The sequence below is a fragment of the Neorhizobium alkalisoli genome, assembly GCF_007829835.1.
Lineage (GTDB): Bacteria > Pseudomonadota > Alphaproteobacteria > Rhizobiales > Rhizobiaceae > Neorhizobium.
Genome location: NZ_VIWP01000009.1, coordinates 57,672 through 115,342, shown reverse-complemented (window position 1 = coordinate 115,342; position 57,671 = coordinate 57,672). Strand labels below are relative to the sequence as shown.

Here is a 57,671-nt window from a genome sequence, read left to right as displayed (position 1 = left end):
AAAGCCTCGTGGTCGGCAGCGGAGCCACGAAGGTCGAGTTGGCCGCCGGCGGTCTTGTCGACTTGATCGCATCTCCGCCCGGAGCGTTTGCCGATCAACAAGGCGGCGATATCGCGGTCGGCTTTGTCACCGCCTCGTCCGCAAACATGCCGCCGCCCTCGGTGATCGAAGATTACTGGCACTCGTCATCAGCCGAGAGGTTCGAGCAGGCAACCAATTTCGTCCGGTCGTATTCACACGAACTTCCTCTCCTCGATAAACTCCTAACCCGGATCGAAACGCCTGTGCTTGTGCTGGCAGGAGCTCAGGACCCGATCGTCCCTCCCGCCAACGGCGAATACCTGGTGAAGGGTATCCGACGTTGCCGACAGGTTCTCCTGGATGGCGGCCACCTGATCTGGGAAGACTCTTCGGATGGCTACGGGGCCGAAATAGCAAGCTGGATAGGCGGGGCGTACAAGAAGCTCGGTTCGATCAATAGCCGCGCCTGAAGGCTTCAAGACCGCGGGACTCGCGGCAACGCAAGACCCCACCGAACTCCTCTCAGAGTGACGAGAGAGCGCGATCCTTCAAGAACGGGTCCTCGCTCAGCGGATAGTTTCAATGCAATCGAGTCAAGCAGTCAGGCGACAAGCCCTGCTTCTTTGAAGAATGGAAAGAAAGCAGATGCGAGTTCTGGTTCTGTTTGCGCACCCGGCGCAACGGAAATCGAGTATCAACACGGCGATGGCGGCAAGCGCCACAGAGCTGGAAGGCGTGACCTTCGTCGATCTCTACGCCGAGTATCCTCGCTTTTCCATCGATGTGGATCGCGAACAGCGTCGGCTCATGGAACATGACGTTATCCTGTTCCAGTTTCCAGTGTTCTGGTATTCGACCCCCGCTCTTCTCAAGCAGTGGCAGGACCTCGTTCTCGAATATGGCTTCGCCTATGGGCCACAGGGCAAGAAGCTGGCGGGAAAGCACACGATGGCGTGCGTTACGACAGGAGGGGGCATATCGGACTACACAGAAGACGGTGGCAACCGGCGGGTCTTCGAACAGTTCCTATATCCTCTTGAACAAACTGCGACGCTCTGCGGAATGGAGTATCTTCCTCCGTTCATCCTGTATTCCGCCAATCACCTCGCGGAAGAAGCCGCGCAACTCCACATCCGATCCTACCCTCGGCTTCTGACAGCGCTGCGCGACGATAGATTCGACATCCCCGCCCTCCGCCTGCTGCCGACTTTCGGGAGCTTTAATTTACCTGATCTAGTGAGGGACTGACCTGTGGAAGGGTTGGCATTCTACGCACTGTGCTATCTCGCGGCAGCGGTTCTCGCCGTCATCGTGTCACAGCGGATCGGGCTGGGTTCCGTGGTGGGCTACATCGCCGCGGGGGTTTTGATCGGCCCTGTTTTCCAGATTTCGGTAGCGGGATCGGGTTATCTCGAACAGTTTTCGGAATTCGGCATCGTCATGATGCTGTTCCTGATTGGCCTGGAGATCGATCCCCAGATGGTCTGGCGTCTCAGGGACAAACTTCTCGGCCTCGGAGGCCTTCAGGTTGTCGCCACGATAGCGGCGGTCACCGCAGCCGGCGTCGGATTGGGTTTTAGCTGGCAGCAAAGCCTTCTTTTCGGTTTCGTCGCGGCCTTGTCCTCGACGGCAATCGTTCTCCAAACCCTCGAAGAGAAGGGCCTGCTGAGGTCCGATGGCGGGCAGGCGAGTTTCGCTGTCCTTCTTTTCCAGGACTTGGCCGTCATCCCGATGCTCGCCTGCATCCCCCTGATCGCGGGCAGTGGACTTGGATCTTCGTCCGGGCATGGCGGGGCCGCCTTTCTCGCAGAGCTTCCCGGTTGGGCCTCGGCGATCCTTACTCTTGCGGCCGTCGGCGTGGTCGTGGCCGCGGCACACTTTCTCTCGCGACCCGTATTCCGAACCATAGCGCTCCTTGGCCTTCGGGAAGTATTCACCGCTGCCGCGCTTCTGGTCGTGGTCGGCATCACCGTCCTGATGTCGGCTGTAGGCCTTTCGCCCGCGCTCGGCGCATTCCTTGGAGGCGTCGTGCTCGCGAACAGCGAGTTCAAGCACGAACTGCAGAACGATATCGAGCCCTTCAAGGGGCTTCTGCTCGGACTGTTTTTCATGACTATCGGCGCAAAGATAGACCCCGATATCCTGTTGGCTAACTGGCTGACAGTTGCTGCCGCGACGTTTTGCCTGATAATCATCAAGGCTCTCGTCCTTCTTCCGCTGGCATGGTTTTTCAATGTCCGAGGTCCCGCCGGGTGGCTTTTCACCCTTGGACTCGCCCAGGCAGGGGAATTCGGTTTCGTCCTGCTTACCATCGGCGGAGACCGCGGCTTGCTTTCGCCCCCGACCGTGTCGGTATCGGTACTGATCATCACCTTCAGTATGGTACTCACACCCCTCCTTTTCGCGCTCTCCAACAGGATCGTTGTCATGCTCGATAGGCGTGGGGGGCATCGGCGAAACGCGGACCAACCGGATCAGGGCACGATAATCCTCGCCGGAGTCGGCCGGTTTGGACAGATCGTAAACCGGATGCTTCTCGCTAACGGACACAAGCCCGTCGTCCTGGATTACAGGGCGGACGTGGTGGACAACGTCCGGAAATTCGGAGTGAAGTCGTTCTTTGGGGACGCCGGCAGGCCGGACCTCCTGGACTCGGCCGGCCTCGCACACGCGGTGCTACTTATCGTGGCCATAGACGACCCCGACAGAGCGACAGAAATCGTGTCCTACGCCCGCCGGAGTAATCCCGGCATCCAGATCATCGTTCGCGCCTACGATCGGCTCCATCACTACAAGCTTGTAGACGCGGGTGCTGATCACATTGTCCGCGAGATGTTCGATGGATCGGTGCAGGCTGCGGGCATGGCCTTGGAGGCTCTCGGCATGCATCCCTACGAGGTGGAAAAGCGGAAAACAGTATTCGTCGATCAAGACATCGCAGGGCTGGCTCGCATGGCTACCCTCGTGGAAAGCGATACGCCCGCAGTGAACAACCCCGATTTCATTGCTGGTTTCAACGATATCGGGAAAGTAATCGAAAACGCGATGATGGGGTACCGTTCCGGCTACGACGAAATGGTCACCAGAGGATGGAACGCTCCTGATGCGGCTTCCATTCACGTGCCTTCGGATACGCATCCGCGCAGAACGGCCCGAAAATCGGAATAGGCGGTTTCAGAGGTCCGTTGGTTTCGGAGCCCTACAGACATCCGAAGTCGTTCGCTTGCAGAATTGATAGGGGTCGGCGATCCATCCGACTCCTTCTAAGCCCCTAAAGCTTGGCTAGATAATGTCCCCTGCGCTATCCTTGGGTCCGTCGATGCTGTTTTCGTTACACAATGACCAAGATGGTAGTGCAATACGTTCGCGGTGTGAGTGCTCGTGTGGCAACGCCGCGACGATGCGGTGCCAGCCATCGGTCAATCGATCACCCGTAGCTAGCCCTCCTGAGCGCAAACCTCGGCCAGGAAATCGATAAATTGCCGCACCCGTGAAGACATGCGACGCCCCGCGGCGATGATTGCGCTCATCGGAAAAGGCGGTGGCGCGTACTCCTTGAGAATTTGCGCTACCTCTCCGGAGGTCAATACATCTGTAAACAGCCAGCTCGCATGATGGGCGATGCCGAGGCTTCCGAGCACCGCGCCTCTAACATGTTCGGCATCGTTCGTGCGAAATGCGCCCACGCCATCCAACGTGACCTGTCGACCGTGGAGTGTGGAATCCCACCCGACGATGTCTCCGTGGTGGAAATAGCCGATAACCTCGATAAACCGTCCATCAACTAGGAAACCTAATAGATCATTCTGTATGAATTCGAGGAGAGTTCAGGAGTAGTAGTCGAGATGCGCGCCCCGGAAGGGACGCGCATTCAAGTGGTTCAGCGCTTTATCACGCAGCTTCGATTTCCTCGGCAAGCTGCGGGCGGGCCAGAAGATCGTAGCTCGCAGCCGTGGTGACGTCAGCCTTGGGATTGTCGATCGCGCCATCGAAGCGTCCGACCACCTTGCCGCCGCTGATGAGGGCAGGGGAGTCATGGCTGATGAGAAGGAAGCGGGTGCCGGACAGTGCGCGCTTGATTGCCTTCTTTTCCTGCAGCGTGGACATCGCGTGATTGCCAGTGATTGTCGGCTCATGCGCAGCCTGATCGAGGATCGGATTGATCAGCTGATCGCCAAGGTGGTAGGCGATGTCACCTGCGATATTGGCCAAGCCTTCGTCGGTCTCGACGAGGATCGAGATGGAGCCCGGCGTATGCCCACCCGAGAGACGCACCGCAACGCCCGGAATGATTTCTTCTTCGAAGGTGCCATCGACGTCGAAAAGGCGCAACGCGCCGCGGGTATGCAACCTGTCGATAAGATGCTTCGTCTCGGTCGCGGTATACATGCCGGGACCCATCAGGCCAGAGGCCGCGAATTCGAGTTCCCGTCGGGACATCATAACGGTCGTCGACATGGGGAAGAGGTAGTCCTGACCGGAATGGTCGATATGCACGTGCGTGTGGATCACATGACGAATGTCCTTCATCTTCAGACCGTGTTGGGCGAGATGATGCTCGATCGACATTTCCTTGGTTTTCTCGTGCACCATGCCGAAAGCCGCGAACTGCTCCGCGTTTCTCGCGCCAGTGTCGATAAGGAGCGGCTCTTCACCTCCGGTGATCAGGAAACCCAGCGTCGGAACCGTTGTCAGGACGCCGGGATTGCGAAACAGCACGAGGCCGCTCGAGTCCATTGTGGTGTTGCCGTAGTTGATCGGATGAATTTTCAGGGTCATAGCAGTCTCCTTCAGTAGTGGGAGGTTATGAACCATTTGGTTCATAATGGTGATGCGCTTAACGGAAAGCCGGTTTCAGTATTTCCGATGGGACACGGCCCGGGGCCGTCACGTTCAGGCCCGTTGAGACTTTAAGGACTTGATTTGTAGAGCCGGGGTGCGAGGCAGTCTGACGACCAAGGCGATGACGATCGCGCATAGTCCGATCATGACCGGGGCACCGATAAGGGCCGCAACCGCCATGCTTACCTCGGTTGCCACCTTGCCTAATGCGACGGCCAGAAGTCCGGTAAACAGATAGGCGAACAGATAGAGCGCCGACATAACCCCACCCCGGACGTTTTCCGGAGTGACCGGGTTGATGATCGCCAGGCCGCCATAGACCATCAAAGCGTAGCCGACGCCGGAAATGGAAGTCGCGGGGATAAAGAAGACGAGCGTGTGTTGGGCAATCGCCGCCGCGAGAAAGAACATTCCGATGATCGACGCTGCCGAACCCCAGACCACGGCCTTGATACCGGTCAGCCGGCTAGCGAATAGACCTGCGATACCAAGAGAGATCGCGAAAAGTGCGAGAACTGACCCGTTGACAAAAATATTTGACGACTGAACCAGCTCCTTGGCGATCTGAGCTCCAAGTGAGGTGATGATGACCCCGTGGGTATAGGCGGTCATGACGGCGATGGAGGAAGCTATAAAGGGGGTTCGGATTTCTCGCTGGACGCCAGGAATTTTGGGATGCCAGCGGCCGGTATTTGTACGCCTGTTTTCCGGCAGAAACCAGCTGACTGCAAAAAGTCCGAGGAGTAGGACAAGAAGGACCATGAAAGTCAGGCGGCTGGGAAGCGGGGCGTATTGAACCAAGAAACCGCCCACGATAAGCGCGCAGGAGAAGCCGATGGCTTGGGCGATAATTGTGGTCGAACTGGCCTTTGTGACTCCCCCAGAGCCGGCGAATTCCTGGAGAGCAGCGGTGGAAGGCCCGGCTGAAAGTCCGACACCGATACCCATGAAAACGCGCCCGACGAAGAGCGTCGCCACATTCGGCGCGATCACGAAGAGGAACACACCGATGATGGACGATCCCAAACCGAGCAACATGGTCGTCCGTCTTCCAATAAAATCAGACAGGTCTCCGAACAGGACCAGTATCGCGACAACGACGATGGGGTAGATTGCGAAAATAGCCGTCGTCACTGTAGGCGTTAGGTTCCACTCATGAGCATACAGCGGATAGACCATCGCAGGGGCGGCGCTCGTCCAAAGGGTGTGGGCGACGACCCCCGCGGAGACCCAAAAGCTCAAAGTGGTTGAAAGACTTCTCGGCATCCCATGCACTCCTGTCTCACAGTGTTTGGCCGATAGTTTTGAACCAATTGGTTCAAAACTAATTAGCTCATCCTGCCTCGTCAAGGAGTTTTGAACCGTTTGGTTCTTTTTCTTTCGGTTTGGCAGGTCGAGCTCTATTCAGCGCAATCTGACAGGCCCATTTCGCTGACGATTGTAAAATCGAGCGATCGTCGGCTGCGGCCGGAAGTCCGGATACAGAACTGTGAGTATCGCCAGATAAGGGGGAGAGAGGGGCTCAGCGGTATTCGCTCCGAGTGCCGAAATGGGGTCGCTTTGCGTGCCGTCGAACGACAAAAGCAACGATGAACACGACACCCGCCAAGCACATTCTCGCGGGTGCAGTCCGTAAGGGCGATCTCAGCAAGAGCCGTTTGCCGGGCCTTAGCGACCGCCGGTCGCACTGCTTTGAAGTAGCCGCATAAACGCCCGGACGCGGTTCCGGTGAGCGCCGACGTCAGCTTTAAGGTTTGCGTCGATACAAATGCCCGAAAAGAAAGTCCATATAAGATCGCAGACGTCTTCCACTTGATCGTCGGGAAACACGGCTTTCACGTTGCTGCGGATACCCGCCATACGCGTTTCGTTGAAATCTGAAATCAATCGCACCGCGGCATTCGGCAGTAACGCAATGTCCCGTGTCGAGTTAACGGAAAGGCACCCGGCGTAATCCCCTGAGAAAGCCGGTGCCAACGATAGAAACTGCTCTATGTTGCCAAGGCCTAGTGGAATGTTCGCAAGGATGCGCAACGCGGGGCCGGTCTCGAGATACCGCTTTAGCGCTTCGACGAACATGTCGTCCTTGTTTTCGAACTCGGAGTAGAGGCCAGACTTGTTCACGCCGGTCGCTGCTTCAAGCTGCTGAACATTTGTTCCGGCGAGCCCAAAGCGCCAGAAAACGGGTATCGCCTTGTCGAGAACTGTTTCCCGATTGAATTTCTTTGGTCTAGCCATGTCCGCAACATAGTATTATGAACCGATTAGTTCAATACTCGTTGCGGTTGGTGCCGACAAAGGGTTGGCGGAGAGCCGGTGGAGCATCGCCACCTTGAAGGCCACGGCATGAAGCCACCGAACGTTGACACTTCAGGGCTGGCTGCCTCCGGCTGCGTCCAACGCCTCCACGGTATCGACGTCGCACATCGCCGCCGCTCCGATTTCCACTTCGATGACGGGTAACCCACTTGCAGCAATGACTTGGCGCGCGCCTCTGTCACCTTCCAAATCGCCCAGTGCACGAAACAGCTTTCTCGGAATAATTACCGGGTTCCCGTGTTCTCCATACGCAGTAGCACGCACGACAGAAAGTCCGCGGCACTTGTTGAAGGCTTCGATCATCAAGGACATGTGGCTTTCGTTGACGAGAGGCATGTCTGCTAAATGGATGAGAACTCCGTCGCAGTCGTGCGGCACCGCTTGTAGAGCCGCTCGAACCGACGAGGACATCCCCGACGCGAATGCGCTGTTGTGAACTACCGTGACGTTAAGGCCGCAAACGGCCTCTCGTATCTCATTGGCCATGTGGCCAGTTACGACGATCACCTTGGAGCCGGTGGACGCTGTCGCATGTTGCACAGACAGCCGCACCAGCGGCGCGTTTCCGAACATTGAGAGCAGTTTGTTGAATTTGCCCATTCGCGTGGAACGTCCCGCTGCGAGTATGGCTATCGCTACTTTCGAACCCATCGCCAGACCTCGACCTACGGTACCCAAACTTACAATGACATAACCCATGGCCAAAATCGCTATGGCGTAACTCAGCCGCGGCCTCGTCCAACAAAAACGCATTCCGATGAGCGACCGTCGTGACGCGCAACTGCCAACCGAGGTCTTACCGCCAAAATACCAACGCTTCCTAGATTGAGATCACTCTTTGGCCTGCTGCGTATAACCAGAAGGTATGGTCTCCGCACACGGTGGTCCGAACAGATTTCGGAGCAGCGGAAAGGCAACATCTGCTCATCGAAATTCAAATCACGGAGAGCACCGATGAACGCCTACGCACCCGCCAAGAACCTCAAGATCATCGAAGCAGCATCGCTGGCGATTGTCTCGGACATCGACCTGTCTTCCGCCGTCCCCGCCGCAGCGCAGGCTCCGATCTTGCTTCCGGATCTCTCCTCGGATGTCGTCCAGCGTGATCTTTTGCTGCCGTGGCAGCGCCGCAAGATCATGCAGTTCATCGAGGAACACCTTACGGAAACAATCAAGGTCGAGGAGCTTGCTGCCCTGACAAAACTCAGCAAGACCTATTTCTCCAGGGTCTTCAAGTCGGCGTACAAGGAAAGCCCCTACAACTATGTGCTGCGCCGCCGCATGGAGTTGGCAAAGGAACTCATCGCCGAAACGGACGCCGCGCTGAGCGAGATCGCGCTCGATTGCGGAATGGCCGACCAGGCGCACCTTTGCAAGACCTTCCGGAAGGTCTTTGGCTCGACACCGAACCAATGGCGTCGTTCTTCCCAGGCCGTTCAGCGCACGCCCGGCGCGCGGTCCCCGTCCACAACCCGCCAAGAAGCCAACACAGCACGCTTCAATTGATCTGCGACAGCCAGGAAAACCGAAATCGACAAGCTGGCGGGATCTCGGGATGGCAACCTTTCGCCGTAGCCTGGGGCCCGCCCTCCGCGAGCAGATTTCCAGTGGCCACCTGAACGCCGTCCAAAACCGTGCGGGCCGCTGAGTCGAATTCAATCAGAAAGATCCAAAGGAAAATCCATGCGCCTGACTTCCATTATCGTTTCGCTGTCAGTTATCTCAGCCCAGCCCGCCCTGGCGGCTTCAGAGCATTTCGTCGCGGGCCGTCTTGAGTGCGATCTGTCGCGTTCCGAGGGAGCGATTCTCGGCTCCAAGCAGGACGTCGCTTGTGTGTTCCATTCTTCCCAGGCATCGGCTCCTGTACGGTATACGGGTTCTATCGACAATTTCGGCGTCGACATCGGCGAAGTCGAGAAGGCCAAGTTGATCTGGGAGGTAGACGCGGTAAGCAGGCAAACCTCCTACGACCTCGAGGGCACGTATCGGGGCATCGAGGCGGCAGCGGCGTTGGGAGTTGGCGGAGGCGCGGTCATTCTGACCGGCGGGACACACGGAACCTTCTCTCTCCAGCCAGTTGCCGTCGATGGGCAGGAGGGTCTCGATTTCTCCATCGGCGTCACCCAGTTGCGCCTCAAGGCGTTGTGACACCAACGGCACCCATAACCGCGCAAAAGGCCGACAGGAAAAAACCTGCCGGCCTTTTGGCATTCACTTTGGAAACCGCTTTGTACAAGAAGCCATCACTCTGAGGTATATGGTCGAAAAATCAGCCCGGTTGCGGCCGATGTCGAGCTGAGCTCCAGATTGGCTCCGCCCGAGATCGCCGGATTACGACGCATGCCCGTACCCGTGCCAAGCTCTATGCCAATGCTATCGAGCTTGGGGCGCAATCAGGTGACCGATAGACGCCCGACAAAGGGTAGGCCTTGCTCAGGCTTCTTCGATGCACCGGATGAGGTCGTCGGCAAGTATCGGCTTCTGGAGAAGCTCACGCGCCCCTCCCGCGATGGCCCGCCGCCTGATGACTTCGTCCTTGAGCGCCGTCATCATGATGATCGGCATGTCCGGCCAGCGCTGCCTTACGATGTCCAGGAGCTCGAGCCCCGTCATCTCCGGCATGTTGATGTCGGTCAGCAGTAGGGTGACGAGGTCGATGTTGTCATAGGCGAGAAACGAACGCCCAGAGCTAAAGGGGAGGGCGTCATAGCCCATTGACTCGAGAAAGCCGGATGTGGCCTCGAGGAGCGCTTCGTCGTCGTCGACGATGGCTACTGATTTCTTGTCGCCAGACACTTGATGTTCCTTTCGCCCGACTTACGGGCTTTGACATCTAGTTAGATGGACTGGCGGGAATTTGTAATAATACGATTGTATGGGTAGCCCGACATTTGCCGCCCAGGTCGCCATGGTGCGGCGTTGATGCCGGGTATCGGCATCAGGCGAGAGAGTTGAGAACCCCGACTTTCCGTACCAGATCGGCGAGCGATGCCACGTTCATCTTCCGCATGACGTTCCCGCGATGGATTTTCACGGTCACCTCGGAAATGTCGAGGAGGTGGGCGATCTGTTTGTTCAGCAGGCCTTTGACGACGGCCTCCATCACTTCATGTTCCCGTGGAGTTAGGGAGGCGGCGGCCTTGAGCGCTTCGTTGGCGGCGCTCAGCTCAAGGCGACGGGCCCTGTCGCGCTCTATCGCGACGGAGACCGCGTCTAGCATCTCCTGATCCCTGAAAGGCTTGGACAGGAAGTCCGTCGCGCCGGCCTTCATCGCGCGCACGCTCATCGGGACATCGGCGTATCCCGTCATGAAGACGATCGGGAGCTTGTTGCCCATCCCGTTCAGCTTGGCCTGGAGGTCGAGGCCGCTCAATCCCGGGAGACGGACGTCGAGGATCAGGCAGCCGGGGCGGTCGGGCAGGGGCTCCGCGAGGAGTTCGGCAGTGGACGAGAACCCGAGCGAATCGATGCCGACCGAGCTTAGAACATCCCTTAGACCGTCGCGCATTCCGTCGTCGTCGTCGACGACGACGACTAGCGGCGCGTCCGCTTTGGTCGCGTTGGCGTCGTGCGCCCGATTACCTGCTGCTGCCGACATCGGCGTGGACCTCAAAAAGTCGATTGATCGCCGGACGCCGTCGATGCGGCGACGGAAACGGGCGCTGATTGCGCAGATAGTTACTACGCGCACGCGCAAAGCTCGACCTAGCTCTAAGGATAGGTTCTGTGCGCCGTCCGTTATTGTAGAGTCTGCTCGGTTTGGGAGGGCCAAAATCTTCACGAATTCCGGGGATATACGTCAATGAACGCCAGAGCTCAGACCGATACCTCGTATGTCGGCGACGAACCGATACCGAGCGGAATGACGTTCCGGATCCTAATGTCCAGCTTGGTCGGCACCTCCGTCGAATTCTACGACTTTTATATCTACGCCACCGCCGCCAGCCTGGTGTTCGGGCCGCTTTTCTTTCCGGCGACCGTCTCGTCGATGGAGCTGATCGGTGCCTACGCCAGTTTCGGGATCGCGTTCATTGCCCGGCCGCTCGGCGGAGCGGTTTTCGGTCACTTCGGAGATCGGGTAGGGCGCAAGGCGACCCTGGTCGCATCGTTGCTGTTAATGGGAGCATCGACAGCGGCGATCGGACTGCTTCCCACCTACGCGGTCGCGGGGTGGCTCGCCCCAGCTCTGCTGTGCCTTCTCAGGTTTGGTCAGGGGCTGGCGCTTGGCGGGGAATGGACCGGGGCGGCGCTTCTCGCTCTCGAAAACGCCCCGAAGGGTTGGCGCGCTCGCTATGCGATGTTCGCGCCCCTTGGCGCGCCGATCGGGTTCCTGTTGGCCAACAGCCTGTTCCTGGGGCTGACGCTAACGCTGTCGCCCGAGCAATTCGCCGACTGGGGATGGCGGGTGCCATTTCTCCTGAGCGCGCCCCTGGTCTGGATGGGGATCTGGATCCGCTTCAATCTCGTCGAAACACGGGACTTCCACGCAGCCATAGCCAAGTCGAAACCTTCCCGCGTACCGCTCCTCGACATCTTCCGGCTGCACATGGACCAGGTGATTTCCGGCGCGTTCGGCGTGGTCGCCTGCTTCTCTCTCTATTACGTGGTCACGGCGTTCGCCCTCGGGTATGGCACGTCGGAACTCGGCTACACCCGATCGTCGTTCCTGATGGTTGAGCTCGGCGCGATCCTCTTCATGGCCGCTGGCATCGTGGTGGCGAGCTGGCTTTCCGACAGGATCGATCCGGAGCGCATCCTGATCTTTGGGTGCATCGGCACCATCATCTCGGGTGTCGTGCTCGCGCCAATGCTGGGAAGCGGGTCACTGCTCGTCATTTTCATCTACCTGGCTTTCTCGCTCTGGGTGATGGGTTTCGTGAACGGGCCACTCGGGGCGTGGTTGCCGGGCCTTTTCCCGACCCGGGTCCGCTATTCCGGAACGTCGGTCGCCTTCAACATCGGCGGCATTATCGGGGGAGCGTTGACCCCGGTCGTGTCTCAGGCCCTCGCCCAGTACAGCGGATTGGTGGCTGTCGGCTTTTACCTCGCGATCACGGGCGGCCTCAGTCTCATCGCGTTCGACGCGAGCGCCAGACGCAAAGCGCTCGGGGCGCTCGCGCAGAGCGAGACGAGATACCGCTCCATTTTCGCCCAGAACCACGTCTCGCTGTGCGAGGTGGACCTGTCCCTCCTGTGGAAGCGGTTGGAGGCGGTGCGCGCCTATCCTCCTGCCAAGCTTCGGGCATATCTCGACTCGATGCCGGAGTTCGTCGACCAGTGCTCGAAGCTTGTGAGGTTCGTGGACGTCAACGACGCTACCGTTCTCCTTCTCGATCGGAAGAACCAGCAGGAGGTCCTTGGCTCGATAGACCGATTCCTTCCGCCGCGAAGCGAACTGGTGGAGGCCATTATTCTCGGCATGTGCTCGGGTGACGATCGGGTCGAGATGGAAGCGCGGCTTCTCAGGAGCCCCGGCAACGAAGTCATCGCGATCTTCGTCATCGCCTTTCCTGAGGACAAAGACGCCTTCGACCGTGTTGCGTGCGCGATGATCGACGTCACTCAGCGCGAGCAGGCCAAGGAAGCGCTGATGGCGGCGCAAAACGAACTCGCGAGGGTTGGCCGTGTCGCGACCGTCGGCGCGATTTCCGCGTCGATCGCGCACGAAGTGAACCAGCCGATCGGTGCTGTGGTCATGAGCGCGCAGGCCTGCATGCGGTGGCTTCAGGCGAACCCGCCGGACATCAAGGCAGCCTCGACGGCGGCGGAGCGCGCGATCAAGCACAGCATGCGGGCGAGTGAAATCATCCAGCGCACCCGCGAGCAGGTGCGGGGCAGCAGGAGACGGCTCGAAAGCGTCGATCTGAGGAACATCGTCACGGACGTCCTCGGTCTGCTTGACCGCGAACTGATGTCGGCCTCCACAAAGGTGACGACCGATTTCTCGATCGATGATCCGGTGGTGTTGGCAGATCGGGTCGAGATGCAGCAGGTGATCGCGAACCTGATCACGAATGGCCTGCACGCGATGGGCAGCGTCCCTGCCGAGCAGCGTGACCTGAGTATCTCGCTGACCGCTGCCGAACTGGATATGGCTCGGCTGCAGGTCCGTGATCGCGGTACGGGCATCGCTCCGGAGAACCTCGCAAAACTCTTTAGCCCGTTTTTCACGACCAAGAATGAAGGCATGGGTATAGGCCTGGCGATCTGCAAGACGATCGTTGAGGCGCATGGCGGATCGCTGACGGCCCGCAACCACGACGACGGTGGCGCGATTTTCGAGATCGTTCTGCCGTTGACGGCGGAAGAGGAAGTAACCTCTCCTCGTGCGGCGGTGGGCGCGTAACAGTCGCTTCGAAAGCGTCGCCGCACTACCGGACCTCGCTGCCGCGGTGTCTCATCAAGTCGTGACCCGAAGTTACAAGAATGCCCCGACCCGGAGAACTAGGGTGGGGCGCTTTCGGGGCGCTCGACGCCCCGCGTTACACATGGAGATTCCGATGAAAAAATACCTGGGCAACCTCGACTCCACAGCGTTGGCAAAGCCGCGCCGGCTTGCAGCCGTTCTCGCGGGATCGCTGAGCCTTGCCTTGGCCTGCGTCTCTCAGGCTGACGCCCAATCGGCAAAGCCGACGACCGATCTCGATGTCGCCACCGCGCACAAGATCATAACTGCCGCGCTCGCGGAAGCGCAGAAGGGACCGCCGTCGAGCGTCTTTGTCGTCGACAACTCCGGTACGGTCGTCGCCGCCGAACGCATGGACGGAGCCTTCCCGGCAAGCGCCAGGATCGCGCAGGGGAAGGCCGAGACGGCTGCCGCCTTCTGGCAGAGCACGGGCAACCTGGAAAACGCGGCGAACGGTGGCCGGCAGGCTCTGCTGTCGTCGGGTTATGTGGTTTTGCAGGGCGGTATTCCGCTCAAGATCGACGGCAAGGTCGTCGGCGCTGTCGGGGTGAGCGGTGGAAACAAGGACCAGGACGAGGCGGTAGCCAAGGCCGGAGCTGCGGCTCTCGGGAAGTAGGCTCGAAGAAACCGACACAATTAGCGGCCTAAAGCTAGCTTCAAGTATTGGAAGAGCCTTTCGAGATTGTCTTGAGGGGCTTTTCTGGCTTTGACCCACTCCATGAAGTCTGCTGTCGGCCCAAAGCGGACATGGTCCACGGTCACTCTGCCATTTTGCTGACCTGGTCGATGGAAGTGCTCGCCACGGCGGCCGTGGTGCCGGCGTTGTAATATTGGGACGGCTCTAAGGGGGTCGACATTCCGAGCCGATTAACTCTCGGCTGCCACCATTCTTCGGGCACCTTGCCCCGTGTTTGCCTTGTCCTATTTCTGCCCGAGAAAAGGGAGGAATAAATGAAGGTTTTAATTGTCGAAGACGAGTTGCTGATCGCGGTCGAGTTGGATCGCATCGTGGATGGCGCAGGTCACGAAATTGTCGGGGTCGTCGCGTCGGTGGACCAGGCTCTAGCTTATGCCGCAAATGCTGACGTCGCCCTTGTCGATCTCCGTCTGGCCGACGGCCCAAGCGGCGGGTCTCTTGCCCGACGGCTCATCGACAGGTTCGGCATCAAGGTCATTTTCGTGACCGGAAATCCCGGTGAAGTCGGTTACGGCCTCGATGGCGCAATCGACGTTGTCGCGAAGCCGTTCACGGAGGCGCGGATTCTCTCCGCGCTGGCGAAAGCCGATGAAGCGCTCGCCGGGGGTAAGCCGTCGCAGCCATCCATCAATCAGGCAAGCTCAGTTCGACTGTGACTTCTCGTTCAGCGCATCGCTCAAAGCTCTTCCCAGTGTGTCTGCCGAGACTGGCTTTCTTACAACGGGTACGTCCGAAAAACCCTGCGGGATGTTTACTCCATCGCGATAGCCGGTCGCGAACACGTAGGGAATTCCCAGACGCCCCAGTTCGCGTGCCACGTCTTCGGAGGTTGTTGTCCCCAGATTGAGGTCCAGCACGGCTACCTGCGGAGGCTTGGAGGCAATTGTCGCGAGCGCCGCATTGACGTTCGCCGAGACACTCACGTTCCTAGCTCCCAAGGTGACCAGCAGCTCCTCGGTGTCCATCGCGATCAGCGACTGATCCTCGACAAGAAGCACGTCCAGACCTTCGACGGGTATCTCGGGTGACGTCTGCCCCGGTTCCACAGCATCCTGGCTTTCGGCCACCGTCCGCAGGTGCAAAGCCGGGATGACGATCTTCGCCCTCAATCCTTGTGGCGGGTATTCAATATCGACCGTGCCGCCGAGATCGTGTTCGACCGTCTTCTCGATCAGGTTCGAACCGAACCCGCGCCTCGTGGGAGGATAGACTTCGGGGCCACCGCTCTCGATCCAGCTGACCCGGCAGTCGCCGTTCTCGGTGAACTCCCATGATATGTCGAGCCGTCCCGCCGGAACCGACAGGCTGCCGTATTTTGCAGCATTGGTCATCATTTCGTGCAGAAGCAGCGCGAACACGCCGTATGCTCGCTCGGTCAAGCCGACCGACTGCCCAGTCACAGAGACGCGGTCGGGCGTCTTGCTGAAACGATGCATTTTCGCCTCGGCATCGATCAGGCCTTTCAGTTCCCCGCCCTCTGACGCTCCGAAGGTCTGGTCGTGAGCGAACGACAACGCCCGCAGGCGACCTTCGAACGACGCGGCGTAGTCGTCCACCGTGTCGGCGTTGGCACCCGTCTGGGAAGCGATCGATTTCACGAGCGCCAGGATATTCTTGACCCGATGATTGAGTTCCGAGTTGAGAAGTCTGCGCTGCTCCTCGGTGCGTTCGCGCTGTTCCTCGGTGGCGTCGTTGTGCGAGAGCATGACGTCCCTGACATAGCCACGAACCGATTCCGCGACGGCAAGGTCGGCATCGGTCCATGGCATCGACTTATGACGGACGTCTTCACGCCACGTCTCGAAGCTCCCGCGAGGCGTCAGCCGCCCTTCGGCTTTTTCCGCCTGCTCCCGCATCTTAGGTTCGCCCGCCCACTCGATCTCGTGGGCTTCCTCGCTGCGGAAGAAAACGAGGAAGTCGGGTGCCGAAACGGAAATCGGGATCGCCAGCGCCCCCGCGACCCGCGATCCGTATTCCGTGCCGTCTCCGGTCTCGGCCATAAGGTCCTGTGTGTCCCATATCTGACGGCCGGATCTATCGGCGATCAGCGACATCAGATCCGGGATCGCCGCGTCGGACGGAGTGACACCAAATGAGAACCAGTGTCCGCGCGACCATAGTCCCGCGCCGTCGCTGGCGATCAGCGACGAAAACTCCCTCAGCCGCGCCTGCAACGTCGCTTCGACCGGATCGGTGGGATCGACGCCGGATATGATCGCTTCCAGCTTGCTCCTGGTCGCCGCCGCCGCCGCCTTCTGCTCGCGGTTCTCGATTGTGGCGACATGGAGCGAAAGGAACTGGGCGAACAGTTCGGTCGCCACCCGGAGCGGGATCGAAAGAACCTTTGGCGTATTGTGATGACAGGCAATAAGTCCCCAGAGTTCTCCGTCCACGACGATAGAGATCGACATGGACGCCGCAACGCCCATGTTGCGGAGGTATTCGCAATGGATCGGCGAAATGCTCCTCAGGTGGGCGTGGGAAAGATCGACTGGCGACTGCCCGTCGGAGAGCATCGAAACAAGCGGAACAGGTTCAAATGACGCATCCCCGATGATCCGAACCCAGTTTCGGACATAGAGCTTACGGGCCTGCACGGGGATATCGGAGACGGGAAAATGCTGTCCCAGGAAGCTGGTCAACGAAGGCTCCCTGGCCTCGGCCACGACACGGCCAGCTCCATTGTGCAGGAAGCGGTAGACCATCACTCGATCGTATCCGAGCATAGCGCGGACGAGACGGGCGACCGCTTTGAACAACGCGTCGAAATCCTTGAGGCCGTCCACTCGGCGCACCAGCGACTGTGTGAGGTGCAGCGCCACTTCGGTGTCTTCGGTGGACGCAGGAGGCTCGAATTCGAGGAACGTCCTGCCTTCGTAGCGATGTGCCGTGATGTCCGCGGCATATCGACCGTCTGCTAGCTTCGCCTTGAGAACCACGCCCGCGACCTGCCCCGATCCGACTTTCGCGATCGCGTTCGCGATGTCGTGGGCCACCGCGCCGCCGACAACATCGGAGAGTTCAGCACCGACGTAGTCCCGGTTTGTTTCCCCGAGGAACGTGTCGATGTTTTCCGAGACGAAGGAGACCAGGCCATTGTCGTTGAGGACAATCATCGCGCCGTGTGGCTGGATGCTTCCCGGAATATGGATAGGCTCGCGATCGCAGTTGGTAAGGTTGATCTGAGACCTGTCGTAACTCAACGGGCAAATCCTGGTTTTTTAAATGGTTTTAAAGGGTGTGACACGGCTGGCACGCAAGGGCAACGTAAATAGACCGCCATCAGTCGCCTACAGCCGCTCCAAGAGCGACGCGATCTGATCGGGGGCGAAAGGCTTCTGGACGACCTGTGCTTGCCGATGGCGTTCGTTCAACCCGGCCGCCCCGTATCCGCTGGCGAAAATGAACGGCACGCCGAGATCGGCGAGGCGGTCGGCGACGGGGAAGGACTGCTTGCCTGCAAGGTTTATGTCGAGGATCGCGAAATCCACGTTCTCCGCCTCGACGACTTCCAGCGCGGTCTCGAGGCGCATAGCCGGACCGACGACCTCGTGGCCGAGATCGACGATCACGTCCTCGATCAACATCGCGACCAGCATCTCGTCTTCAACGATGAGCACACGCGCCATTCAGACGCCTTCCAGTGCCGGACGGTCGTTCACCGCCTCAAGCGAGGTCGCAAAGTTGAAGGCGACGCCATCAGGTCGGTAATCGATAGTGGCGGTACCTTGGAGCTCAAGCGGAAGAACCTGCAGGAGGAGACGCGAGCCAAAACCTTTTCGATCTCCCGGAACAACCGTCGGGCCGTCTCTTTCAATCCAATCGAGCTCGAACTTGTCCCCCAAGAGCTGCCAGCTCACATCGACCGAACCGTCTGAAAAGGACAGCGCCCCATACTTTGCGGCGTTGGTAGCTAGTTCGTGCAAGGCGAGCGCAATCGACATAGCAGCATGCGGGCCGACCCGAAGATCCGGGCCATTGATGCGAATGGCCTCCCGGCTCTCGACCTGAAACGCCTCGAGCGAACTAACGACCATGGCCCGCAGCTCGGCTCCGTCCCAGTTCTCAGCGGTGAGGACGTTATGCGCCCGCGATAATGCGAGGATGCGGTTGGTAATGGCTTTCGAGGCTTCTTCCCTCGTCTGAACGCCGCGCAGGGTCTGCGTGACGATCGACTGGATCGAGGTGAGTGTATTCTTGACCCGATGGTTCAGCTCGTTGATCAGGAGCTTCTGGTGGTTCTCCGCGCGCACACGCTCGGTGACGTCAGAACCCTGCGTGAAGATGCTGACGACCGCGCCCCGCTCGTCGCGGATCGGCTGGTAGACGAAATCCACGTATCGCTCCACGAGCGGCGCGTCCTTCGTCCGGGCGAACATGACGCGCTCGGCCGCCCGCCGAACGGTCTTCCCGGTTTTGAAGACGTCGTCCATGAGATCCAGATAGCCTTGTTTCGCGATCTCCGGCATCGCGTCCACAAGTGTTTTCCCGACGACCTGTCGATCACCGACGAGTGTCTGGTACTCCGGGTTGACCATCTCGAACGTGTGTTCAGGTCCGCTTGTCATCGCCATGAAGGTCGGGGCTTGCGAGAACAGATTCTGAAGCCGCTCGTATTCCTCCCGGTTACGTCGTTCGGCCAAGACCCGCTCCGTGGTCTCGACCACGATGGCGATGACGCCCGCCGGCTTGCCTTCTTCGTCGAGGACGGGGGAATAATCGAGGTCCATCCAGACCTGTTCGGGAAACCCCTTCCGATGGAGGGTCAATTCCTGATCCCGATAGGCGAGGGTGCCTCCGGCCAAGCCGACCTTCATGACGTTATCGTTGAAATCGACGATCTCAGCCCAGCCCTCGCGGACATTGGAGCCGAACAGCGCCGGGTGCCGACTTCCCGCGAACACCGAGTAGGCGTCGTTGTAGATCATCACGCCTTCCTCGCCCCAAAGCATCACGATGGGAACAGGAGACTGGAGCAGGAGCGCGGTGCTGGTGCGAAGACACGGCGGCCATTCCTCGACGCGGCCCAGAGGCGTGGAAGACCAGTCGTAGGTCCGGATGATTTCGGCGGCCTCGCCATCTTTGCCGAGGAAACGGAACGGATCGATGTTCGGGGTATCGTTCTGCAAGATCATGGTCCGGAATGGCGGTTTGTCGGGCTGTGGGTATGTATTGCGAGGCGTCTATATAACAAGTGTCGGCCGTTGAGCGTCAAAGAACGGTAGGTGAGCGGCTTAGTTCCTTTGAACTCATGTAAGTCAGCGTCGTTTTCCATGCGTCGTCGACACCGCGAACCTTAGATAGATACACGAGCGAGCGCGTCGATAGGCAGTTTGATGACGACGTCCAGACCTTCTGGATTCCACTTGTTTGCCATCTCACCCCGCAGCCCCTGGACACTCCGCCTGACAAGCGTCGAGCCGAACCCTGATTTCGAAGGTTCACCTACCTCGGGACCGCCACGTTCGCTCCACCGGATTTCGATAGTGTCCGCACGGCGGCACGACACAGACACCCGACCGTCAACTGGCCCGAGCGCACCGTACTTGGCGGCGTTGGTCGCGAGTTCATGCAGGATCAACGCGATCGCGGTGAGATGGTCGGGCGAGACGGGAATGTCGTCGCCTCCTTCTATCGAGACGCGGTTTCCGGTTGGCCCCTGGGTGTAAGGCGCGAGAATGTCAGCCAGGACGCGATGCAGGGAGATGTCCGCGCCGCCACTGTCGATCAGGGACAGGTCGGGTTGCGCCAGCTCGTGCGCCTTGCTGAGGGCCGTGAGACGACCGCGCACAACGGCGGACAACTCCTCGGCCGTGGAGACGGATCGGGCGCTCATCATCAGGAGCGAGTTCGTCAACGCAAAGACGTTCTTCACACGGTGGTTCAGTTCCCGCAAAAGAAGCAGGCGCTGCTGCTCGGCGCGGTCGCGGGCCATTTCGTGATTATAACGCTCGATGGCGATCGCGGTCGTCCGCGTCACCATGCCGATCACCTCGATATCCCGTTCGGTCGGCTCCCTTGGTTCGCGGTAGTAGTTGGCGAAAGTACCAAGAATTCGGCCGTCCGCCGCCTTGATCGGCATAGACCAACAGGCTTTCAGCCCGTGAGCGGCCGCGAGTTCGCGGAAATCCGCCCACAGCGGATCAGTGTCTATATCTGCGACCATGACGGCCTCGCCCGACAAAGCCGCCGTGCCACACGAACCGATCCCGTGTCCGACTGGGATACCGTCAATGGCCGCATTGTATTCTGGGGCCAGGCTCGGGGCAGCGCCTTCATGCAGGGACCGACCGTCTTCCGACATTAGGAGAACCGACGCCAACAGTTCGCCTTCAGCGGGTTTCTCGACAAGAAGGATGATGTCCCTGAGAACTTCCTTGATCGGGCCGCCCAAAGCGACGCGCGCGAGGATGTCGCGCTCGGCGATGATAAGTTCTGACTGTATCGAGGGAATGTTCATGAGAGTCATCGGTTCGGCTCGCCGTTGGAGCCGGAACTCCCGACCTCTTTAACTTTCTTACATAAGCTTACGTGCCGGAAAGTCCAATCGAGCAGGCTAAAGCAGACGATATTTCAAAGGAATACCGAGTTTTCTCGTGCGAATAGTCATCTGCGGGTCTGGATAACAACCGTTCCTTGCGCGGACAGTGGTTTACGTCTTCATAAAGGGGTCGTTCGCATTTTATTAAGTTCGTTCATGAAAACTCTTCCGCAGGGGCATACCGAATTCACGGGGACAGAGTTGAGTGCGTAACCGAAGCACGGAGTCGCCAGCATGCCCGCGCAAACAGTTCTTGTCGTTGACGACGAACCTCTGATCCGCATGACCCTTGCAGACGCGCTCGTTGACGAGGGCTTCGACGTGCTCGAGGCTTCCAACGTTCTCGAGGCGGTCGCCGTTTTCGGGATGCGGCATATCGATTTCCTGGTGACGGACGTCGATATGCCCGGCGCGCTCGACGGCTTTGACTTGGTTCGATTTGTACGCGTTCACGGGAGGCATGTCGTGGTGGTGGTCACCTCGGGTGGCAGCGTCCCCGGAGAAGGAGTTCATGAACCCGACGAAACGTTCATCGCCAAGCCCTATCGGCTTAAAGGCGTGATCGACAAGCTAAAGGCGGCGGCCATGCAGCGACGCGATTTTGGCTTGGCTATGTGAGGGTATAGGTTCAAGCAAAGCCCGCTCTAGCCATCCTCGATCTGCGCAGAATGTCGGCTTTTGGCGCGAAGGGGAAGTCGGCCTTCGGCCCAAAGCAGTCATAGTGCCGACGTAAGTGAAAACGCTCTGCGCCGTTAGATATTGCGTTTCACGTTCTCCTCGCCACCGCAGAAAACGCGCGCTTTTCTGACGAAGTGGCCGTTGCTGGAGGCGGGTCTCCAAGCTCCGTTACTTTCCTACCTGTGCGTTTTCCATACAGGCTTTTGCTTGAATGGCTTCTTATCAATTACGCCTTTGACGACATTGAAGCCGTCATCTTGTAGCCTTAGGACGGCAGGAAAATCAAAGTACTTTGTATTTATATTCGCTAAGTGCCACTGGCTTTCGAGATATCCTCTGAATTCGCTCGCGCGTTTGTATCGATCTGCGATTTCAAACGAGGGAGCCAAATCCGATATTGCAGATCGGCTGGCTTCGTCAAATATCGGCGTATCGGTTGACGTCGCGTCCAAAAACGAAAACGCCCCCATCCAATGTTTTACATGGTAGATTCCGACCGAAGTTGCTCTAAAATAGAAATGATCCGGCGGCTGATTTTCGGCGACCTTGAGCTCCCTGTAATGCGCGTAAGGGGTCTCAATGAGCCGTTTCGCCGCCAGTCGCCGTAATGCATTCCGCGTCTGATCCTCAATGAAGCCATGACGCAGCATTTCTGTTACAACAAACTCACCTAATACAAATCCGTCGCTATCTTTCTCACCAATATTTGAACTCAAATAGGAGACTATAAGCGGGCAAAGAAAATTTTCTCGTGCGTCCGCTGTGGAAACGTCAAAAACATTCTGGGCAACGAGTGAAGACTGCGCATTGAAATAGGCGTACTCACCGAGCAGGGCATGCTTGGTGAATTCATGAAGAGGCACTTTATAGCTGCCTGACTCTTCTTCGATTCTTACAATTTTTTGGGAGTCGACATTGGGGCTGCCGCAGAATGAAGTGATCAACTCTATCACGGATCGGGTATTTCCAGAGCTAATGTTGCTAAGGAATTGCTGTATTGATTGATTTGACCTAACAGCGCGCAATGTCGCGTTGAGGAAAGCTACTACGCTTCCTAGTTGAAGCCTAATACCCTCTAATTTCCCGGGATTTTCTTTGCCTTCCGCCACACGAACTGCAAATGTTAGTCGGCGCTGAACGACCTCATCCGCCGGCGGTGGAGAAATTGTCAAAATTTTATTTTGATACCCGGATAGCGCGCCAGTAGTCTTCGAGTCATAAAAAGTACTCGGCCGCAGCGCTATAAAAATTAGCAAGTTCCGCCACGACGCCAACTCTTGCGAGATAAGAAAGGCTTCCTGCTGGACGGCAAGTCCTCTTTGGTCTGCATTATCCATAATAATGATAATTTGTTTTCCACGACCGCGCACGATGTGACCAAAAGCAGCCATCAGGTGATTGTCCTGCTCGGCAATTTTCGCCGACAGAAACTCAATTTTTTCTTTCTCGTATGCTATTGGATCGACGGCTTTTAATCTGCCTTTAACACTCTCGTCGAATGCTCGCAGCTCTTCATAGTAAATTCTGTCAGCGAAAGACGAAGAGTTTATATCGACGCCGTACTTTTTCTTGAGGACTGCGGGAATTTCCGAAAGCACGAACGTTTTCACGTCCTTAGAGAGGTTTGCTTTAATACCCAGGTTAATGTGAATGAAATAGGTATTAGCTTTTTCACCAACGTCCATTCGTTCGAAGAGATTTTCGAAGAACGATGTTTTTCCAACGCCGACGTCTCCCAATACCACCACAGGCCGGGAACTCGCTCGACCCAACACCGCAGTGTCATCGATGGCGCTAGGGGTGATACCATCACCGCTCACGCGCTTGTAACGGGCAGAGATAATTTGCTTACTTAGCAAGAGGTGGCGGTTATTAGCTTCTATAGGAACGTAGCAATCACGGTAAAACGCCGATTTGAGGTCCGGATTATCTTCAATCTCCTCTAACAATAGCCCTGACAGGTCCCGTAGATTTTCTTGAAATGGACTTCTGTACCGATGCTTCATTAGTTCCGGGATGACGATGGACGCCTTTTCCGGTATCCGTGGGTTACGGTGAATCGCGATATCTCTGTACGCTCGATTTTCAGAGATTCCCTCGGGCGACAGGAGGGTCCATAAAAGTGCGAAGTTCGAAAGATAGCTCTGAATTCCGTTGAACAGGAAGCATTCGCCGTCAAGCGGTGATTGACCAGGTATAATAGCTTGGAAGATTGCTAACTGAGGACCGTTGCAGACAATGGCTACTTGCGCGCCAAGTAGCGAGCAGTAGGGGATGACTTGGTGCACCGCCTCCCTAAACTCCGGAAACGCTTTCATGAGAGGGTCGAGCTTGCGCACCAAGGTAGGTTTGCCTGCTGGTAGGTCGCCAAATGCCTTAGCTTCGCGTTTCGCTTCCAGAACGGCTTTGGCTGGATGACCGAGCACGTAATCCGCCTTACCGCCGACGCCGTCCTGCACCTCTACTCGGATATTTGGCTTTTCCCAGCCCAAACACTCTATCAGGAGGCGATCAACAAACTGGAATCGGTTTTCGGCTTCATTCCAATGGGAGCTGTCAGGCGGAAATTGCGCGATAATTGTTCGGAGCCGCTCTTCACCTTCGCTTAACTCGAACGGTGCTTGCATTTGTCCCCCGGTTGCTTGGTGCATCGCATGTATCTGCTAACTTTTTCGTGCTTACTGAGCATCATTAGCGCGATGTTCAATCCATACAAGGTGCTGATTTCTTCAGCCTCTACATTATCAGCATTTTGACTTCCTTCTGACATGTCGTGTCCGCTATTGGCGCTTCAGCGTCATAACGGGCTCCGGCCCAGAGCAGACATCCCGACGGACGCTAAGTGCCTGTGGCCGCGAACTCGCGCGCGGCTCTGACGAAGGCACTGAATGCGGCGGGCGGGTTCTTTCTGCCAGGATAATATAGTGACAGCGGTGCCAGTAACGGGGTCCAGTCGTTGAGAACCGACACGAGCCTGCCCTCGGATATGTCCTCGTGTACATCCGCCTCCATCACATACCCAAGCCCGATCCCATCCTGTGCGGCAATCCGAACCAAGCTCGGCTCATCAAGGGTGATGCACCCTTGTACGTCGATTTGCACGGTGCTTCCGTCCTTCTCAAATCGCCAGCGGAACAAAGCGTTGTTCGGTAGACGCGCCCGGATACAGCGGAATCTATATAAATCGGTAGGGACGACAGGGCAGCCGTGTGTGCTGAGGAAGTCTGGTGAGGCGACGACCACGTGTCGGCGCGGCAATTCCAGCGAAATGGCGATCATGTCGCTTGGCACAAGATCTGCGGGTCTCAAACCCAGGTCGAATCCCCCGGCCACGATATCGACCAGTTTTCCCTCGGTGACCAAATCGATATGCACCTGCGGATAGCGCCGAAGAAACGGTAGCACAAGCGGGGCAAGAACCTCCCGTGCGGCCGAAGCAAAAGTGTTGATGCGTAATGTGCCCGCTGGTGTTTCCTGCAATGACTGCGCGGCCAGCATGGCATCATGGATGTCCGTCATTGCCGGACCAACCCGCTCCACAAAGCTCTTTCCGGCATCGCTGAGCGCGACGCTGCGCGTTGTGCGGTTGAAGAGGCGTATGCCGAGGCGCTGCTCCAGCTTTGCAATCGCATTACTCAGTGCCGTCGTGGACATGCCGAGCTCGAGCGCGGCAGCTCTAAAAGAGCCATTCCGGGCAACGCTGAGAACAGCATCCAAATCAGCGAAAACAGATCGCGCCATTATCCCTCTTTTCGCAATTCCTCATCCTCATTTGTCCCGCTTATCGGGTCAATTGTCCAGGCTTATCTTGATGCTCGTCGACCTGAGAAACGGTCGACGACGACAATCCACTCAGGCTCAAAGATGATTGGAGGATTGAAATGACAATCAAACTACCCAAGGCGATCGAAGCTTATTTCTATGCCGATCGAAACGGCGGCCCCGAGGCTATCGCCGCCACTTTCACCGAGACCGGCATCGTAAAAGATAAGGGCCAGACGCACCGGGGCCGCGATGCTATCCGCGATTGGATGGCTGATGAGGCCCAGCAATATAGCTACACGGTCGAGCCCTTCCTTATCATGATCGAGAACGGCACGACCCAGGTCACGGCCCACGCTTCCGGAGACTTCCCCGGAAGTCCGATCGATCTGCGCTTCTTCTTCGTTCTTGCGGGCGACAAGGTCGCGGAATTGGAGATCACCGTATGACACAGTTTCTCAACTTGCAGGGCCGTCGCGCCCTGATCACGGGCGGTACTTCGGGTGCAGGAGCCGCGACCGTGGCACTGTTCAACGAGCTTGGTGCTCGAGTGCTGACCACCGCGCGCACCAAGCCGTCGGACTTCTCCGGCGCTGCGTTCGTCCAAGCCGATCTGACCACCATGGCGGGGGTTCAAACAGTCGTCGACGCTGTGCAACAGCGACTCGGTGGACTGGATATCCTTGTCAATGTTCTCGGAGGCTCTTCAGCCCCTTCAGGCGGCTTTGCTGCGCTGACCGACGAGGAATGGGACAAGGAGTTCAACCTCAACTTCTTTCCGGCTGTCAGACTGGATCGCGCGCTCATCCCCGGCATGATTGCGCAGGGGAGCGGTGTCGTCATCCACGTCAGCTCAATCCAGAACCGCCTGCCGCTGCCGGAGGCTACGACCGGCTACGCTTCGGCCAAGGGGGCTCTCAACACCTACAGCAAAAGCATCTCGAAGGAAGTTTCTCCGAAAGGCGTGCGGGTCGTGCGCGTTTCTCCCGGCTGGATCGCCGATCCAGGGGCGAATGGTCTGGCCCTGCGCATCGCCGAGGAAGCCGGCATCAGCTACGAAGAAGCGGTGCAGTCGATCATGAACTCGCTGGGCGGCATCCCGCTGGGACGGCCGGCGAAGCCAGAAGAAGTCGCCGATCTGATCGCGTTCCTTGCCTCGGATCGAGCATCGTCCATTACCGGGACCGAGCATGTGATCGACGGAGGGGCGGTTCCCACCGCATGAACATATGATGTGCACCACGGTGCGCATCATTTCCCAAACATACGTTTCCGTCAGCACAAATATACAGGAGACAACGATGAACTCGACAAAAAGGGCGGTTCTCACCGCTATCGCTGCATCAGCTCTTTCCATTTCGACTGCCGTTCAGGCGCAGAGCCCTACCGCCTCACACCTGACTATTCCCAATGTGGTTCTCGTACATGGCGCGTTCGCCGATGGTTCCGGCTGGCGCGGCGTCTATGACAACCTGACGGCAAGGGGCTATAAAGTCACCATTGTTCAGAACCCTCTGACATCGCTGGCTGATGACGTCGCAGCTACCCGCCGCGTGCTGGACCTACAGCCCGGGCCCACAATCCTTGTCGGCCATTCATGGGGCGGAACGGTGATCACCGAAGCCGGAGTCCATCCCAAGGTCGCCGGGTTGGTCTACGTATCAGCTCTCTCGCCGGATGTCGGCGAAACGACCGCTCAGCAATATGAAGGCTTCTCGCCCACTCCCGAGTTCGTCATCGATATCCGCCATGATGGATTCGGGGTCATCAACTCCGCCAAGTTCAAGGCCGGATTCGCTCATGACACCACCGATGAAGATGCCGCCTTCATGCGGGACTCCCAGGTCCCAATCAACATGTCCGTGTTCGGGACCAGGCTGGAGAACGCTGCTTGGCGGACAAAGCCCAGCTGGGCGATAATAGCCACGGAAGACAAGGCTTTCGATTTGGAAATGCTCCGGCATATGGCGAAAAAGATCGGAGCCAAGGTGACGGAGGTCTCTGCGAGCCACGCTCTGTTCATTACGCAGCCGTCGGTCGTCTCGGATACGATTGACGCCGCTGCAAGGAGCCTCGGCGCGGCCACCGCGAATTGAATGCCGCAGAATGACGGGCACAGTTGATACTGTGCCCACCTCCGCTTCGGCCCAGGCCTGACCGCATCTGCGCCAAGACCGTCAGCGGCCCAAATCGGTCGTTCATGCGGTTCCCGAACCGTGGGATGAATATACATTTGGCCTTGACTTCAACCAGGACTGGTGTGGACTATTACATGGTAGCGCTGTGTCTTAAGCCTCCGTCTGAAGGACTCGCAGGATCATTCTCTTAAATCAAAAAAGGAGAGCATTCATGGCACTTAAACCAGGACCAAAGCCAATAGCGAAATCCACAGGGAAACCGGCAGCGCCGCCGTGATAACAAAAGCACACCAGGAAATACACCGTCCCTCAAACCTAGCAAATCCACCAAACAAGGCACATAAAAGAGGGCTCTGCTGATCTGCACTTCTGCCCCGGTATTCGATTGAACCTGCGCGAAATGCCGCGGAGACTGCTTGCCTGTCGGATGTAGGATATCAGCTTTCTCGAACTCCCTGCCGATAGCGGTTAGTCCGATAGCAGCCCCGTATCGTACGTGCGCTGCCAACAGCGAATGTCCGATCTTGGCGCACACTTGCCTTCGATGCCGTTGCAGTCCTTAGAAAGGATTGTCTTGCTCGGTCGTGACTACGAGAGAACCGATTACCTCTCATCCGTCATCCACCACCGCGGTCTCAGGCCTGTCGCCTCCAAGTGCGTGTTCGCTCCGCCAGGTGCCGTCCGCGATCTGGTAAGTGATCTCGGCGTCTCGCCCCTCGATATGCTGGCGCTGAGCCGCAGCCTTGGCCGCCTTGAGCGCCTGTTGATGGGTCGCGAATGGCTCGGACCAGACGTTGTCGAGGCGATAGGCGTAACCGCCGTCGTGTTGTCCGACGTGATAGGTGATCTTCACTGATATTTCTCCAGGAAATGCGCATGACGTGGCGCGGCTAAGCTTGTGACCATGAGCACCGCATATGCGCGCCGCCCGGTAGAGCCTCATCTAAGCCACGGCGACGCTGTCGGATTGTCCAATACGTCCGCGCCAAGCTCACCGAACGTCGAACTCCAACGCGTCCGAATGCACCGGACGGCAAAGTAGCTCTATCGCGCAGGAGACTCATTACGCCATGTACATCGAGACGGTCGAAAAATTCGCCGCAGTGGGCCAACACAAGGCCGACATGATCAAGAATCATCTGCCTGCCTTCTTTATCGGCGCGATGATGGCAGGAGCCTATATCGGCTTCGGTGACGTCATCATGTTTACGGCCGGTGCGCATGCCGATCCTTCGTGGAGCCACCTCGTGATGGGCGTCGTGTTTGCCTCCGCGTTGACTATCGTCATCTTTGCCGGATCGGAGCTCTTCACGGGAACCGCGATGTACATGGCCTTTGCCCTCTTCAAGCGCACCGCTTCGCCCACTGATGTGCTGAAGGTCTGGGTCGTCTGCTGGCTTGGAAACCTTGCGGGAGCTGCGGTTCTCGCGGCGATCATGCACGCCGCCGGCGGCGGCGTTCTTCTTGGCGACGGGAGTGCCACTTTCTACTCGATCGTCGAGGCCAAAATGAATGGCACCGCAATGGCGCTGATCGCAAAGGGGCTCCTCTGCAACTGGCTCGTATGCCTTGCGATCTGGATGTGCGGAAGGACCGAGAACGACGCTGCCAAGATTTTCCTGATCTTCTGGCCGATCGTCATTTTCATCGCGTCCGGGTTCGAGCACTCGGTGGCGAACATGTTCGCGTTCTCGATGGCACTCATGGGCGACCATCCGGCCGAGGTGACGCTGATGGGGGCGGCACACAACCTGTTATACGTGACGATCGGCAACATACTCGGTGGCTTCGTCATGCTCGGTGTCGGCTACTGGGCGCAGGAGCCCGGCTTCGGTCACGAGGCGCATTTCAGGCCAACAAGAGGAAGCGACCAGCGTTCCCGTTGAAATCGGTAACTTTGTGTGTTCGCGTAGTTGTGAGGTTGAGAACCAATACCCAAATTCAAAACCCTGGCTTTCATACCCCGGACCGAGAGAATGAATTCTAAGTATGACGGTGTCGAGGTGTTACTACCGGAGCTCTCGAAGTTCCGGGAAGGGGACATCGTGCTGACTTTTAACGCCGCGGCTACGAGCTTCAAGGGAGCGGCGATATCGAACGCGATTACGAAAGTCACTGCGGGTCGCTACAGCCACGTTCTGATCTGCTCTTCGCCGCCGACCCTTATCGAAGCTATCGACGCGGGTGTCAGTACTCTGTCGCTCGCACGTTGTTTCGCGCACTCGCGTGGAAATATCCGGGTGCTTCGACATCGGAGATCTGAAATCGCTGCAAAAGCGGCCAGCTTCGCACAACTTGATGTCGGTCAAAGCTACTCGAAGAGGAAGGCCGTGTCGGCGATCTTTCCACAAGCCACACTCGCCTCCCTTGCGGACAATGGCATTTTTTGCTCCGCTCTCGTCGCGCAAGTCTATCAGCTCGCAGGCGCGGTCGAATTCAAAAGCTTAGCTGTCGCCAAGACAACGCCAGCGACGATCGATAACCTTGAAGGGTTATCGGACGTTACTGATGAGGTGTTCCGACCGCGGCTTGCGCCACGCAATATCGAGACGATGTCAGCCCTGGACGGTGATAGATCGCCAACGATTTCCGCACGTCAAACTGCTATCACAGGGCGTTACGCTAGAGATTTATCCCCGGCAGTAAAGGCGATAATCGACGCATATCCTGAGCTTGAAATGGGATTGCCCGGAGGTCTCTTCGGGATAATTCAATTCATCATGACCGCCCTGGACCTGACGGATGAGTTTCCAGCCGAAGAACGCCAACGTTTCCTCGCTACCGTTATCGATCTGGACCACGCAGCAGCGGAGTTGATTGCAAGGGGTGAGTTGAAGGAACTTATAGACGAGATAGTGGCAGCTGATGGCCTAGATCATGCGAAACTCATCGCCGAGTCCTTTGCCGTCGTTCCTGATATCGATGTCGAATGGCTCAAAAACTATGGCATGGTTTCCGAGCGGCAGCGGAACGCTCGGGCGACGGCCCTTCAAGGCTTTGTGGAATGGGGAACCCATCGCGCGAAAAGTGTGGCTGCCTATGTCGATCTCGAGCGCGGTATGACGGAATCGTTGGAACAGCGGGTCACGGTCGTGCGAGAAGTACTCGCGCGTCTATCTTGAAATTGATCCCGCGGCCTAAGCGCTTTTACCGTTTGTCAGAGAGGCGAATTCTTCTACGGTCAAATCCGGGACGGCAATCGCTTCTGGAGAACCGGCGCGGATGTCGCCGTTCCTGATCTCGGCACCGAAATCCAGAGAAGTGAGCTGCTCGATCTCGGCCACCGTCGCCACGAATTCGGAGACCCGCGCGATCTCCTCCTCGTCGGGGTAGGCCTCCGGGACGCCCTTCGCGAGCTTCTCCAGCACTGGCTTCTGGTCGGCGAGCAGCGCGACAGATCGGAGTCTGCCACCATCCGCCCAGACCGCGATCTTCCAGAACCGCATCGGGACCTTCGAGTCATGACGATATGCGGCGTCGTACTTGTCATCGAAAACGGGGCCCGCGAAGACGCAAACCCGCTTCCTGGTCGTGACCGCGTTCCGAAGGACGTATGTTTCCAAGGCTCGCCAACGGAGCTTTCCCTTTGCTCCTGGCCTGTCGTCCGCGCTGCCTTGATTGAAAAAGCCCAGTTGGGGCGCGGCGTTGGTGTAGAAGAAAGTATCCGCCTCCGCCGCGAGAGCCTCGGCATCCGCACCCCATGCGGGATCGCCACGCATGATGATGTGGCCCTTCTGGAATATCCGGGCCGTGCGCTCGGCCATCGCGCGCGCGTATTCCTTCTTGGCCTGCGCCGAGGCGTTCTTGCCGGGGTATACGGGCTTCTCGTAGCCGGGGGCGTTCTGGTTCTCGTAGTACGGCCTCGCCATCTGCTCTTCTGCGTCGACACGCGGGTCAGGCTGGAAGGCGTCGGATGACTCTGCCCCGGCAGGCACGAGATCAAGCTGCTTGAGCGAGGGATCGTGCGTTATCTCCTTGGTCTCGCGGCTCACGGCCACCGTTCGCCCGCCATCTATGTTGCATGCGGTGAACGACGCCAGACGGCGCTCGCTGTTCATGAAGATCGAGAAATGGGTGTAGCGAAGCTCGTGCGGATCGTCTCCCGCTTGGGCCTGCTTGTTCTTGGCCAGCACGTAGGGGAGGCCGGACATGCCGGGAAGCGGAACGACAAAGCCGGGGATGAAGCCGGGTTCGTATCCGCCTCTGTCGGAAAAATCGAGCGGCGCGCGGGCGACTTTCTCGGGTCCCGGCCGTGGCGGTGACGCCGTGACGACGGGCGGAGCCGGGGGGACGTTCGGGCGTGCAGAGAAGAGCGGAGCGCGCACGCTGATCTCGATCGGAAAGACCCAGGTGAGAGAGCCGTCTTCGCCCAACCGCGCGCCCGGCGTCGCTTCGGTTGCGGCCGCATGCACGCTCTCGCTCGCGACAGCGGATACGGGCCCGGTCCTCGGAGCGCCCTTCCATATCTCCACCAGCTGGCCGAGGGGAGCCGACATAGTGCCACCTGCCGCGACTTTCAGGCCGAGGTCTTTCACGATCGCGCTGATGCGTATTCCTTCGTTTATATCGCGCCGGAGCGGTTGGCCGTTCGCGTCCGTCACCTCGAGAAACGGGCCGCCCCAGTGGTGCAGCGCGATCGCCTCCCATTCGTTGTTGCAAACCAGGGCACCGGAAGAGCCCTGGTCGGTGTCTGCCAGATAGTGGAGGACCTGGACGGTCTCGTCACGGGAGACGAGGTTGTTCTCTCGGACCACGATCTGCTTGAGGCCGCCGAGCGGATGCTGGACGATATTCGCTATTTCGCCGAGCGCGTGCTTGTCCGAGGCGTCGGACAACGGGATGTATCCGAATTCCGTTATCGCGCGGCCACCGGACAACCTGTCGCCGATCGCGATCAGCGTGTAGTCCAGCCCTTCGACCGGATCGCTGACGAACAGCTTGCCGGGGGCAAACGAGAAAGCGGTCACTGGACGCTGGCTGCCGTCGTCATCCGATTCGTAGTCGAACTGGACCTGCATACCGCTGGCCAGCGCCGCGGACTTTATAACGTGGTTGTTCGTCAGGAAGACCCCGGGGCCGACTAGAAAACCCGTTCCCTGCGCCGCTCCAGTGCCCCAGACGACCCGGCCCACGGTATCGGCGGCGCGTCGGCCGCGAGTGAGGAACTCGACCCCGGTGAAGTCGATGGTGGGACCCTGCATCGCCTCTGCGCCGCCTGCCATCCTGGCATCGTCGTCGTACCTAGCAGCGGTCTCGATGACCTTGGAGACCGCGGTGGCGTCGCGGATCGACATGCTTGTCTTGCGCGCGATCCGTTTCACCAGCCGCTCGGGACTGGTTTCCGCGCCAAGAGGGTTCCCGGCGGCGATCTGCCTTAGGGAATGCTCGATTTCACCGGAATTTCTTAGAATTCTAGCTTTGACGATCGCGTCAAGCTGCGTGTCGATAACCTCATCCACCATCTGCGCCCCCGAGCAAATAAGCGAATACTTACATCGTCCCACGACACGCGTGTGTCATGCCTACGGTACTCGCTTTTGGTGCGCGTTCAACGGCTTTTTTTCTTAGCGATACGTGACGATTCCCGAGTTGCTTTCGGAGCCAGCACTGAAATCCAGCGCTGGCTCCACGGCGCGCAGACGGCTAGCCGCCCTGCTTGAGCTGGATAAAACCGATGCCCTGTCGGGTAGGAGCCTCCTGCCTGAGCGTCTTTACCATATCCTCGTACTCGCGCTCCACTTCCGGGGTCACCGACGGACGCGTATCGTGGAACGCCCGTTCGAAGTCTTCGGCGCGCACCTCAGTCACGTCGATATTCGAACGCAATGCGAGAAGTCCGGCACGCCTCGTCAGGTCTTCGAGGTCTGCCCCGGTGAAGCGTTCGGTTCGCTCCGCGAGAGCGTCGAGGTCGACGTGCGACGCAAGGGGCATTCCCTTGGTGTGGATGCCGAGGATTTTCCGGCGTCCCTTTGCTTCCGGCACGGGAACATAGACGAGCTCGTCGAAACGGCCAGGCCTCAGGAGCGCGGGATCGAGAAGGGTCGGCCTGTTCGTCGCGGCCAGGACGACGACACCTTGAAGCTCCTCGAGCCCATCCATCTCGGCGAGAATGGTGTTCACCACGCGCTCCGTCACCGCCGGCTCGCCGAGGCCGCCTCCGCGGGCCGGGGCCAGCGAGTCGATCTCGTCGATGAAAAGGACTGTCGGGGCGACCTGACGCGCCCGCTCGAACAAACGGGATACCTGCTGTTCGGACTCGCCATACCACTTCGAAAGCAGGTCCGAGGATTTGGTGGCGATGAAGTTCGCTTCGGCTTCGCGGGCGACCGCTTTGGCCAGCAGCGTTTTCCCGGTTCCGGGCGGCCCGAACAGCAGAAAGCCCTTGGCGGGACGAATGCCGAGACGCTTGAAGGACTGGGGCGACTTGAGGGGGAGCTCGACGCCTTCTTTGAGCCGCATCTGGGCGTCGTCCAGACCTCCGATGTCGTCCCATGTGACGTTCGGAGCCTGGATCATGATCTCGCGAAGAGCCGACGGCTGGATACGCTTGAGCGCGCTGAGGAAGTCAGCCTGCCCGACACTCAGGTTCTCGAGGATTTCGGAGGGAATGCCATCCCGGAGATTGATGTCCGGCAGGATGCGCCTCAGGCAATCCATCGCGGCTTCGCGGGCGAGAGCGCCGAGGTCGGCACCGACGAAGCCATAGGTCGTCCTTGCGATCTCCTCCATGTTCACGTCTTCCGCAAGAGGCATGCCGCGGGTGTGGATGGCGAGGACCTCCTGGCGACCCTTCTGGTCCGGGACGCCGATAACGATCTCGCGGTCGAAGCGGCCGGGCCGCCTTAGGGCCTCGTCGATGGCGTCACGGCGGTTGGTCGCCCCGATGACCACGATATTCTGACGTGGCTCCAAGCCGTCCATGAGGGTGAGCAATTGGGCGACAATCCGCCGTTCGACTTCGCCGGACACGTTTTCCCGCTTGGGCGCGATCGAATCGATCTCGTCCACGAATATGATGGCGGGCGCGTTCTGCGAGGCTTCCTGGAATATCTGCCGGAGGCGTTTCTCCGATTCACCGTACTGACTGCCCATGATCTCGGGCCCGGCGATATGGTAGAAGCTTGCCTCGGTCTCGTTGGCGACGGCACGGGCCAACAGCGTCTTGCCCGTGCCCGGCGGGCCGTGGAGAAGCACGCCCTTGGGGGGATCGATACCGAGACGCTGGAACAGTTCCGGATGCCGTAGAGGCAGCTCCACCATCTCGCGTACCTGTTCGACCGCGTTGCCGAGCCCGCCGATGTCATCGTATGTGACGTCGGCGCGCCTGGCATCCTTGGGTTCCTCGAACTGTGGGCGGAGTTCGACCTCCGTCGTCTCGGTCATCTGGACGATGCCGCGCGGCTGCGTTGACACCACGACCAGACGGATTTCCTGGAGACCATAGGTCGGAAGATCAGCGAAGCCCCGCATCGCCGCGCTCATGCGGGGATCGCCCGATCGGACGCGCTGCTGGACGGAGGTGGATATGACGTCGCCGGCGACCATCGGGCGCTGGAAGAACGTTCGCCGCAACGCCTCGCCCGAACCCTGCAGCCTTAGGTTCTTGACGGCCGGGGCGAGCACGACGCGGGTCGCAGGCTTCACGTCCGCTTTCTTGACTTCGATAAAGTCACCGCTCATGGCCCCGGCATTGCCGCGCTGCAGTCCATCGAGGCGAACGATGGCAAGGCCTTCGTCTTCTTCGTAGGAGTCAATCGCGATGGCCGCCGTGTGCCGTTTGCCGACCAGCTCCACGATCTGGCCTTCAGATATGCCGAGCGAAGCCATCGTTTGGCGTGGAAACCTCGCGAGCCCGTATCCAGCGTCCTGGGTCTGCGCATTGGCGACCTGCAGCTTGAGTGTTTTGTCATCAGGTTCCAGCAAGGGACCTCTCCTTTATACTTTGATTGACTGCATGAGGTGCTGTCAGCGCTTGGCGACGGGCTTCCCGTAGAGTTCGGGCATATCGGCAATGTAGACGCGGGGTGCCGGGCTTGCCCTGAACGTCTCGCCGAAGGCGACGAGATACCCGAGCATGCCGACCATCAGGCAAAGGATGAAAAGGATCATTGGCCCTGTGCCATAGCTGACCGAGGCGGGCTGATAGCTGTCTCTCATCGATTGTCTCCCTTTCTGGAGGTGTTGATGAGTGGAAGCTAAGATCGCCGCTCGGGCCGTTCTTGTATGAAATGGCGACGTGGAGATCGGGAGGTCTCAAGAGGGCAGGATTGTCCAAAAGCCCGATGCCCGGCCTGTGAGAGGGTCGTAAGATACAATCTCGCAGCCCCTTCCGCGGACAGAGTGTCCCTCCGGAAATACCTCGAGAGACAAGGCTCCGACCATGAAACCCAACCAAGCCGCCAGATCGCGGAAGCATGTGCAGTCAGCCATCTTCGCGACGTTGGCTACACTTTATTCCGCGTCCGCGACGTTTGGGCAGGACATGTCAGCTCCGCCTCCCGTCACTGTCGCCAAGCCCGTTGTCCGTGTCGTCACGGAGCAGGACGATTTCATCGGCAGGTTCCAGGCTGTCGAGGAAGTTCTTGTCCGCGCACGGGTCGGCGGATACCTCGACAAGGTGCAGTTTACCGACGGCGCGCTCGTCAAGAGCGGGGATCCCCTGTTCGTGATCGACCAGAGGCCTTTCGAGACCGCGCTCGAGGAGGCAACCTCAGCGCTGGAGGTCGCCAAATCGACGTTGACGTACGCCGAGGCCCAGTTTCACCGCGCGGAGACCCTTTCCACCAACGGCAGCCAGTCGATTTCGATACTGGACGACCGCCGACGCGAGTGGATCTCCGCCCAGGCGAATGTCCGGGGCGCTAAGGCAAGCGTGGACCGCGCCCAACTGGACCTTGGCTACACCCAGATCACCGCGCCGCTTAGCGGACGGATCGACAGGCATATGATCTCTCCCGGAAATCTCGTCCAGGCCGACCAGACCGAACTGACGACGATCGTTTCGCTTGATCCGATCGACTTCTACTTCGACGTCGACGAGCGCAGGCTCCTATCCTACGCCGCGCTTGCCCGAGAGACAGGGAAATCCCTGCAAGAAGGCGGCGGCGGGCTCGACGTGACCGTGACGATCGCGGACGGCACATCCAAGCCGTTCTCCGGGAAGCTGAATTTCTCCGAGAACAAGGTCGATAGCCAATCCGGCACCATGCGCGTGCGCGCCCGCTTCCCGAACCCCGATCTCGTGTTGCAGCCGGGACTGTTCGGAAGGATCGAGGTAGGAGCCTCCAAGGCCTACACCGCGGTTCTCGTACCGGACGAAGCGCTCTCGGCCGACCAGAACCAGCGGGTCGTCTACATTGTCGGTGCGGATGGCTCGGTCACCGCAAAGGCCGTGCGTACTGGACCTAAGCTATACGGTTACAGGGTGATCCGCGAAGGCCTCAAGGGTGACGAAACGATTATCGTCAACGGCCTCATGCGAGCTCGTCCCGGTCAGAAGGTCACGCCCAAGATGACGGAGCTTCCGCAGGAAGCCGTAGTTCTGGGAGCGATTCAATGAGGTTCTCGCACTTTTTCATCAGACGGCCCATTTTCGCCTCCGTCCTTTCCATCGTCCTGTTGATCGTCGGCGGTATCGCCTACTTCAACCTTCCCGTCGCCCAATATCCGGAAATCGCCCCGCCTACGATCGTGGTACGCACGTCCTATCCGGGCGCAGACTCCCAGACGATCGCCGAGACGGTCGCGACCCCGATCGAGCAGGAAATCAACGGCGTCGAAGACATGCTCTACATGTCCTCGTATTCGAGCGCCGACGGCGCGATGTCGATCACCGTGACCTTCAAACTCGGCACAGACCTCGACAAGGCACAGGTCCTCGTCCAGAATCGCGTCGCGATCGCCGAGCCACGCCTTCCCGAGGACGTTCGTCGTCTCGGTGTGACGACCGTGAAGAGCTCGCCGGACATCATGATGGTCGTCCATCTGCTTTCTCCGGACAGCCGCTACGACCAGCTCTACATCTCGAACTACGGCCACAACCGCATCCGCGACCAACTTGTCAGGCTCGAAGGGGTAGGGGACGTCACTCTCTTCGGCGAACGCGAATACTCCCTCCGAATCTGGCTCGACCCAGAAAAGCTCTCCGCGTACGGGATGACGTCAGGTGACGTCGTGCAGGCGTTGCGAGATCAGAACGTTCAGGTCTCCGGCGGTTCGATCGGTAGCCCTCCGGCCGCAGGTACGAACGCGTTCGAATACACCGTGAGAACCGAAGGCCGCTTCAGCGACGCGCGCCAGTTCCGGTACGTAATCGTCAAGTCGACTGATAGCGGCCGACTCGTCCAGCTCCAGGACGTCGCCCGTATCGAACTCGGTGCCAAGAACTACGTCACGAACAGCTATCTGGATGGCACACCGGCGGTGGGAATGGGTATCTTTGCGCGCCCCGGCACGAACGCGTTGGAGGCTGCAGCTGCTGTCCGCAAAATCGTCGAAGCCGAAGCCAAGAATTTCCCGCCCGGGCTCGAGTACAAGATTGTCTACGACCCGACCAAGTTCATCTCGGAATCCATCGACGAAGTCTACAAGACCATCTTCGAAGCGGCGATACTGGTCGCCATCGTGGTACTGGTCTTCCTGCAATCCTGGCGGACGGCACTTATCCCGATCGTGGCGATCCCGGTATCGCTGATCGGCACGCTCGCGTTTCTCCTCGCGTTCGGCATATCGCTGAACATGCTTTCGCTTTTCGGGCTCGTCCTGGCTATCGGCATCGTGGTCGACGACGCCATCGTCGTGGTCGAGAATGTCGAGCGAAACCTCCGTAGCGGCATGCCCCCGAGCCAGGCCGCTCACGTAACGATGGACGAGGTCGGGACCGCCGTGGTGGCCATCTCCCTGGTGCTCATCGCGGTCTTTGTACCGACCGCCTTCATCCCCGGTATCACCGGGCAGTTTTACAGGCAGTTCGCGGTAACGATTTCCGTTGCCACCGCCATTTCGGCATTGAACTCCCTTACGCTATCTCCGGCGCTCGCCGCGATTGTCCTGAAGCCGCACGAACATTCCAAATCAGCGGGTATGTTCAGTCGGGCGGGACAGTGGGCCGCGGACAGGTTCAACGGCGGCTTCGATCGTCTCAGCGAGGGATACTCCTGGATCGTCCGCAAGATGGTTCAGACGAAAGTCGCCCTGGCATGCTCGACTTTGGTGTTTCTCGCGTTGCTGGGAGGCACGTTCTATATGACGCAGATCGTGCCACGGGGGTTCATCCCGACTATGGACCAGGAGTACGCTCTGGTTGTTGTCCAGCTTCCGGACGGAGCATCGCTCAACCGGACGGACGACGTGGTCAAACGGGCATCCGCTATCATGAACAAGATGCCGGGGATCGCCCATACCGCTTCCTTTGCCGGGTTCAGCGGGGCGACCTTCACCAACGCGTCGAACCAGGGCCTGATTTTCGCGACCTTCGACCCATTCGAGGAGCGCCTCAAGAAGGGACAGTCTGCCGAGAAGCTTATCGCCCAGCTTTATGCGAACATGCAGTCGATCGAGGAGGCCTTTATCATCGCGATCCCTCCGGCTCCGGTTCGCGGGGTAGGCAACTCGGGCGGCTTCAAGATGCAGATCAAGGACCTGAACAACTCCGACATGAAGCGTATCCTGCCACTCGCGTACGAAGTGATGGCGGCCGCGAACAAGACCAAGGGACTGACGGGTGTCTTCACGACGTTCAGCGCTTCCAGTCCTCAATATTTCCTCGATATCGACCGCGACAAGGCGCGCTCTCTGAACGTTCCGATCCCGAACATATTCGAGGCTATGTCTATCAATCTCGGCACTTCTTATGTCAATGATTTCAATGCTTACGGGCGGGTTTATCAAGTTCGCGCTCAGGCAGGGCAGAATCACCGGATGGAGAAAGACGACATTCTGGCCCTCAAGGTCAGATCGGCCACGGGCGCGCTTGTCCCGATGGGCACACTTGTAGACATCAAGGACGTATCCGGCCCGTCGCTCGTTCAACGTTACAACATGTACGTCTCCGTTCCGATCCAGGGAAGCGCCGCACCGGGCGTCGCCACGGGAAGCGCGCTGGACGCGATGGAGCAGGTCGCCGCTAAGGTCCTGCCGCCGGGGACGAGCTTCGACTGGACCGAACTGTCGTATCAGGAGCGAAACACCGGAAATACGGCAACCTACATCTTCATCCTATCGGTCGTCTTCGTATTCCTGGCGTTGGCGGCCCAGTACGAAAGCTGGACGCTGCCGCTGGCGATCATATTGATCGTACCGCTGGCAATTCTGGCGGCGCTCGTCGGCGTCCATCTCAGAGGGCTGGACAACAACATCCTCGTACAGATCGGGCTCATCGTCCTTATCGGCCTCGCCGCGAAAAACGCGATCCTTATCGTGGAATTCGCGAGACAGGCACAGGACGAGGGTGAGACCGCGGTCGAGGCGGCCATCACCGCATGCAAGCTTCGGCTACGGCCGATCCTTATGACGGCGTTCGCGTTTATCCTCGGCGTCGTTCCGCTGATGATCGCAGAGGGTCCGGGCGCAGAGCTACGGCAATCGCTTGGTACTGCCGTATTCTCCGGCATGCTGGGCGTGACGTTCTTCGGATTGTTCCTCACGCCCGTTTTCTTTGTACTTCTCCGGTCACGTTACAAGCCGCGTCCGGCTGCCGAACAGGTAGTCAAGATCGCCGCCTGATCGATGCCGAATTCAAATTGACACAAGAAACGCCGATCCTCAGGGTCGGCGTTTCTTCTTCAAGCAAATAATACAATGCGGGATCATACAAAAACCTCTTCCCGCGAAATCGAATCTTGCAAGAAAACCGGAACGATTTGAGGCCTTATACATACAGGCGAGGCAACAAGGTCGACCTCCTCCTCCCAACGACCAGCCTCTCCGCGAAGGTGCCGTCACGCCTTCCAGTCGTAGTCCATCCGCCATGGCTGCGACTTTGCGATCCCTGCTCTTGGCCGCCCCTCCCAGATAGAGCAGGGATCGCCCCCTTCGCAGCACCGCTGCAGTTGGTGGGAAAATAACGAGTGACGTTCACGAGTGCAGGATTGTGCAATCCAGCAGTGATGGAGCCGCTATCCCTGATGTCGACACCGAGACCGTATTCCAGATGACGTCCGAAACCGGGACGAAAGTCGGAAGCTCGAAGCGGCCCGGTGTCTTTTGGTTTCAAGCGCGGAAAGGCAAGGCAATGAAACGTTGGCGGAACTACATTATAGGGATCTGTTCCATCGCGGTCGCAGGTCTTGTCGGCGCGGCCGCATTCTTCTTCTGGCCCCACTCGCTTCCGCAAGTGCAGGCGAGCAAATCCCAGCCGACAGGGAGCGAGCTGATCGCCCGCGGTGAATATCTCACCGTCGCCGCGGACTGCGCGGCCTGCCATACCACCAAAAGCGGCAAACCTTTTGCCGGCGGCTTGGCTTTCAAACTCCCGTTCGGAACCATCTATTCGCCGAACATCACGCCTGACAAGACTGCCGGGATCGGCGACTGGACCGATGCCGAGTTCGTTCGGGCAATGCGATCCGGCGTCGGGAAGCATGGCGAAGACCTATATCCTGCCTTCCCCTACAGCTCCTACGCCCTTCTCTCGACGGACGACATACTTGCTATCAAGGCCTATCTGATGACGCTCGCTTCGGTAGCGGACCCCGCACCGGAGAATTCTCTTGCTTTCCCCTTTAATCAGCGACCGCTGATGAGAGGTTGGAAGTTTCTCTTCGTGCCGTGGGGCCCATTCCAGCCAGATCCCGGCAAAGACAAGCAGTGGAACGACGGCGCATATCTCGTTGAAGCGCTGGCTCACTGTGGAGAGTGCCACACCCCTCGCGGGCTCATGTTCCAGAGAAAGCAGGGAGTCGCCCTGTCCGGAGGCGACGTTGATGGCTGGAAAGCTTGGAATATCACGTCGGACAAGGACTACGGCCTCGGTAACTGGAGCGACGAGCAGATCGCGGATATGTTGACCGCCGGCCATGCGAAAGACCGTGGCGTCGCCGCTGGTCCGATGCGCGAAGCCATCGACCTCAGCCTCAGCAAGCTCCCCAAGTCCGACATCGATGCCATCGTGGCTTATCTCCGCACCGTTCCGGCCGTGTCGGGCGATGCCGATCACAAGGCAGCGCGCCGCAAGGAGGAAGAGTTGACGGCCGGCTCGACCCCGACATCCGCCAGCCTACAGGCAGGCAAGGATATTTACGCCGGGGCATGCGCCAGTTGCCACGGTTGGAATGGCGAGGGCCAGTTCAATCCCCATGCCGCTATTCTCGGCGGACACGCTCTCGCCGACCCGACGGCCAGCAACGTCGTGAGGGTCGTCCTGCAAGGATCGTCCGACCATGCTTCCGCTCCCGGGAAAACGATGCCCTCGTTCGCCAAAACCTATACCGACGCCGAGATTGCCGCACTGGCGAACTACGTGGTCGAACACTTCAGCGGACGCAAAGGGACGGTTACCGCAGAGCAGGTTTCCGAAGCGCGTTGATGCCGGCGATTGGCGAATGGGAGCCGCGAGCCTTTGCGCGGCTCACGACACAAACCCTCTGCTGAGTGGACGAGCGCGATGAAAGCACAGGATTCAATCGTTGAACACAGAGCACCCAAGGCCGAATTCGTCACTGACGCTCCGGTTGAAATACTTCGCTACGCAAGTACCTCTTTCAAAAAGGGCATACCGGTCGCGCTTGTGACACTCGTCGAAATCCGGGGAGGGGCGGCCCGGCCTCTCGGAGCACAGATGACGGTTCGCATCGACGGTCTCTATTGCGGATTCGTTTCCGGCGGATGCACGGAAGCAGCCGTCGCCGCCGAGGCTATCGAAGCCCTCAAGACAGGGCATGACCGCTACCTTCTACTGGGCGAAGGCTCGCCGTTTTTCGACATTGTGCTGCCGTGCGGCGGTGGCATCCGACTTTCGATACACGTCATCAAGGCCATCGAGCCTGTAGATGAAGTGCTTGGGCAGCTGGTCCTCCGCCGAGAAGCGAGGCTGCTCTACAGGCCGGGTGCGGAGGAGATCGCCTGTGTCGGGTCAACGCAGACGGGGTGGCAAGCTGAAGGCTTTTCGAGAGTTTACAGGCCATCGACCCGACTGTTCATTTCAGGCAACGCCTTGGAGGCGAGCGCCCTTGCCAATGTCGCCCGGGCCGTTGGATACGAGGTTGACCTGGTGGGCAGGGCCTACGACCGATATCTCTGGGATGTTTCTCCTGACAGATATTCGGCGGTAGCACTCCTCAGCCACGATCTTGCCGCCGAGCTGCCTGCACTCGATGCCGCTCTGAAATCCTCGGCGTTCTACATCGGCGCGCTGGGTAGCCGTCGCACACATGACAAGCGCAAGCAGGCGCTGAGGAACCTCGGCTACGACGACGCGGAAATCGCGCGGATCAAGGCTCCCATCGGGATGTTTGACAAGGCCAGGGACGCCGCGTCGCTCGCGGTATCGGTCATCGCAGATGTCGCCGCGCTCGCCGCCGTCGCTCACGAGGCGAGCCAAAGGCCTGTCCGCCTAGTGTGACATGCGTGCCCCTTCCCCCCGGCAGGATTATTCCGACCGTGACCTTTTGGCGAACCGTTCGGCCCCAAGGCCTGCGTCCGTTCGTGCTCAGTCCCCCGGCTTCTTTTCCAGAAGTCCGATCGCGATCGACATGAAGTCGTCCAACGACCGTCGATCGTTCATAACCTTCATTCTGAGAACTGTCCCTTCCCAGCTATTGATGAGGAAGCGCGCCATTTCTGCAGGTTCAAGACCCGATTTGATTTCGCCCAACTGCTGGCCTTCGGCAATGACCTTCGTGAGCAGGTCCGCCCAAGTCGAGAGCGAGTCTCTAAGCGCTTCCCTGAGGAGAGGCACGTTTTCCGAACTCTCCGCCGACAGGTTGCCGATCAGGCACCCTTTATCGAAGCCGTCCTTCTCGTACCTCGAGATGAAAAAACCAAAGTGGTCCTTGATCCGTGTGAGCGGGGAGAGGGCAGCATTAGACAATATTTCGCGCTTGGACGATGCGACATATGTCTCCAGCACTTCGAGAGCGAGACCTTCCTTGGTCTTGAAGTAATTGTAGAAACTGCCTTTCGGGACGCCGGCTGCATCGACGATCTGCTGGACTCCGCACGCGCTGTAGCCAAGCGCATGGAAGCGGTCCTGGGCGGCGGTGAATATCTTGTCTCTGGTCGTTACGGCCATGAGTTTCTCCTTGGGCCCCGGGATATGAACGGGGTGATACGAATTCAAGAGCGAACGGTCATCGAGTGACGAAAATAACTCGGTTGACATAATAATACGACCGGTCATATCTAATTGCAACATAAGACGACCGGTCATATTAAATGGTGACACAAACCGGAGACGCGTTGCCATGGCAGCCGATACCCAAAACAGAAATCTTACGCCGGCCTGGATAATGGCACTCGGCACTTTCGCCATCGGAACCGAAGGGTTCATGATCGTGCCGCTGCTGCCGAACATGGCTGCCGACCTGAAATTATCCATCGCGACACTGGGGACGCTCGTCACGGTGTTCACGCTTACCCTTGCGTTCAGTTCTCCAATCCTTACGACCCTGTTCGGCAGCGTGGACCGTCGACGTCTGCTGATTTCGACAATGGTGTTCTTCGCGCTTGCAAACCTGGTCGCATGGCAATCGAGCGGGTACTGGGGCATATTTGCCGCCCGGGTACTTCTGGCTATCGCGGCCGGGCTTTACACCCCCAATGCCAATGCGCTCATCGGAGTGTTGATTGCCCCCGAGAAGCGGGGCAGGGCACTTGCCATCGTCAATGGCGGCATGACCATCGCCATTGCGCTTGGGTTGCCGATCGGTTCGCTTGTAGGCAATGCGCTCGGTTGGCGCGTCACATTTCTTGGGGTTGGCATCCTCGCGGCTATAGCTGTCGTCGCGCTGATCTTTGGACTCGACCGATCGGTCGGGACGGGGATGCCGGTGCCCAGTCTTGCCGCAAGGGTCGCGGTTGCAAAGCGGCCGCCCGTACTGCTCGGTCTCGCTGTCACGCTGTTCTGGGCGATCGGAGCCTACACCGTATGGACGTACATCGCACCATACCTGACCTCAGTCGCGGATTTTGGACCGAACGGCATTAGCTTCATCGTATGCCTGTGGGGTGTCGGCTCGGCGGTAGGCGTATTCAGCGGCGGCACTCTTAGTGACAAGTTCGGCGCGCGGGCCGTGATGGGTGCAAGCCTGGTGGTACTGGCCGTAGCGTTCCTCACTCTGTCTTTCACTGCGTTCTTCCTCACTCCCTCGCAGGCCATCGTCCCGATCGTGATTTCTGTCGCCGTGTGGGGCGTGACTGTCTGGGGCTTCTTCCCGGCCCAGATATCGAACCTGATCCATGTTGGCGGGCAGGCCTCGGCTCCGGTCGTACTCTCGCTGAACGCATCGTTCATGTACGGCGGCTTCGCCATCGGAAGCGCCATCGGTTCTTTCGTCGTCGCTCACGGACAGGTCGCCGACCTCGGACTGGCTGCCGCTCTTGCTGAGGTTATCGGCGTCATCCTGCTCTACGGCTTCGCAGCCAAATCGGCATCGCGCGACACGTCGCTTGCTCGCTGAACCTCGGAAGCTTCGACAAAACCCTTCCTCCAAACCAATCAACCCCAAGGAGAATGACCATGAAACTGACCGGCAACACGATCTTCATTACAGGCGGCGGCTCCGGTATCGGACGCGGCCTGGCCGAGGCCTTCCACAAGCTCGGCAACCAGGTGATCATCTCGGGACGCCGCAAGGCGAACCTTGACGAGACCGTCAAGGCGAACCCCGGCATGGCCGCCTACGAGATGGACATCACCGATCCATCGAACATCGAAGAGGTCGCGGCAAAGATCGTCGCCGACTATCCGGCGTTGAACGTGTTGTTCAACAATGCGGGTATCATGCCCTTCGACGACGCGGCCAAGCCGATCGACGAAAAGACGATGCAGAACATCGTCACCACGAACTTCCTCGGCCCGATCCGGATGACGTCCGCCCTGATCGAGCACCTCAAGAAGCAGCCTTCGGCGGTCATCATCAACAACACCTCCGTGCTGGCCTATGTGCCGCTGGCCTACAACGCTGTCTATTCCGCGACCAAGGCGGCGCTCCATTCCTTTACGATGTCGCAGCGTTTCACGCTTCGCGACACGTCTGTGAAGGTCCATGAAATCGCTCCGCCGTGGGTCGACACGGACCTCGTCAAGAAGAGCGGCGATCCGCGCGCGATGCCGCTCGATGCCTTCGTGAAGGAGACGATGGAGAAGCTCGCGACCGACAACGAGGACATCTACGTCGACGCCATCCAGATGCTGCGCGACAATCCGGGTTCGAACGAGCACGAATTCGTCTTCCAGTTCAACGAAATCATGGTCAAGGAGCCGATTCCGGTCTGATCCGGAGCGGAACGCGCGGCGGCCGCCTTGCGGCCGCCGGACACACTGGCCCGAGAGGACTCAAGATACGACGCCCGTAACGCGGCGCTTCCAAGAGGACATACCAATGAGCTACAGACTTCTGGTCGATGGTGAACTGATTGACGGGGCAAAGAACGTCGCGGTCATCAACCCCGCGACTGCCAGGGAATTCGAGACGGCCCCGCGCGCGGACGCGGCGATCGCGCTTAGAGCGATCGCGGCAGCGAAGAAGGCATTTCCCTCGTGGGCGGCGCTGGGTTACGAGTATCGTTCCGGCTACGTTGAAGCCTTCGCCGCCGCCCTTGAAGCTCGGGCGTCCGAGTTCTCCCGCCTTCTCACCCTCGAGCAGGGGAAGCCGCTTCCGCAGGCGGAAGCCGAAATTCGCGGATCGGTCGCAGCCCTCCGGTTCTTTGCCTCTCAAGAGATCAAGCCGCGTGTCATCCGCGACAATGAACAGGAATACATCGTCGAGCAACGCTATCCGCAGGGTGTCGTTGCCGCGATAACGCCCTGGAACTTCCCGATGTCGCTCCTGATCTACAAGGTCGGCGCGGCGCTGATGACGGGCAATCCGGTTATCGCCAAGCCCGCTCCAACGACTCCGCTTACGACCCTGCTGCTGGGGGAACTGGCTGCGGCGATTTTCCCGAGCGGGGTATTCCAGACTTTAGCGGATACGAATGACCTTGGACCGCTCCTCACAAGTCATGAAGACATTGCTCATGTGAGTTTTACGGGCTCCACGCCGACAGGCAAGAAGGTCTTGGAAAGCACGGTGAGCACCCTCAAACGCTTTACGCTGGAACTGGGTGGCAACGACGCCGCCATCGTTCTCGACGACGTGGATATCGATAAGGTCGCCCCGGCGATTTTCCGGGCTGCCACGCTCAATGCCGGGCAGATCTGCTACGCCACCAAACGGGTCTACGCGCCCAGAAAGCTGATCGAACCGCTTACCGAAGCCCTGGTCGCGCTCGCGAAGGACGCCAAGGTCGGAGACGGCCTGGAGCAGGGCACCACGATTGGTCCAATTCAGAATAAGATGCAGTACGACAAGCTGCAGGGTTTCATCGAGGATTCGCGCCGCAATGGTCGTATCGTTGTCGGAGGAGACCAGATCGACGGTGACGGCTATTTCATCAGGCCGACGATCGTGCGTGACCTTGCGAACGACGCACGCCTCGTCAAGGAAGAGCAGTTTGGTCCGGTTCTTCCGATCCAGGCCTACGATGACGTGGACGGAGCGATCGCCGAGGCGAACAGTGTGGAGTTTGGTCTGGGCGGCGTAATCTGGACCGCCGATGTCGCAAGGGGCATCTCAGTCGCCTCCCAAGTCGAGAGCGGTACCGTTTGGGTGAATCAGCATATGGCGCTCCCGTATGACGTCGCATTTGGCGGCGCGAAGCAGTCCGGTATGGGCCTGCAGAACGGTATCGAGGGCATGGAAGACTTCACGCAGCGCAGAGTTGTCAATGCGCGTAAGGCGGCCTGACCGCTCTCTACGAAAGTGTTCGTTGGCAGCGACGCCGCCAACGAACACGTTATTCCCCGCGTCTGAGGTACAATGCCTTGAAGCTGTTTGCGCATCCGGGAGCCAGCTCCTTTTCAGTTCATCTTCTGCTCAGGGAAACAGAACTCCCCTTCGATCTGGAAATCGTGAACGTCACGGAAAAAACCACAGCCTTTGGTGGCGACTATCGCGAGATAAATGCGAGAGGAATGGTCCCGGCGCTGGAGCTTGAGGACGGCACGGTTCTGACCGAAAACCTCGTCATAGCGCAGTACGTGTGCGACACGGCAGGTCGCATCGATCTTATGCCGGCTCCGGGGACAAGGGAACGGTTTGAGGTGATGGAGTGGCAGAGCTTCATCGCGGCAGAATTGCATAAGGGAACGTCCCCGCTTTTCTGGCCTCTGGACGAGGACGCGAAGTCATTCGTGCGGAATAGAATTTCGTCGAAATATCGCGTTGTCGACGACGCTTTGTCGAGGAAACCGTATCTTACAGGTTCCCATTTCACCGCAGCCGATGCCTATCTCTTTCCGATCTTGAGCTGGGCCCTGTTCTTCAAGCTCGACCTGTCAGACTTTCCCAACATCAAGGATTTTCTTCGGCGGGTGGGCAAACGACCTAGTGTGCTAGCGGCTTTGGCAGCCGAGGGTCCCGGTTTGATATCGATCTTGTGCGACGAGCCGTTGGCTACGACACAACGCGGCTCGGCTCCGAGCGTAGCCCTTCAAGCATAGGCATGCTCGAAGGGCGTTGAAAGGTAAGCGCCGTCCCCCTCACACCTTGACCTCGATCATTTGCCGCTGGTCAAGAGATATCAGTGACGAATTTTTAGATCATGACATCGGCAGCCGACCCGATATTTTTGCGCAGCAGAGACGCGTCCTGTCTGGGTGGTCGTCCGAACAAACGGGAATACTCCCGGCTGAACTGAGATGCACTTTCATATCCCACCTGAAACGCCGCGTGAGCCGCGTCTGTATCGGCCGCCAGCAAGCGGCGAGCGGCGTGAAGACGAAGCGTCTTCTGGTACTGGAGTGGGCTTGTGGATGTTGCTTCCCGAAAATGCCGATTGAAGGAAGGAATGCTCATTCCTGACCGCTCGGCGACCTCTTTAATCTCTAGCGGTTGGTCGAAGTGCTGGCGTATCCACTCGATTGCCTGCCTTATTTTAGCAAGTTTTCCCTCTTCACGCCCTATCTGGCGGAGCATCGGCCCGTGCGGACTTTGCAGAAGCCGATACATTAGCTCCCGTTCGCGCGATGCTGCCAGTACGGGTATGTCCTCAGGTGTGTCGAGCAAGGCGAGGTAGTTGTCCCAGGCTTCGAGAAGCTGACGGGATGCCGTCGCGACACTAAAGGCTGAAGCGCCCCTGTTCGTTGAACCGGCGGGCGTGTCGGCAACGAGGGCGTTGAAGGCATCCTTGTCAATCGTCAGACTTGTTGCGATGTAGGGGCTGATGCGATTTCCTTCGAAGACGTAGCGTGTCGTCGGTAGTTCAACGAGCGACGCAAAACAGCTTCCGGCCTCGTAGCGAAGCATTTTCTCCCCGATCAGCATCTGCTTTGCGCCCTGCAGGACAAGACACACGCCCTGCCCACAGGTCCCTGCCGTCGGTGCTGAGCCGTCCGAGACCACCCCGATGCCAACGCGTGGAATCGCCGTCCTCATCCTGATCCCATCGGTGTGCCGCAGAACTCGGTCGCGCATCTTTTCCAGCAAGTCTTCCATGCCGTAGCTGTGACATGCCTCTCAGCGACTTGCAATGATCTGATCCGATTGGGCAAGTATAGGATCGAATTTGGCACGCGATCAGCATCGAAAACCAACATATTAGGCAAGTTGAGACGGAGCAATCGCCCCGTTTGCTTTCATGAATTGGACGATTAGATGACAAAAACGTTTGGTGCGAAATCAACCACCGACGAGGTTCTTGACGGTATCGACCTGACGGGGAAACGCTACCTCGTAACAGGTGTGTCGTCAGGTATAGGCGTGGAGACGGCCCGTGCCTTGTACGCGCATGGTGCTCAGGTGGTCGGGACGGCCCGCAATCTGGACAAGGCCCGAGCGGCAACAGACAAGGCAGGCTTCAACGTCGATCTGCTTGCGGTCGATCTGGCGGACCTGACGAGTGTCCGCGCGGCCGCTGACAAGCTTGTGGCCGACGGCATCTTATTCGATGGCGTAATCGCGAATGCGGGTGTCATGGCCACGCCTTTCGGTCACACGAAAGACGGTTTTGAAACCCAGTTCGGGACGAACCATCTGGGCCATTTCGTGTTCGTCAACCGGATCGCATCTCTGATCCGCGACGGCGGCCGCCTCGTGACGGTCTCCTCGAATGGCCACCGCTGGGCGGATGTCGATCTTGGCGACCCGAACTTCGAAAACCGAACCTACGATCCATGGGTTAGCTATGGCGGTTCGAAGACGGCCGTTATCCTCTTCGCCGTAGAGTTCGACCGCCGTCATCGTGGTCGCAGTATTCGCGCGACCTCCCTGATGCCGGGCGTGTCCCATACAAATCTAGCGCAGCATCTGTCGCAGGATGACCTTGCGGTGCTTGGAAAGAGGATCGCAACGGAACTCGCTTCGGCTGGCCAGACATTCGAGTTCAAGACGATCCCTCAGGTCGCTGCAACGTCCGTCTGGGCCGCAGTGGTTGCCGATGGCGAATCGGTCGGTGGCCATTATTGCCAGGATTGCCAGATCGCGCCAGTTGACGACGCTCCTGGAATTCGTATTGGGGTGATGTCCTATGCCCTTAATCCTGAACGCGCCAAATTACTTTGGACAAAAAGTGAGGAGCTTGTGGGAGAACGCTTCTGATAGGTGGATGGCATCGGTGAAGGTTGCTCTCGGTCGGTGCCTTCATTGCTCATGACCGAATTTGGGCGGCACGTTTTTACGTAGTCGGATGGCTCCATGGCAAGAGACCGTCAATCCGGCTTTGCTTATGACAGTTAACAATGGCGGTGAGCGTGGCGGTCAGATAGGCAAGTGGATCGACGGCGTTGAGCTTGCAGGTCTCTATGAGCGACGCGATGGTCGCCCAGTTCTCGGCACCGGTGTCGTGTCCAGCGAAAAGAGCATTCTTGCGATTGAGAGCAATCGGCCGGATGGTTCTTTCAACGGTGTTGTTGTCGATCTCTATTCGACCGTCAGTCAGGAAGGCGCGGAGTCCGTCCCAATATTTGGCGACATAGGAGAGTGCTTCGCCCAGAGGCGACTTGCCAGCGACACGGGCGCAGTGATGGACAAGCCAGGCGTGCATGTCGGCGACCAGCGGCGTCGACCGTTCCTGCCGCCCGGCAAGGCGAGCCTTTGGATCGAGGCCACGCAGTTCGGCCTCGATCCGATACAGTTCACCGATCCGTTTGACGCCTTCCTCGGCAATGGATGACGGTCCGTTACGTGTGATCTCGACCAGCTTGCGACGTGCGTGTGCCCAGCAATAGGCAAGCCGAATGTCTGCATCGTTGAAAGGACCGTAGCGGTACGTGACTTCGGTGATTCTATTCGTCGAGGAGCCCGCGCGCCATATCCATGTCCGGTATCGGGCGGCTGCACTCGAATTTTTTCAGCACAGATTCGAGATCGCTTCGGGCCGCGCGCATTTCCCGCGCTTTGGCGAGCCTGAAAAGACAGACGGCAGATCTGAGCTCCCAGAACGCCGCTCCCATTGCGCGGGAGAGCCTCACCGCCTCGTTAAGCAGTTCCGACGCCGCGGCGCGATCCCGTTTTATCAACGATACCGCCTTGAGCCTCAGCAATTCCGGTCTACACCAACCGGCGTCGCCGGCAAGCGCTCTATCCAGTGCTGCGGGAGAGGCCCTGCATCCCGCGAGTATCGTCATGTACTCCAGCCTCATGCCGACACCTTCGAAAAGAGCGCGCTGAAGCTCCGATTGAGCCACGTCGGTCTGGGTATCCTGTGGAACGATGAGGTCGTACCCATCCACCCATTCTTGCCAGCGGACCAGCATATCCTTGGCGGCTATCCGTCTCACCGCGTCAAGTCTCGATCTGGCATCGGTGATGTCTCCGGCGAGATAGGCGATCGGTACGGCACTCAGAGACAGCATCAAGCAAGTCGATATCGAGTGTCCGAGGACCTCGGACTCCGCGAGCAAGTCGCGTATGCCGAGGAAGCTCTGGTCGATTTTCCCTTCCAGGAAGTCGATCATCGTCAAGACCGATTTCGCTATCGTACCCTGATCGTAACCCGTGCCGTAGTTTTGAGTCGTACGTACCGCGCGGCTGGCTTCCATCACCGAAATCTCCGCCTGCTCGCGCGCGGCGGAGAAGTCCCCGTGAAAGAGGTAGTTATGTTCGAGCAGCCTGCTAAAGCTCAACGCTCCAGGAAATCTGGACTTCAGGTCCTTCGCGATGGCGATGGAGTCGAGATAGCTACCATTCGAGCTCGTCACGGATGCTTTGCCTCCAAACGCCCTCATAATACGGGCCGGATTGCCGAGACGCTCCGCGATGGCGATCGCACGTTCGAACTCCGCGATGGCTTCGTTATCGCTCTTGAAGCCGCGGGTGTGATATAGAGCGCTACCTCTCGCGATACGAAGTTGCAGCTCGATATCTGTACCTACGTGCTTGGTTGACGCCAGAAGCCTCAGCCCGTCCTCAATCGCTATCGACTGCTCGCTCATGGCCCCTAGCTGAACCCAAATCACATTGGAGATAGCGACAAGTTCCACCGCGAGCTCAAGGTCCCCATCAGGCGAGCGCGCCCAGTCCAGAGCTCCGCGAAGATCGTTGATCAGCGAGCCATACCGCAGAGTCCAGTCGCTGGTGGGCAGCGAACGCCAGTCGTACTCCGCTCTCAGGAGTGCTTCGCGGCAAAAACGCGCGTGTGATACGCGATAGTCCCTTTCCAACTTGCTATCAGCCAGCTTTTCGACCGCATATCCCTTGGTAGTGTCTAAAAGACGGTACCTGCCGTCGGCGCTAGACACGGCCACAAGTGACTTGAGGAGCAAGCCGTCGAAGGCGTTGTCGAAGCGTTCCCCAGATAACCATTCACGCGCAACGGCCTCCGCGCCTTGATCCGAAAAGGTTCCCGGGAAAACCGCGATGATGGCGAAAAGCTCCTTCTCGTCAGTCTCCAGGCCTTCGTAGCTCCAGTCGAGGGTCGCCCTTAGTGTCTGCTGTCGAGGGGGCGCGGTACGTCGACCCCTACGCAGGATTGAGAGCGGGTTATCGAGCGAGCCGAGAACGCTTTTCAATCCAAGGCTGCTTACTCGCGACGCCGCCAGTTCAATCGCCAGAGGTATGCCGTCAAGGCTCCGGACGATCGCAGCAGCAGCTTGCAGGCTCTCGTCGTCCTCGAAATTCTCGAGGTCGGAGGCAAGCTTCACCGACTCCACGAAAAACTCCACTGAAGGGATAGACAGAAGCTCGTTGGCAGATACCCCGAAATCGGGGATGGGCAGCGAAGGCAGCTGCCGCACGCGCTCGCCTGCCAATCTCAGCGGCTCTCGGCTCGTCGCGAGTATCGTTACACGTGCGGTCGCCTTGAGAATTTGATCGGCTTCCACCGCGACCGACTCTATTAAGTGCTCGCAGTTGTCGAAAAGGAGGAGGACATCGCTGGACTGAAGGGAATTGAGGACTGCTTGCCGATGGTCATTTGTATAGAGGATCAGACCTAGCAGCGACGCCAACGTAGGCATCAGCAAGCGACCGTCTTTTAAGACCGCAAGATCTACAAAGACAACCCGCCTTGATGACTGGACACGAGCGGCGATCTCTAGCGCAACTGCGGTTTTCCCTATCCCGCCCGCGCCCGATATCGTTAGTAGCCTTGTCGATGCAAGCGCGGTCAAGCTCGCTTCGATGAATTGCTCGCGCCCGACCAGACGGCTCGCAAATCGTGGTAGGTTGGTGTCGAGAGGGATCGCCGGCGTCACGGGCGCGGCCGAGCCGGGCGCGGAGAGCTCTATAGGCGCGACAAAGACATAGCCTCGTCCCGCGATGTTCTCAATGTATCGCTGATCGCTATATTCACCGAGTGCCTTCCTGAGAGTCATCAGATGGACGCGTAACGCGCCCTCATCGACCGTCGTCGTGGGCCAGGCAGCTCTCAGCAACTCCTCCTTGGAAACGATTTCCCCGGCCTTGCCTACAAGCGCGACCAGCAAATCCAGCGCCTTCTTCCCAAGCTGATATGGTCTGCCAGACTCCGTCAATGTCTTGTTGACGAGATCGAGTTCAAAGGTGCCGAACTTGATAAGAGCCATCGTTGAGCCGCAGATACCGCCAGAATTCATTCCTATGACGGATATCACATCTGTCGACGCTCAAAGCAACGGGTGAGAGGATCTGGTCGCTCGCACGCATGTGTTACTGGAAATCTTCACGACCAAGTCCGGGACAGCACGTGGCCTCGCGCTCGGCCGCTTCCACCTCCAACCTAGAGGCGCTCGGAACAATTTGGGTTGGTCGATGCGATCAAAGATTCAAGGCGGTCGACATAGACGCACAATCGCGCCGAGGTTTTACGGGCCGCGTCGATATCCGGCCGCTCTCTACCAATCCAGCGTAAATTGGTCTTAACGCCCAGTTTCAGCAGGTAGAGTAGTTCGGCGAGCTCCGTGGGCGATGCGGCCTTTTGGTATGGCCGGAGTTCCGAGGAGCACCCGTCGGAAGCGTGGTCGCTGCCAGTACCGGCGTGAGCATCTGAAGTCGCGTTCAAATTCGTCATCTACGCCTGCCCCCTGAAGATGCGTTGCCCGATTGTGATCTACATCCTGTATCCCGAACTACAGAGGACAATGTCCCAAAGCGACCCGTCCGCACACCCTCGAAAGAGGGGTGTCATCCAAAGGTGAGGGTGTCTGCCGTGAGCCCGCGGCCGGCCGGACGATGCAATGCCTTGAACTCGCCCGTCGGACAAATGGCTGCTCGCCCAGCAAAGTCGGAGAGATCGATAGCGGAATATTGCCTACAGCTTGTGGAATCCATGGCATTGGAGATAATCCACGACGTCGTTTTTTGTACTTCGCGGGGGCGAGTGTTGACCACTTATCTTACATGGAGGGTTTCGCCGCGGAATCTGTTCTGGGCGATAGCGATACAGCTGTTGATACTTGCGGCCCCTGCGAACCACGCGCGTGCAGAAGAACCTGTTCCGACTGCGACAGTCCTCTCAGAGCCGATCATCAGCCGGCTCGTGCCGAAAAGCGATATCCAGTTCACCAAGCTGTCATTGTCCCAGGGGCTCTCCCAGACCCGGGTGGGCCAGATCATTCAGGATGACGACGGTTATATGTGGCTCGGCGCACAGCACGGGATCAATAGGTTCGACGGGTATACCTTTCAGGTTTTCAAACACGACCGTGACGACCCGGGCAGCCTAAGCGGGGTCTACATCTATTCAACGTTCAAAGACCGCGACGGAACGATCTGGATCGGAACAGATCAACTTCTCGACGCCTTTGACCGAAAGACCGGGAAATTCAAGCACTTTGTACTTGATGGATCGACGCCGACGGTCTTGCAGATCAGCCAGGACCGCCACGGCTTTCTATGGCTCGCAACCTCGCAAGGTCTATACCGGCTCGAACCCGCAACGGGTAGCGTAAAGCGGTTCGGGCAGGTACCAGGCCGGGATGACGGCTTGAGTACCGACGACATAAAATCGACCGCCACCGACCGCGAGGGCGTCTTCTGGGTGGCTACCGGGAACGGGCTCGAGGCATTTGATCCAGACACCGGAAAGGTGAACCGCCGCATTCCGCTGCGAATCGAAGCACGAGAGTTCCAGTTTTTCGAGGATTCCAAAGGGCTTTTCTGGATTCTCTGGGGATCGGGCAGCGGGCTCGCGCTCTACGATCGCGCTCAAAACACGGTCAGGAAGATATCTTTCAGCAACACCGCCGACGGTCTTATGTCCGGCGTCTACAAGATGATAGAAACACGCAACGGGGATCTCTGGCTTGTCAGCATGGGCGCTGGCCTGTTGCGGTTCAACCGAGCCGATTTCACTTTCGACCAGTACGTAAATGATCCCACGGACCCGCAAAGCCTGTCGGAAAACAGGGTCATCGAAATCTTCGACGACCGCCAGGGCAATATTTGGACGGGGCTGCATGCCAGCCCACCGAATGTTTTTACTCCCGAGCCCCTACCGTTCCAGAAGGTCTGGCCTTACTCCGGCCACGTCAACAAGCTCGGCGAGACCTTTGTCAACGCGATCCTAGAAGATCGAAAGGGCAATGTCTGGATGGGGACCGGTGGCGCGCTGACGCGCGTCGATCCGGCCGGGCAGCTGCGAATATTCGACCTCGCGGAGAACGGCGCTTCGGTGGAAATCCTTTCGATGGTGGAGGACGATAACGGAACCCTTTGGATCGGCACCATCGGAACAGGTCTGATTTCCTTCGATCCGGAGACAGGCAAAACGCAGACGTTCAGATATGAACGCGGACGGCGTGACTGGATCAGCAGTGATGTAGTGACCCGGGTCTTCCTGGATAGGCAGCGGATCCTATGGCTCGCAACTTGGAACGGTCTCAACAGGTTGGACACGAGGACACAGACCTTCAAAACATTCAGAGCCGACACCTCTCTGAACAAGGAGCTTTTCTCGATCGACGAGGACGATCAGGACAATCTGTGGATCGGCTCCAGGGTTGGGCTCGTGAAGTTTTCGAAAGCTACGGAGGAGTTCGAGGAATTTCGTCACGACCCTTCCGATCCGACAACCATAAGCAACAACACTACCAACAATGTCTTTCGCGCGCGGGACGGCCACCTTTGGATCGCCACGCACAACGGCCTAAACGTGTTCGACCCGGCCACCCGAGCGTTCAGGGCTTATTTCGAAAAGGACGGCCTCGCCGGAAATGCCGTGAGCTGCACGCGACAGGATGCCGACGGGAATCTCTGGATCAGCACAAACCGCGGCGTTTCCAAGATGGACCCAGCCACTGGGGAGTTCCAGAATTTTACAAGCGCGGACGGGCTGCCGGGCAACGACATGGGTGGATGGCATGCCTGTAGTAGCGGCCGAAACGGCCGCATGTATTTCGCGGGTTTCCCAGGTGCCGCGGTTGTCGACCCGTCGAAAATCCGCTCAGCAGAGCCGTTGGCCAAGGTATTGTTCACGGACGTCAGAATAGAAGACAAACCGGTCCTCTATCCCCTTAAAAATGCCGACGTCGCGTATCAAATTCGCTACGATCAGAATTTCGCGGTATCCTTCTCGGCATTCGACTTCTCCAACCCGGCGGCCGTACGATACAGGTATCGGATAGCCCCAATCGAGACCGATTGGCATCTCCTGCCGGCGGCGTTGCGGACAATCAACTTTGCGACACTTCCGACAGGGACTTTCACACTTGTGGTGGAGGCGGCTACGGAAAGGGGTGGATGGGGAGGATCCGGCTCGCTGGCCATCCAGGTCTCTCCGCCGTGGTGGAGTACCTGGTGGTTCATCGCCTTGGTCTGCCTGATGTCGATTGCTGCGATCATCGCCGCCTACAAGGCGCGGATGATGCAGATAGAGATGGTCTACAACGCGCGCCTAGAGGAACGGCTTGGCGAAAGGACTCGCGTCGCCCGCGATCTTCACGACACACTCCTACAGAGCTTCCAAGGCTTGATCTATCGCCTCGAAGCAGTGAGGAACCTGCTCCCCGGCGAACCGGCGAAGGCTTCTGAAATGCTCAACGTCATTCTCCTCAAGAGTGATGACGCGATAGTCGAGGGACGAGACACGATTCAATCCCTCCGCGATCCCGCCAAGGCGACGGCAGACATCTTGACGTTAGTCGAAAACGATGCGGCCGAACTTTCGACCCTTCAGCCGGATGGATCGCATTCGTTGTTCTCATTGAAAGCGGTTGGCAAACAGCCGCGTCTTCCGGTCGAGGTGCGCGACGAGCTTCGTCAAATCTGCCGCGAGGCCTTGAGAAACGCATACTTTCATTCAGGGGCCAAGAATATCGAATGCCTCTTCAGCTTCGACGGTGCGCGGATGGAAATCGTCGTCAGCGATAACGGGAAGGGGATGCCCCCCAGATCGGATCAACAGGATTACTCAGGCCACTATGGCATCGCGGGGATTATGGAGCGCGCGTCGAACCTCGACGCTCAAGTCTCGATATTCAGCCAGGAAGGCCAAGGCACAAAGGTGACCCTGAAAATGAACACGACGGAAAGCCGCCTCCAGTCCATATCTCGCAAGCTGGTCGCACACCATGTACGTTAGGCACTTAGACCTGTATGCAGCCTCACCGGCTCCACTCTGAGGATTAAGAAAACTGTCCCGACTTCCAATCGC

46 protein-coding genes and 1 pseudogene (2 of these 47 cut by a window edge) are annotated in these 57,671 nt (G+C 58.6%); 25 read left to right on the top strand and 22 right to left on the bottom strand.

Features of this window, described 5'->3' with window-relative positions:
* From FHW37_RS26325 to FHW37_RS26315, 3 genes are all read left to right on the top strand, one after another.
* Window positions 1-491, top strand: partial view of an alpha/beta fold hydrolase gene (locus FHW37_RS26325; protein WP_186458405.1) — the 3' portion only. Its footprint begins 367 nt before the window's first position; only the last 491 of its 858 coding nucleotides appear in the window; its start codon lies beyond the left edge, outside the window; it ends in the stop codon at window positions 489-491.
* Window positions 492-666: 175 nt separating this feature from the next.
* On the top strand, window positions 667-1,269 hold the full coding sequence (locus tag FHW37_RS26320) for an NAD(P)H-dependent oxidoreductase (RefSeq protein WP_145641789.1): 603 nt from the start codon (window positions 667-669) through the stop codon (window positions 1,267-1,269).
* A 3-nt stretch (window positions 1,270-1,272) separates the two neighbouring features.
* Entirely contained in the window at window positions 1,273-3,189 is a 1,917-nt protein-coding gene (locus tag FHW37_RS26315; protein ID WP_145641787.1) for a cation:proton antiporter, read from the top strand.
* 269 nt (window positions 3,190-3,458) lie between these two features.
* Here FHW37_RS26315 and FHW37_RS34690 read toward each other — a convergent pair whose 3' ends face one another.
* The 5 genes from FHW37_RS34690 to FHW37_RS26290 all read right to left on the bottom strand — a co-directional run bounded on the left by FHW37_RS34690 (window position 3,459) and on the right by FHW37_RS26290 (window position 7,833).
* Entirely contained in the window at window positions 3,459-3,758 is a 300-nt protein-coding gene (locus tag FHW37_RS34690) for a LysR substrate-binding domain-containing protein (protein ID WP_432442898.1), read from the bottom strand.
* Between the two features lie 154 nt (window positions 3,759-3,912).
* Window positions 3,913-4,800: an N-acyl homoserine lactonase family protein gene (locus FHW37_RS26305; protein WP_029869895.1), complete on the bottom strand. Its 888-nt coding sequence runs from the start codon at window positions 4,798-4,800 to the stop codon at window positions 3,913-3,915.
* 114 nt (window positions 4,801-4,914) lie between these two features.
* A complete protein-coding gene (locus FHW37_RS26300; protein ID WP_145641785.1) occupies window positions 4,915-6,129 on the bottom strand; it encodes an MFS transporter in 1,215 nt (404 codons plus the stop codon).
* A 402-nt stretch (window positions 6,130-6,531) separates the two neighbouring features.
* Window positions 6,532-7,101: a TetR/AcrR family transcriptional regulator gene (locus FHW37_RS26295; RefSeq protein ID WP_145641782.1), complete on the bottom strand. Its 570-nt coding sequence runs from the start codon at window positions 7,099-7,101 to the stop codon at window positions 6,532-6,534.
* 132 nt (window positions 7,102-7,233) lie between these two features.
* Complete coding sequence (locus FHW37_RS26290; protein ID WP_281407281.1) at window positions 7,234-7,833, bottom strand: nucleotidyltransferase family protein; 600 nt, start codon at window positions 7,831-7,833, stop codon at window positions 7,234-7,236.
* 303 nt (window positions 7,834-8,136) lie between these two features.
* On the opposite strand from FHW37_RS26290, the gene FHW37_RS26285 reads away from it, so the two are divergent.
* Together FHW37_RS26285 and FHW37_RS26280 are read left to right on the top strand one after the other, a co-directional pair.
* A complete protein-coding gene (locus FHW37_RS26285; RefSeq protein ID WP_145641778.1) occupies window positions 8,137-8,688 on the top strand; it encodes a helix-turn-helix domain-containing protein in 552 nt (183 codons plus the stop codon).
* Between the two features lie 177 nt (window positions 8,689-8,865).
* Window positions 8,866-9,330, top strand: a complete 465-nt coding sequence (locus FHW37_RS26280) for a DUF992 domain-containing protein (protein WP_145641776.1) — start codon at window positions 8,866-8,868, stop codon at window positions 9,328-9,330.
* Window positions 9,331-9,615: 285 nt separating this feature from the next.
* Here the strand turns inward: FHW37_RS26280 and FHW37_RS26275 are convergent, their stop codons facing one another.
* Both FHW37_RS26275 and FHW37_RS26270 read right to left on the bottom strand, forming a co-directional pair.
* Window positions 9,616-9,978: a response regulator gene (locus tag FHW37_RS26275; RefSeq protein WP_145641774.1), complete on the bottom strand. Its 363-nt coding sequence runs from the start codon at window positions 9,976-9,978 to the stop codon at window positions 9,616-9,618.
* A gap of 142 nt (window positions 9,979-10,120) precedes the next feature.
* Window positions 10,121-10,780 (bottom strand): response regulator transcription factor, encoded by a 660-nt coding sequence (locus FHW37_RS26270; RefSeq protein WP_029869903.1) that lies wholly within the window; start codon window positions 10,778-10,780, stop codon window positions 10,121-10,123.
* Between the two features lie 204 nt (window positions 10,781-10,984).
* On the opposite strand from FHW37_RS26270, the gene FHW37_RS26265 reads away from it, so the two are divergent.
* The 3 genes from FHW37_RS26265 (at window position 10,985) to FHW37_RS26255 (ending at window position 14,941) form a co-directional block, all read left to right on the top strand.
* Window positions 10,985-13,528 (top strand): MFS transporter, encoded by a 2,544-nt coding sequence (locus FHW37_RS26265; protein ID WP_246690918.1) that lies wholly within the window; start codon window positions 10,985-10,987, stop codon window positions 13,526-13,528.
* 154 nt (window positions 13,529-13,682) lie between these two features.
* Entirely contained in the window at window positions 13,683-14,204 is a 522-nt protein-coding gene (locus FHW37_RS26260) for a GlcG/HbpS family heme-binding protein (RefSeq protein WP_186458402.1), read from the top strand.
* Between the two features lie 335 nt (window positions 14,205-14,539).
* Window positions 14,540-14,941 (top strand): response regulator, encoded by a 402-nt coding sequence (locus FHW37_RS26255; RefSeq protein ID WP_145641771.1) that lies wholly within the window; start codon window positions 14,540-14,542, stop codon window positions 14,939-14,941.
* Here FHW37_RS26255 and FHW37_RS26250 read toward each other — a convergent pair.
* The 4 genes from FHW37_RS26250 to FHW37_RS26235 form a co-directional block, all read right to left on the bottom strand.
* Entirely contained in the window at window positions 14,927-17,488 is a 2,562-nt protein-coding gene (locus FHW37_RS26250; protein WP_246690917.1) for an HWE histidine kinase domain-containing protein, read from the bottom strand. The genes FHW37_RS26255 and FHW37_RS26250 overlap by 15 nt on opposite strands.
* Before the next feature lie 87 nt (window positions 17,489-17,575).
* Window positions 17,576-17,914 (bottom strand): response regulator, encoded by a 339-nt coding sequence (locus tag FHW37_RS26245; protein ID WP_145641767.1) that lies wholly within the window; start codon window positions 17,912-17,914, stop codon window positions 17,576-17,578.
* Complete coding sequence (locus FHW37_RS26240; RefSeq protein WP_186458401.1) at window positions 17,915-19,414, bottom strand: sensor histidine kinase; 1,500 nt, start codon at window positions 19,412-19,414, stop codon at window positions 17,915-17,917.
* A gap of 167 nt (window positions 19,415-19,581) precedes the next feature.
* Window positions 19,582-20,745: a sensor histidine kinase gene (locus FHW37_RS26235; protein WP_186458400.1), complete on the bottom strand. Its 1,164-nt coding sequence runs from the start codon at window positions 20,743-20,745 to the stop codon at window positions 19,582-19,584.
* Between the two features lie 315 nt (window positions 20,746-21,060).
* On the opposite strand from FHW37_RS26235, the gene FHW37_RS26230 reads away from it, so the two are divergent.
* Window positions 21,061-21,444 (top strand): response regulator, encoded by a 384-nt coding sequence (locus tag FHW37_RS26230; RefSeq protein WP_145641761.1) that lies wholly within the window; start codon window positions 21,061-21,063, stop codon window positions 21,442-21,444.
* A 236-nt stretch (window positions 21,445-21,680) separates the two neighbouring features.
* Here the strand turns inward: FHW37_RS26230 and FHW37_RS26225 are convergent, their stop codons facing one another.
* Together FHW37_RS26225 and FHW37_RS26220 are read right to left on the bottom strand one after the other, a co-directional pair.
* Complete coding sequence (locus FHW37_RS26225; protein ID WP_210249326.1) at window positions 21,681-24,155, bottom strand: hypothetical protein; 2,475 nt, start codon at window positions 24,153-24,155, stop codon at window positions 21,681-21,683.
* 187 nt (window positions 24,156-24,342) lie between these two features.
* Window positions 24,343-25,245, bottom strand: a complete 903-nt coding sequence (locus tag FHW37_RS26220; protein WP_145641759.1) for a LysR substrate-binding domain-containing protein — start codon at window positions 25,243-25,245, stop codon at window positions 24,343-24,345.
* Window positions 25,246-25,385: 140 nt separating this feature from the next.
* Between FHW37_RS26220 and FHW37_RS26215 the strand changes: the two genes are divergently transcribed.
* The 3 genes from FHW37_RS26215 to FHW37_RS26205 all read left to right on the top strand — a co-directional run bounded on the left by FHW37_RS26215 (window position 25,386) and on the right by FHW37_RS26205 (window position 27,362).
* Window positions 25,386-25,715, top strand: a complete 330-nt coding sequence (locus FHW37_RS26215; RefSeq protein ID WP_145641757.1) for a nuclear transport factor 2 family protein — start codon at window positions 25,386-25,388, stop codon at window positions 25,713-25,715.
* Window positions 25,712-26,491, top strand: coding sequence for an SDR family oxidoreductase (locus FHW37_RS26210; protein WP_145641756.1), 780 nt, complete (start codon window positions 25,712-25,714; stop codon window positions 26,489-26,491). Before FHW37_RS26215 ends, FHW37_RS26210 begins: the two co-directional genes overlap by 4 nt.
* Window positions 26,492-26,567: 76 nt before the next feature.
* Window positions 26,568-27,362 (top strand): alpha/beta fold hydrolase, encoded by a 795-nt coding sequence (locus FHW37_RS26205; protein WP_145641754.1) that lies wholly within the window; start codon window positions 26,568-26,570, stop codon window positions 27,360-27,362.
* 652 nt (window positions 27,363-28,014) lie between these two features.
* On the opposite strand, the gene FHW37_RS26200 is transcribed toward FHW37_RS26205, so the two are convergent.
* Complete coding sequence (locus FHW37_RS26200; protein WP_145641752.1) at window positions 28,015-28,257, bottom strand: DUF2188 domain-containing protein; 243 nt, start codon at window positions 28,255-28,257, stop codon at window positions 28,015-28,017.
* A 217-nt stretch (window positions 28,258-28,474) separates the two neighbouring features.
* On the opposite strand from FHW37_RS26200, the gene FHW37_RS26195 reads away from it, so the two are divergent.
* Together FHW37_RS26195 and FHW37_RS26190 are read left to right on the top strand one after the other, a co-directional pair.
* Complete coding sequence (locus tag FHW37_RS26195) at window positions 28,475-29,290, top strand: formate/nitrite transporter family protein (protein WP_145641750.1); 816 nt, start codon at window positions 28,475-28,477, stop codon at window positions 29,288-29,290.
* 90 nt (window positions 29,291-29,380) lie between these two features.
* Window positions 29,381-30,526: a hypothetical protein gene (locus FHW37_RS26190; RefSeq protein WP_145641747.1), complete on the top strand. Its 1,146-nt coding sequence runs from the start codon at window positions 29,381-29,383 to the stop codon at window positions 30,524-30,526.
* Window positions 30,527-30,541: 15 nt separating this feature from the next.
* Here FHW37_RS26190 and FHW37_RS26185 read toward each other — a convergent pair whose 3' ends face one another.
* From FHW37_RS26185 to FHW37_RS26175, 3 genes are all read right to left on the bottom strand, one after another.
* A complete protein-coding gene (locus FHW37_RS26185) occupies window positions 30,542-32,866 on the bottom strand; it encodes a DNA/RNA non-specific endonuclease (protein WP_145641745.1) in 2,325 nt (774 codons plus the stop codon).
* A gap of 181 nt (window positions 32,867-33,047) precedes the next feature.
* A complete protein-coding gene (locus tag FHW37_RS26180; RefSeq protein ID WP_145641743.1) occupies window positions 33,048-35,327 on the bottom strand; it encodes a CDC48 family AAA ATPase in 2,280 nt (759 codons plus the stop codon).
* A gap of 42 nt (window positions 35,328-35,369) precedes the next feature.
* Entirely contained in the window at window positions 35,370-35,561 is a 192-nt protein-coding gene (locus FHW37_RS26175; protein WP_145641741.1) for a hypothetical protein, read from the bottom strand.
* A gap of 223 nt (window positions 35,562-35,784) precedes the next feature.
* On the opposite strand from FHW37_RS26175, the gene FHW37_RS26170 reads away from it, so the two are divergent.
* The 4 genes from FHW37_RS26170 to FHW37_RS26155 all read left to right on the top strand — a co-directional run bounded on the left by FHW37_RS26170 (window position 35,785) and on the right by FHW37_RS26155 (window position 42,963).
* Entirely contained in the window at window positions 35,785-36,963 is a 1,179-nt protein-coding gene (locus FHW37_RS26170) for an efflux RND transporter periplasmic adaptor subunit (RefSeq protein WP_145641739.1), read from the top strand.
* Window positions 36,960-40,127 (top strand): efflux RND transporter permease subunit, encoded by a 3,168-nt coding sequence (locus FHW37_RS26165; RefSeq protein WP_145641737.1) that lies wholly within the window; start codon window positions 36,960-36,962, stop codon window positions 40,125-40,127. The genes FHW37_RS26170 and FHW37_RS26165 overlap by 4 nt, the downstream gene beginning before the upstream one ends.
* Window positions 40,128-40,554: 427 nt before the next feature.
* Complete coding sequence (locus FHW37_RS26160) at window positions 40,555-41,928, top strand: c-type cytochrome (RefSeq protein WP_246690915.1); 1,374 nt, start codon at window positions 40,555-40,557, stop codon at window positions 41,926-41,928.
* 78 nt (window positions 41,929-42,006) lie between these two features.
* The gene (locus FHW37_RS26155) at window positions 42,007-42,963 is read left to right on the top strand and encodes an XdhC family protein (protein WP_145641736.1); all 957 of its coding nucleotides are present in this window, start codon (window positions 42,007-42,009) and stop codon (window positions 42,961-42,963) included.
* 87 nt (window positions 42,964-43,050) lie between these two features.
* Here the strand turns inward: FHW37_RS26155 and FHW37_RS26150 are convergent, their stop codons facing one another.
* Complete coding sequence (locus FHW37_RS26150; RefSeq protein ID WP_145641734.1) at window positions 43,051-43,632, bottom strand: TetR/AcrR family transcriptional regulator; 582 nt, start codon at window positions 43,630-43,632, stop codon at window positions 43,051-43,053.
* 172 nt (window positions 43,633-43,804) lie between these two features.
* Here FHW37_RS26150 and FHW37_RS26145 point away from each other — a divergent pair, with 172 nt between their 5' ends.
* The 4 genes from FHW37_RS26145 to gstA all read left to right on the top strand — a co-directional run bounded on the left by FHW37_RS26145 (window position 43,805) and on the right by gstA (window position 48,105).
* On the top strand, window positions 43,805-45,019 hold the full coding sequence (locus FHW37_RS26145; RefSeq protein ID WP_145641732.1) for an MFS transporter: 1,215 nt from the start codon (window positions 43,805-43,807) through the stop codon (window positions 45,017-45,019).
* A 59-nt stretch (window positions 45,020-45,078) separates the two neighbouring features.
* A complete protein-coding gene (locus tag FHW37_RS26140; RefSeq protein ID WP_145641730.1) occupies window positions 45,079-45,837 on the top strand; it encodes an SDR family oxidoreductase in 759 nt (252 codons plus the stop codon).
* A gap of 106 nt (window positions 45,838-45,943) precedes the next feature.
* Window positions 45,944-47,350 (top strand): aldehyde dehydrogenase family protein, encoded by a 1,407-nt coding sequence (locus FHW37_RS26135; RefSeq protein ID WP_145641728.1) that lies wholly within the window; start codon window positions 45,944-45,946, stop codon window positions 47,348-47,350.
* Between the two features lie 77 nt (window positions 47,351-47,427).
* Window positions 47,428-48,105, top strand: coding sequence for a glutathione transferase GstA (gene gstA, locus FHW37_RS26130; RefSeq protein WP_145641726.1), 678 nt, complete (start codon window positions 47,428-47,430; stop codon window positions 48,103-48,105).
* Between the two features lie 94 nt (window positions 48,106-48,199).
* Here the strand turns inward: gstA and FHW37_RS26125 are convergent, their stop codons facing one another.
* Window positions 48,200-49,099, bottom strand: coding sequence for an AraC family transcriptional regulator (locus FHW37_RS26125; RefSeq protein ID WP_145641724.1), 900 nt, complete (start codon window positions 49,097-49,099; stop codon window positions 48,200-48,202).
* Between the two features lie 159 nt (window positions 49,100-49,258).
* On the opposite strand from FHW37_RS26125, the gene FHW37_RS26120 reads away from it, so the two are divergent.
* Window positions 49,259-50,200: an SDR family NAD(P)-dependent oxidoreductase gene (locus FHW37_RS26120; RefSeq protein ID WP_145641722.1), complete on the top strand. Its 942-nt coding sequence runs from the start codon at window positions 49,259-49,261 to the stop codon at window positions 50,198-50,200.
* Window positions 50,201-50,276: 76 nt separating this feature from the next.
* On the opposite strand, the pseudogene tnpC reads toward FHW37_RS26120, so the two are convergent.
* The 3 genes and pseudogenes from tnpC to FHW37_RS26105 all read right to left on the bottom strand — a co-directional run.
* Window positions 50,277-50,843 (bottom strand): annotated as a pseudogene (gene tnpC / locus FHW37_RS26115) (IS66 family transposase); the annotation flags it as partial.
* A gap of 43 nt (window positions 50,844-50,886) precedes the next feature.
* The gene (locus FHW37_RS26110) at window positions 50,887-53,625 is read right to left on the bottom strand and encodes a winged helix-turn-helix domain-containing protein (RefSeq protein ID WP_186458398.1); all 2,739 of its coding nucleotides are present in this window, start codon (window positions 53,623-53,625) and stop codon (window positions 50,887-50,889) included.
* A gap of 173 nt (window positions 53,626-53,798) precedes the next feature.
* On the bottom strand, window positions 53,799-54,089 hold the full coding sequence (locus tag FHW37_RS26105; RefSeq protein ID WP_145641718.1) for a hypothetical protein: 291 nt from the start codon (window positions 54,087-54,089) through the stop codon (window positions 53,799-53,801).
* Between the two features lie 312 nt (window positions 54,090-54,401).
* Between FHW37_RS26105 and FHW37_RS26100 the strand changes: the two genes are divergently transcribed.
* On the top strand, window positions 54,402-57,599 hold the full coding sequence (locus FHW37_RS26100; RefSeq protein WP_186458397.1) for a sensor histidine kinase: 3,198 nt from the start codon (window positions 54,402-54,404) through the stop codon (window positions 57,597-57,599).
* Between the two features lie 52 nt (window positions 57,600-57,651).
* Window positions 57,652-57,671, top strand: partial view of a response regulator gene (locus FHW37_RS26095; RefSeq protein ID WP_145641714.1) — the start only. It continues 355 nt past the right edge of the window; 20 of the gene's 375 nt are visible here — the first part of the coding sequence; the start codon lies at window positions 57,652-57,654; its stop codon lies beyond the right edge, outside the window.

Excerpts from the sequence above, each read along its gene's own strand:
- FHW37_RS26320 (WP_145641789.1), top strand. The coding sequence starts at position 667 with ATGCGAGTTCTGGTTCTGTTTGCGCACCCGGCGCAACGGAAATCGAGT.
- FHW37_RS26305 (WP_029869895.1), bottom strand. The coding sequence starts at position 4,800 with ATGACCCTGAAAATTCATCCGATCAACTACGGCAACACCACAATGGAC.
- FHW37_RS26300 (WP_145641785.1), bottom strand. The coding sequence starts at position 6,129 with ATGCCGAGAAGTCTTTCAACCACTTTGAGCTTTTGGGTCTCCGCGGGG.
- FHW37_RS26295 (WP_145641782.1), bottom strand. The coding sequence starts at position 7,101 with ATGGCTAGACCAAAGAAATTCAATCGGGAAACAGTTCTCGACAAGGCG.
- FHW37_RS26290 (WP_281407281.1), bottom strand. The coding sequence starts at position 7,833 with ATGGGTTCGAAAGTAGCGATAGCCATACTCGCAGCGGGACGTTCCACG.
- FHW37_RS26285 (WP_145641778.1), top strand. The coding sequence starts at position 8,137 with ATGAACGCCTACGCACCCGCCAAGAACCTCAAGATCATCGAAGCAGCA.
- FHW37_RS26280 (WP_145641776.1), top strand. The coding sequence starts at position 8,866 with ATGCGCCTGACTTCCATTATCGTTTCGCTGTCAGTTATCTCAGCCCAG.
- FHW37_RS26270 (WP_029869903.1), bottom strand. The coding sequence starts at position 10,780 with ATGTCGGCAGCAGCAGGTAATCGGGCGCACGACGCCAACGCGACCAAA.
- FHW37_RS26265 (WP_246690918.1), top strand. The coding sequence starts at position 10,985 with ATGAACGCCAGAGCTCAGACCGATACCTCGTATGTCGGCGACGAACCG.
- FHW37_RS26260 (WP_186458402.1), top strand. The coding sequence starts at position 13,683 with ATGAAAAAATACCTGGGCAACCTCGACTCCACAGCGTTGGCAAAGCCG.
- FHW37_RS26255 (WP_145641771.1), top strand. The coding sequence starts at position 14,540 with ATGAAGGTTTTAATTGTCGAAGACGAGTTGCTGATCGCGGTCGAGTTG.
- FHW37_RS26245 (WP_145641767.1), bottom strand. The coding sequence starts at position 17,914 with ATGGCGCGTGTGCTCATCGTTGAAGACGAGATGCTGGTCGCGATGTTG.
- FHW37_RS26235 (WP_186458400.1), bottom strand. The coding sequence starts at position 20,745 with ATGAACATTCCCTCGATACAGTCAGAACTTATCATCGCCGAGCGCGAC.
- FHW37_RS26230 (WP_145641761.1), top strand. The coding sequence starts at position 21,061 with ATGCCCGCGCAAACAGTTCTTGTCGTTGACGACGAACCTCTGATCCGC.
- FHW37_RS26225 (WP_210249326.1), bottom strand. The coding sequence starts at position 24,155 with ATGCACCAAGCAACCGGGGGACAAATGCAAGCACCGTTCGAGTTAAGC.
- FHW37_RS26220 (WP_145641759.1), bottom strand. The coding sequence starts at position 25,245 with ATGGCGCGATCTGTTTTCGCTGATTTGGATGCTGTTCTCAGCGTTGCC.
- FHW37_RS26215 (WP_145641757.1), top strand. The coding sequence starts at position 25,386 with ATGACAATCAAACTACCCAAGGCGATCGAAGCTTATTTCTATGCCGAT.
- FHW37_RS26210 (WP_145641756.1), top strand. The coding sequence starts at position 25,712 with ATGACACAGTTTCTCAACTTGCAGGGCCGTCGCGCCCTGATCACGGGC.
- FHW37_RS26205 (WP_145641754.1), top strand. The coding sequence starts at position 26,568 with ATGAACTCGACAAAAAGGGCGGTTCTCACCGCTATCGCTGCATCAGCT.
- FHW37_RS26195 (WP_145641750.1), top strand. The coding sequence starts at position 28,475 with ATGTACATCGAGACGGTCGAAAAATTCGCCGCAGTGGGCCAACACAAG.
- FHW37_RS26190 (WP_145641747.1), top strand. The coding sequence starts at position 29,381 with ATGAATTCTAAGTATGACGGTGTCGAGGTGTTACTACCGGAGCTCTCG.
- FHW37_RS26185 (WP_145641745.1), bottom strand. The coding sequence starts at position 32,866 with ATGGTGGATGAGGTTATCGACACGCAGCTTGACGCGATCGTCAAAGCT.
- FHW37_RS26175 (WP_145641741.1), bottom strand. The coding sequence starts at position 35,561 with ATGAGAGACAGCTATCAGCCCGCCTCGGTCAGCTATGGCACAGGGCCA.
- FHW37_RS26170 (WP_145641739.1), top strand. The coding sequence starts at position 35,785 with ATGAAACCCAACCAAGCCGCCAGATCGCGGAAGCATGTGCAGTCAGCC.
- FHW37_RS26165 (WP_145641737.1), top strand. The coding sequence starts at position 36,960 with ATGAGGTTCTCGCACTTTTTCATCAGACGGCCCATTTTCGCCTCCGTC.
- FHW37_RS26160 (WP_246690915.1), top strand. The coding sequence starts at position 40,555 with ATGACGTCCGAAACCGGGACGAAAGTCGGAAGCTCGAAGCGGCCCGGT.
- FHW37_RS26155 (WP_145641736.1), top strand. The coding sequence starts at position 42,007 with ATGAAAGCACAGGATTCAATCGTTGAACACAGAGCACCCAAGGCCGAA.
- FHW37_RS26150 (WP_145641734.1), bottom strand. The coding sequence starts at position 43,632 with ATGGCCGTAACGACCAGAGACAAGATATTCACCGCCGCCCAGGACCGC.
- FHW37_RS26145 (WP_145641732.1), top strand. The coding sequence starts at position 43,805 with ATGGCAGCCGATACCCAAAACAGAAATCTTACGCCGGCCTGGATAATG.
- FHW37_RS26140 (WP_145641730.1), top strand. The coding sequence starts at position 45,079 with ATGAAACTGACCGGCAACACGATCTTCATTACAGGCGGCGGCTCCGGT.
- FHW37_RS26135 (WP_145641728.1), top strand. The coding sequence starts at position 45,944 with ATGAGCTACAGACTTCTGGTCGATGGTGAACTGATTGACGGGGCAAAG.
- FHW37_RS26125 (WP_145641724.1), bottom strand. The coding sequence starts at position 49,099 with ATGGAAGACTTGCTGGAAAAGATGCGCGACCGAGTTCTGCGGCACACC.
- FHW37_RS26120 (WP_145641722.1), top strand. The coding sequence starts at position 49,259 with ATGACAAAAACGTTTGGTGCGAAATCAACCACCGACGAGGTTCTTGAC.
- FHW37_RS26110 (WP_186458398.1), bottom strand. The coding sequence starts at position 53,625 with ATGGCTCTTATCAAGTTCGGCACCTTTGAACTCGATCTCGTCAACAAG.
- FHW37_RS26105 (WP_145641718.1), bottom strand. The coding sequence starts at position 54,089 with ATGACGAATTTGAACGCGACTTCAGATGCTCACGCCGGTACTGGCAGC.